This is a genomic window from Catenibacterium sp. GCM10023432 (assembly GCF_042651925.1).
GTDB classification, from domain to species: domain Bacteria; phylum Bacillota_I; class Bacilli_A; order Erysipelotrichales; family Coprobacillaceae; genus Catenibacterium; species Catenibacterium mitsuoka.
On sequence record NZ_JBHSEB010000053.1, the window covers coordinates 1 to 54,573 of the forward strand.

Genomic DNA, 54,573 nt, shown 5'->3' on the forward strand with positions numbered 1-54,573 from the left:
GAAGGATATGGTTGACCATTATCCCTATAAGATTGGTTCTGTGTTAACAGGCGATGAAACATACATCAAATTAAGAGGAAAGAATCAGTATGTATTCTTCTGGTCAGACCCTAGTTCAAAGATCATCACATCTCATACCATCTATCCCACACGTGATACAGAATGCGCCTGTAGGTCAATCTATGACTGTCTGAAACACTATAACGGAAAGATTCCAGAGAACCTTACACTCATCACTGATGGCAATCCTATTTATAATGCAGCTCAGGTATTCTTTGATATCAACGGCATCAAGTTCGACCTTCATCAGGTAATCGGCGTTAAGAACAAGGATGAGATATCTAAGAAGTACAGACCCTTCAAGCAGATTGAAGAGAGACTGAATCGAACATACAAACAGAACTACTATGGCACTAACGGCTACGACAAGTTAGAAGGTGCCAATAGCTATATGATTCTTTTTGCATGCTTCTATAATTTTCTGAGACAACATTCATCACTGAAGTACAAGACACCTGTATCTGGCTTGTTTGATAATAATATGCTTATGCCTGATCAGTGGCTCAAGCTCATAGAGATATCACATCAGTACCATCCAGCAGACAATTAATCATTTCTCCAGATAGTGCTCCAGGAGACGATACCCTCATTGCGCCTTTTTAGGTGTTTTTTTATTACCTTTATAATCATTTGGTTTAGAAAAATTCAAAATATTCAATTTTAATACTACATGAATGATATCGCATCGTTCATCGAGCCCTGAAATCTGTCATTCATCAAGTTTTTCATAAACTTTTGACTCTACCAAGTATTCTATAAATAATAAGTAGAAAAGTACAATGCCAGTTTTGTATTATGCTATAATGTGAGTGCATAGTGAGGAGGAATATTAAATGATTGAAATTGGACAAGTTGAACAATTATTAGCTGTTTCTAAATATGGAACATTATCTAAAGCGGCTGAAGCATTACATATCTCTCAGCCAGCTCTTTCTCGTGCCATGCAGAAGCTTGAAGAAGAACTGCAGGTTCCTATTTTTGACCGTGAAAAGAATCGTATTACTTTAAATGCGACTGGTAAAGTAGCAGTTGATTATGCACAGAAGGTATTATTTTCTGCAAATGATATGATTGCTCGTGTACGTGAATATGATCGTATGACTCATACAATTAGTATTGGATCATGCGCACCTGCGCCTTTATGGGATTTAGTACCTTATGCTGGTAAGATATATGAAGATATGGCTATTTCTTCAGAAATAAAAATGCCAGATATCTTATTATCTGGTTTAGAGAATGATTTATATACAGCTGTTGTATTAAATAAGATTCCTGATAGTAAAGAATTATATTATGCGTTATATGATACAGAAACATTGTATTTCTCATTAGCACCTGATCATCCTCTTGCAGACAGTAAAGCATTATTCTTTAAGAATCTAGATGGTCAGACAATGCTGTTGTATTCTAGAATTGGTGTATGGTATCCAATGCATTTAGAAACACAGCCTCATACTCATTTTATTCTTCAGGATAATAGAGAAGTATTTATGGATCTGACTCAGAATTCTACTCTTCCTACATTTATTTCTGATTTATCTATAGAAAGAGATGGCAAGCCAGATAATAGAAAGATTATTCCAATCATAGATAAAGAAGCGACTAATAGTTTCTATCTTGTATGTAAGAAAAAGAATAAGAAACTATTAGAACCACTTTATCGTGCTGTAGAAAAAAGATTAGAAAAGAAAAAGAAGTAGTTATTAAAAACTACTTCTTTTTAGAATCCTAGATAACCTAGAATAGCACTGACATAGAATAAGATACCTGCAACGATTAATAAATAGTTAGACCAAGTGCTTTTCTTCTTTAAATAGAATGTATTCGCCTGTTCCCCTAAATAAATAGGATATTCCTGTCCTTTTACATAATCTTTTTCAATCTTTTCTACTTTAAATTCCTGGATAGATGCCTGGTTATACTTCTTTGTACCATAAGAATACTGGAAGATAGGACGACAATATAAGTTATTGACTTTCTTATAACCATGGTAAATTCCTTTAATTTCTCTTTTATCTTTCTTAAAGAAGATTTCATAGATTCCATAAGCCATGAGTAGTGTTCCTAAAATAATAGATAGGATAATCATGAATGGAGATCCTGATTTAAAAGAGAAGAATGAAGTGTTCATATTCATATATTCTACCTCCATAGAGTATTCTACCAATATTTCGTGAGTAAACAATATTTTTTTTGATTTTTCGTGTATAATATAGAATGTAATAAAGGGGGTTCTCATGGATATTATTAAAAACTTAAAGTCACGTTTTGATTCTGTGCAATGTGATTTTCTTATTGCGGTTGCCGCAATATTCCTTCCTTTCTATATTACTGTAGTGATTCATGCAATTATATTCTTTAAATGGATTAAACAGGGTGAAGTAAAGAAAGGTTATGAAGAAGCAAAACGCAGTAAATATATTATTTTCTTTTCAGCACTTATTTTCTTAACAAGTGTCTTTTATCAGAACTGGCCAGGAGCTGGTGTATCATTAGGTTATTTGATGTTATATAGTATGACACTTGTATATAGACGTCATGCAAGTGAAGAACTATTTGATACAATGTTGAATATAGTGATTGGTTTAAGTGTATTTGCAAGTGTATGGGCTATTATTGAATATATCTTCATCTTAAGACAGTTTGATCTTGAAGGATGGTATTTGGTTGTATTTAATGCACCACAGTATCGTACGAATGCGATGTTCTTTAATGCGAACTACTATGCAATGATGATTGAGTTCTTTGTGGCTATTTGCTTCTATAAGTTCTTGAAGTATACTCATAATCATGGATTCATGAATCATATTAAAGAAATAGTGATTATTGGTTTAATTACATTACTTAACTTATTCTGTCTATATTTAACAGGATGTCGTACTGCTTGGCCTGCACTTGCTGGTGGTCTTGCGATTATGTTGTTGTTTAATCGTAATTATAAGAGTTTTGGTGGTATTTGTGCTGTAGGTGCAGCCGGTGTTGGTTTCTTTATCGCAAAACCTCAATATATTCCACGTATGAGCAATATTGTGAAATACTTAGGGGTAAGAAGACATATCTGGGAAGTTGCTATTCAGAACATTAAGACACATTTCTTATTTGGTGAAGGACCTATGACATACTGGCACATTTATGCACAATATAATGGGCATCCTACACAGCATTCACATAATATCTTTATTGATCCTGTTTTATGTTTTGGGATTATAGGATTATTAGTGATTGCACCGTTCTTCATTGAAAATATTAAACGTTTATATCGCTTATTAAGAACTAAGTGTAACCCTACTCTTGTTGCTTTAATTGTAGGCTATATTGTGATGATCTATATTCATGGATTACTCGATTATACAATCTTCTTTGTATCAACTGGATTCTTATTTGCGATGATAGTAAGCAGCTTTGACATTTATAGAAAAGATATTGATCAATAAGGCAATGATTCATTGCCTTTTTAATAAGGAGAAAAAGAATGGATAAAGAACTTTATGAGACTTATGTAAGAATCTTAAATAAGGAACTCGTAACTGCCATGGGATGTACAGAACCTATCGCAATTGCGTATGCAGGAAGTCTCGCAAGAAAGGCATTAGGTGGTATGCCAAATAAGATCTTGATTGAAGTCAGTGGTAATATCATCAAGAATGTCAAGAGTGTTATTGTGCCTCATACTCATGGAAACAAAGGTATTGAAACAGCTGCCTGTATTGGGATTACAGGTGGAGATGCAGAAGCAGAATTAGAGGTTATTAGTCATGTGAAGGAAGAAGATATTATTGCGATGACTGAACTTATGAAGAGTGCCTCTATTAAGGTACAGCCTTTAGAATCCCCTTATTCTTTAGATATTCGTTTAACTGTATCTAATGATGAACATGAAGCAATGGTACATATTGCGGGAACACATACACATATTGTAGAAATGACAAAAGATAATGAAACTATTGTATGTGGAGAAGCATTGAAACAGACTATTGATGAAGATTATCTCACTCTTACTATGCATGATATTTATACTTTTGCGAAAGAAGTCCAAATTGATGATGTAAAAGAGTTATTAGATCAGATGATTGCATGTAATACTGCCATTGCACAAGAAGGAATGCATGGTGATTATGGGGCTAATATTGGTAAGGTGATAGCGATTAGAAAAGATTTACCAAGTCTATTAAAGGCCTATGCAGCAGCTGGTAGTGATGCAAGAATGAATGGTTGTGAACTACCTGTAGTGATTAATTCTGGTAGTGGTAACCAGGGATTAACTGTATCTGTACCTCTTATTATTTATGCAGAAAGAGAACATTTAGATAAAGAGAAGTTATATCGTGCTCTTGTGATTTCTAACTTAACAGCCATTCATTTAAAGACTGAGATTGGTCGTTTATCTGCTTTCTGTGGTGCAGTAAGTGCGGGTGCTGCATGTGGTGCAGGACTTGCTTATTTAAAGGATGCAAGTGAAGAAGTGATGAATCATACAATCGTGAATGCCTTAGCTATTACTTCTGGTATTATCTGTGATGGTGCTAAAGCAAGCTGTGCTGCAAAGATTGCGGTAAGTGTAGAAGCTGGTATTCTAGGTTATGATATGTATATGAATGGTCAGCAGTTCTATGGTGGAGATGGTATTATTTCTAAGGGTATAGAAAATACAATCCACAATATCGGTGTATTAGGAAGTCAAGGTATGGCTTCTACTGACCAGGAAATCATTAAAATTATGTGTGAATAGTAAAAGCTGCCAATTGGCAGCTTTTAGTGTCCTATTTCATCATAAGTATATAAGTGTATATCATGTTCTTTAAGATAGTCTTTGAGTTCTTTTGAGCATAACATCTCTGCTTCTTTTGTACGATCAAGAGTGAGAGAAGAAGTACGTAGTATTTGTGCATCTAGATAACCTGGATGACAAACTAATAAATCACAACCATCATCATGTGCATTCTCTACCATTTCTTTAAAAGATTTAAAAGGATCATAGCCTTCCTTCATACTCTCCATATGCATATAGAGTTTTTCTCCTGCCAGATCAACAGGTGTTCCATCAAAAGAAATATCATTGAACTTTAAATTGTGTCTTTTCGCAACAATTTCAATACCTTTTAATAGATTATCACTGGCTACTGCATGAGCTTCAAAATAAGAAGGTTCAAGATGAGTTATCTCTTTAAATCTTTTATATTGTGCTTCTATTTCTATAATTGCTTCTTCTAGTACTACAAAGTCTTCTTTACTTTGTCTATATGTTCTACTTGACTTAAATTGTCCATTCTCATCTACAAGACTTGGAATAAGTTTTGGATCACTGATAGGAGTACCAATACATACATTGGTATGCTGTCCTAAACAGATATCTAAATCCTTTACAAGTTCATAGCCTTCTACAGAATCAGGCATATTCACCATAAAACCAATATTCTTAATCACACCATTTTTTACTGTATCATATATACCATAATTCACACCTCGGCTGTAACCTAAATCATCAGCACGTACCATAATCTTCATAAAAAATCCTCCTAAATAAAAATGATCCTGGTTATCATACTTATTATATATATACAATACATAATAAGATCATACCGCCAGGATCACTTCTTTATATATATAGTTTACCCTATAGTGTAAGCGTTGTCAATTGAGACAAATAAAAAAACCAAGTGCACTGCCACCTGGTCTAAACGCAATATATTTCCGCGACTAGACGAATATTATTGCGTTTTTATTATATGTGATATTCTTCTTTTATGCAAGAGAAAGGGCTATAACGAATAGATAGTATTTTATCATCTAACCTTTTAATCGGCTTTCAATATCTGATGCACTATATAATACATCTGTTACAATCACATTATCTCCCTGGATTACAAAAAAGACAGAGTAATTGTCTACCAACAATCTTCTCATCTCTTTGCTTCGTTCCGGCTCTGATTCCATAATACAGATTCTCTCAGCCATAGTATCCAATGTCAAAATAGTGTCCGCAATTCGGTTATATTGATCCATCGCATTTTCCGGTGCCTGAAGAACATAAGCGATATGATTATACAACTGCTCCATATCAGCCAATGCTTCATTTGTAATCTCAACCGTATAGTGTTTCATATCAATGATTCTCCCTGAATTTTGCGAATGCTTCCGTTGCATTTTGCACTCTTCCTGCAGCTATATCATTGTAACCTTTTTCCAATTTCTGATGAATTTCTTCTGTTGTCATGCCATCTGCATGAATCGATACTGGTGCTTTTGGTAAAGAAACAGAAAATGGAATTCCACCTGTAAGAGAAATTTGATTCAAATACATATCAATCGCTGTTGACATAGGAACACCTAACTGAGACAATACTTTTTCTGCCCTCTCTTTGACGGCTGGGTTTACTCTTAAGTTTAATGTTGCTGATTTTCCCATAATCACACCTCCTTGCTTCTTATATTGTAACGCTTTTGTCGTTACAATTCAACTGCTATTTCTCACATGTATCTACTTTACAATTGAGGAATCTATAATCTTGTATTTTAGTCATTTTCATTCCTTTACAAAATGTATTTTTTTGTTTTACTCCGTCTGATTCTTTACTCTTTTTATTATTGATATCTACAGCTGGAGTTACATCAGATGAGGATATTTTTCTATAAGAAACAATTGTTCCACCTGATAATTATGCAATAGTTAGCTTTCAAACAAAAAAAACATATACCCAATCGGATATATGGTCCTATGTCTTATGTTCCGTTTGGGCTTTAGTTCTAAAGGGCAATGTAACTACATTAGTCTATGCCTTAACGACATAGACTGTTCAAACCAGCGAATGATGTCTCCATCATTTTGCGGCAGCAGTCCGTATCCCCGAAGTAACCGCACTTAACGATTTCATATATATGTAAAATACCTACTACTCATCTACAATAGACAAAATATACAGCTATGACAAAATGAATGGTGCCGACTGCAGGAATCGAACCTGTGACCTACGCGTTACGAGGGCGTTGCTCTGCCTACTGAGCTAAGTCGGCATCTAAGAATATTATAGTCTCCTGTTATTTTAAAACAAGTAAAAACCACTGGAGGAGAGCCAGTGGTTCTAAAAAACAATTTAATACAATTAGAAGGGAGTTTTATTTATGAATCGTAAACAGGACGCTTTTATTATTAGGGAGTGGCCCTCTTTACAGTTATTACTATAATCTTAGTATATGAACTAAGTATGAACATAAATAAAAAAAAGATCTGACTCCCTATTTCAGACCTTTCCAAGAGCTATTCTAATCGTAATACGACTCCCACAGTCATATTAGCATACTTTTTCTATAACAACAATATTTTTGTTACGCTTTGTTTTCCATATCCTTTATTTTTTCAATAAAAGCAGGATCATATTTCTTTCTTAGGCTCTTTCCAGCAATAAAGCTTGGTGAAGTAATAAGAGGACCATACGTCAACTGGATACAGGCATCTAGATATAAGCCAAATACAGATGAAATATAACTATATGACTTGTTTAATGCATAAATATGGTAGAGGTTTAAATCATTGAAAATGGATTTATCTGCCATAATGCAGGCTACTAGTTTAGAACCTTCATAGATAGGATATGCGTAACCTGTTTCTAATCCAACTCTATACATCTTATATTTAACACCGTCATATTTTAATACAAAGTAACCTGATTGAGATGTAAAGCCTGTTTTCTGATAAAGAATACCTGTTTTTTCTTCCTTAAACAACATTGCATACTTCTTATGTCCTACATTACTCCATCCAGGATCTTTTCTTTCTGGATCATAGATTAAAGAGAATTTACGTGAGAGAAAATTACCTTGAATTTCTCCTCCTTGATTAAACTGTTTAGGTAAAGAGGCTCCACCTAGTTTATTATTTCCTTTTACAATTTCATAATCTATATTAAAAATAGATAAAATCTGGTTTAAGTCTATTATCATAACAAAACACACTCCTTTCCCATATTTTAACATTATTATTCGCTTTTAAAAAGAGTTCATTATGTATATAATTAATTCGAAAGAGGTGAAGTGTATGGCTATTAAAGTAAAAGCAAAGAATGCAGATACTCTAGAGGAAGAACTAGAAGAATGGTCATTAGGTGTCAATCTTGTAAATACAGCACCTACTCAAACAAAAGAAACCGTCACTTTTAGTACAGACCAAATAAAAAAAGATAAGTCTAAGAGAACGACTTATCTTAATGATGATCTAGAAGATCCTACATTATAAGCACTTAGGTGCTTATTTTTTTTCTTTTAAAAGATCTCTGATTTCTTCTAGTAATGCAATATCTTCTGGTTTTGGTGCAGGGACTGCTTCTTCTTCCTTCTTACGGAAGCTCATTACCTTATTAATCGCTTTAATGCAGATAAAAATACAGAAAGCCATTAATAAGAAGTTAATGAGGTTAGAAAGGAATGCTCCATACTTGATATGAATATTATTTACTTTAAGTGTAAGTTCTGTAATATCAGATGGAATCTTAATGATTGCAGATAATACAGGCATGATAATATCCTGTACAAGAGATGTAACAACAGCAGTGATAGCAGTACCTAAAATAACACCGACAGCCATATCAATGACATTGCCTTTAAATGCGAATTCTTTGAATTCATTCCATAGTTTTTTCATCTTGTTTTCTCTCCTTATGTTAAGTTATGCAGCAGGTGTTTCGTCTTCTTCCTGATGACCGCTTATAGCCTTGATGAATTCCTTGCTGATAATAAATGCCTGATCAAATGGGTTGACTAATAAAGCGTCATATTCTCCAGCACCTAAGAATGTAGCAATATGCTGATCAAATGGACGACATTCGCTGATTAATACCTGACCTTCTTTTAATTCAACATTATCTTTGATACCCCATTTATCAATCTGTTCATTAGATGTAAAGAGTGGTAAATAGCTTAATTCATTACCTTCATCATCTTCTGCAGATAATGAAGGAATAATCATAGGTACATCCTTTTTTAATTCATATGTACCATCTGGTAAAGTAACTAAATCTGATTTATTCACAATCGTCATTAATGCAAGACATGAACGTGATACTAAATCATCCATAACTAAAGAGAACTTTTCTTTTGCTTCTTCACCTTGTGCTTCCATATATTCATCATATAACCAAGAAAACTCCATATTACCTGGTACTCTATGACCAATTGTTTCGTGATGGTCTACACCGTCATTTTCTTCAATACCCATATGGCTTAATGTGTTTCTATCTAGAGTAAATGCATCTGTTTCTGGATCAATGACCATACCATAGATTTCATCATCACCTGTATTGAATAATTCATTTAATAAGAATTCATAGTCTACTTCTACTAATACATTATGACGATCTGGGAAATCAGAATCTTCTAGAATAGAAGAGTTCTGTGCATTTTCTACAGTAGTATAAATCGCATACCATTCATCTCCGTCATCATCACATACTGTCTGTAAAAAGTATGAATCTTCATCATCATCGTCTACAGAAATATATGTAAGGAATGTAGAAGCCTTTAATGCATGCATTAAATCATCTTCTAATTTAGTGGCAGTAAAAAAAGTTTCATTGTATTTACCACAGCTTTCTTTCCAATCTTTATCTGTTGTTTCTACTGGTGTTGTGCTTAATAATGGTTTACTCATTCTTTTACTCCTCCCCTTCTATTAATCCCATTGTAGTTAGGATTTCTTTTGTAAGTACAATATTATCTGTGAATGGATTAATAACGAGTGCATCAAAGGCTTCACCATTATTAAGTCCTCCTAGATGAGTATCGAGATCAGCAGTCATTAATATAGATTTTCTTTCTTCATCTTCAGCGTTCCAGCCATCTAATGTTTCAATATCTTCCTGTGATGTAAAGAGTGGAACAATATTAGCTTGATCACCATTATCTTCACTTGATAACATTCTAATCGCAAGATCTACATCTGATCTAGCAATATATGTATTACCATCTTCTACTACTAAATCTTCTTTTCTTACCATTATAGGTAATGCGAATAAAGCATCATCAAATGCTTTCATCATATGACTAAAGATTTCTGCTTTCTTATCATCATCTTCAGTATTCTGGAAAATATTCCAAATTTCTTTAATAAGGATATTTGCAGGAGTGAAGTTACCTAAATCTTCTGTATGATTTAAACCATTACATAAACGTTTAGAAATCTGTACTAATTCTTCTCTTGTAAGAATATAGTCATCACTAAATGGGTTAATCACAATACCATCAATTTGTTGACTATCAGCAAGTGTAAGTTCTCTTGTTAGGAAAGCATAGTTGACCTCTACTGCTTCTACTTTTCTTCCTGGTATTGATGTTTCAGGTTTCGCAAGACTGCTTTCTAATTCTTTAATTGTAGTATAGACAGAAATAAAAATACTGCTGCCATCTTGTGGTGAAATAGTAAAGAATGAATGATCATAATCAATGTTTTCACCATTTTCTGGTAGGTTCATATAACCATAATAGTGTGATTCTGTAAGATTCTTAATGAATGCTCTATAAGCGACTTCTTTGTCAGCCTGAGCCTTTTTCCAGGTATCAAGGGATTCAGTCCATCTTGATGCATTAAATACCTGTGAATTGTTAAAAGGTTTGTAATTCAACTTGTTTTCCTCCTCTAGTTGATTGTTTCTTTATTATAAAACATTTCATCTAGCATGTCTTTAGAAAAGCCTAGATGATCTGTAAAAGGATTAATGAGAATACCACAAAATGCATTACTAGAAAAGAGTATATCTCTGTATGAATCAAATGACTGACATGTAATAATCATTTCCATGTCTAGTTCATCATGATCAAGATTCACTCTTTTAATATCATTTAATCCTGTAAATAAACTAATATAGAGTTTATTAGGATCAGCATGAGAACACATGAGTGGTTTGATATAAATTTCAGCACCTGTATGTATTGCAAGTTCTCCTGTCTTATTTGTATATAAATCTTTCTTATTTACAAGTACTGGACAAGCAAAGACCCCATCCTCCATAAGGGCTTCTACACTTTCTTTTAGGAATTCTTTAACACGTGGATTTCTACCATTAGAGTAATAAATCTTCATGTTCTTTTTAAACTTAAGATTGGCTGGTACAAGACTTGGTAAATCTTCTTGATGATTAATACCTGTTGTTGTATTGTGTCCTATACTATTTAATAGTTTTTCATCCGCAACAAGCTTTTGTGAGAAAGGATTAATGACTAGACCACTTAAACCTTCTGTACGCATATATATCTCTTCTAAGAGACGTTTATAGGATGATACCATTATTTCTACCTGGTAGCCTTCTTGGGGTTCTGGAAGGTCTATATAGTCTGTTATTTCCTTTATATTTGTGAAAGCAGGTAAATAGGATTGTTGATCTTCACCAGATACAGAAATGATTTCATAATCTGATTCATCATTGTTTAAGGGGCGTTGGACCATAACTAGATAATCTGAATGAGATATTAGATAATGAAAATGTTCTGTGATATCTGTATTCAGATCATAGCACTGAAACCAAAGGTTAAAGAGATTATTCCATTCTTCATCATCAGGATAATATTGTGGTGCTACAATACTTAAACCATTGTAATCCATTAAAAAACCTCCTTTCTACTCTATTGTAACATGATAGAGGTGATGAGAGCTTTGTATTCTTAAATTATTTTATTAAATCTAGTACTTTCAGAAGATTTTCTTTGATGCACAACAAGTGTGATTGTGTCATATCACTAATATCTACTAAATCAGGTACACCAATGACATCAATACCTGCAGCATCTGCTGCAATAATACCATTTCTAGAATCTTCTAGAATGAATGTTTCTTCCTTGTTTAGACCATAGATTTCAATAGCTTTATTAAATATTTCAGGATTTGGTTTAGCACGAGTGACATGATCACCACATACAAACTTATCAAAGTACTTGTCTAAACCAGCAGACTTGAGAGAAAATAGTACATCTGGTTCAAATGTAGAACTAGTAAGAACCAATGTATAACCTTTATCTTTTAGATAAGTTAATAGTTCATGAGCACCTTTTTTTACTGGCATAGGGTTTGTTTCTAAGTATTTTCTTGTTTCTTTGATTTTATCTTCTCTAAAGCGAGTAAAGTAGTATCTATTCCCAGTGATTTTCTCTAACATCTCTTGTGATGCAAGTCCATTAGAACCTATTGTTTTATAGGCAGCTTCTGAGTTAAATGGTTCATTATGATTTGCGAATACTTTTTCCCACATCTTGATTCCTAAGGCTTCACTGTCTATAAGTAATCCATCCATATCAAATAATACGTTCTTTTTATTTTCTAACATTGTGTAAATCCTCCATATCATTACTTTATCATTATATGGGGAGATTGGGTATATGTAAAATAATTATTGATAGCGATTACAGTTTGTGCTATAATAGGAGACGAAAAGAAAAGCAGAAAAAAGACTTGAATATTCCCCCATTCAAGTCTTTTTTTTATGTTTAATTTACTTTTTTTGATGCCTGCATGTATTCTTCTTGGCAATGCTCCACAAATTGGGCAGCCATAGTAGTTGTATAGTGTTCTGTTTCAGCAATATACTCATCAACATATACATCTGTATGATGGCCAAAGGAATGAAGAAAACTACTTAGTAGTTTAGTCAACTCATTATAGTAGTTAATCCCTTCTTGTTTAGATATCATACCTGTCATTAAAGAATAGTAAAGGCAGAAGTTAACAGAACCAGGACGATTAGATGTCATAGCATCTATACCATACCAAATAGGATTTTCATCTATTGTATATGGTCCGTTTTCCATCATAGTATATACTTCTGACGGATCAAAGGGTATGTGTGCTTCTTCATAGAAATCGTCTAATAACTTAATTTGATGTTCTCTAGAGAGGGTACTGTGAGAAACGATTTGATAACTTATTCCTAAACAGTAGGTTTCGAAGCAGTCTAACGCCTTGATGTTGTTGAAGAGTTGTTTGTACATACTACTGTCTTTTACATTAATATAAAGTTCATTGAGTTTACGTTTAAATGAATGAAAGTCTGATATTTTCATAGTTGTTTACCCCTTTCCAATAATTATTATACTGATTGATTTATGTATTTCAAGAAATCAAAAAGTGTATAGATAACAGGCAATAATACAGATCAAGCTTAAAAGACCAATCTTGTAGAATTGGTCTTTTAAATGGTTAATTAGACTATCTTCTGTTCAGTTAAATATTGAATAACATCATTTGCAGTAATACATATGTTACATCTAGCAAGTAAATATATGGTAGCAAATTGGATGTGTTATTTTGAACTGATTGTAAATAGTCTTAATCTAGCAAAAATAATAGATGATAGCAAAACGTACAAAAGGATGGGAATCAGAACTTATAAGTCATCTTCTAGTAAAATAATAGATGGTAGCAAAACTCTATCACCATCAGCCTCGATTGCACGATAGTCATCTTCTAGCAAAATAATAGATGGTAGCAAAACTTTGCATAATTCTCATACCACTCATCCAAAGTCATCTTCTAGCAAAATAATAGATGGTAGCAAAACTAGGATAATTAGTAACTTTTTCTAATTTTGGTCATCTTCTAGCAAAATAATAGATGGTAGCAAAACATGGATGCTCCTCTACTGTCACTAGATTATGTCATCTTCTAGCAAAATAATAGATGGTAGCAAAACTGGTGCAGTGAAGGGTGCATCAGACTTCCAGTCATCTTCTAGCAAAATAATAGATGGTAGCAAAACGAGAGTGAAATGTGTGATTTTCTGAAATCTGTCATCTTCTAGCAAAATAATAGATGGTAGCAAAACAGATGCTATCATTCATCTTTGTGATGGGTAGTCATCTTCTAGCAAAATAATAGATGGTAGCAAAACAAGGCTTGTGCATATATTCATAATGACGGAGTCATCTTCTAGCAAAATAATAGATGGTAGCAAAACATGTAATACATAGTATAATTAACTCGTAAAGTCATCTTCTAGCAAAATAATAGATGGTAGCAAAACAGAGGAAGAAAAACAGAATATTGAAGAAGAGTCATCTTCTAGCAAAATAATAGATGGTAGCAAAACAAACAGGAAGTTGAGGGTAACTGCTATCAAGTCATCTTCTAGCAAAATAATAGATGGTAGCAAAACCTTAGTGATATATCTTTTTATAGGCTTTGTGTCATCTTCTAGCAAAATAATAGATGGTAGCAAAACTAGCCATCTTCCCCAAATTGAGCCAGTTAAGTCATCTTCTAGCAAAATAATAGATGGTAGCAAAACCAAGTGGATTAAAAAGCCAGACAGTATATAGTCATCTTCTAGCAAAATAATAGATGGTAGCAAAACAGAATAGGGAGGATTGCCGATAACTGCATCGTCATCTTCTAGCAAAATAATAGATGGTAGCAAAACACCTGTGCCGTTTTCCCACACCGTATACATGTCATCTTCTAGCAAAATAATAGATGGTAGCAAAACTAATAGGATATGTAAACAAACAAACAAGTAGTCATCTTCTAGCAAAATAATAGATGGTAGCAAAACGCAAATATCAGTTGAAATGGGATACAGTTGGTCATCTTCTAGCAAAATAATAGATGGTAGCAAAACGGAGGGCGAAAATAAGGACGTCGATAAGGCGTCATCTTCTAGCAAAATAATAGATGGTAGCAAAACAGATAGAGAAGTAATTAAGGTCGTAGTAAAGTCATCTTCTAGCAAAATAATAGATGGTAGCAAAACTTTTAGAACAGGAGAAGTAAAAAGCATTACGTCATCTTCTAGCAAAATAATAGATGGTAGCAAAACATGTGTGCCACTTTTCAACCTCTGACATGTGTCATCTTCTAGCAAAATAATAGATGGTAGCAAAACTATCAAAATTAGGAACTAGCCTAAATCCTAGTCATCTTCTAGCAAAATAATAGATGGTAGCAAAACTAATGAGTGCTTAGACGCTCCTGTGAATTTAGTCATCTTCTAGCAAAATAATAGATGGTAGCAAAACAAATATAAAGCGTACTGTCTTTGTCACGTAGTCATCTTCTAGCAAAATAATAGATGGTAGCAAAACTTAGAATGTGCAGCGGATGAGTTTTTAGGTGTCATCTTCTAGCAAAATAATAGATGGTAGCAAAACTGGCAGACACTGAAGTATTAAGTTTTACCCGTCATCTTCTAGCAAAATAATAGATGGTAGCAAAACCAACGAATTAACAATCTTTTGTACCTCTTCGTCATCTTCTAGCAAAATAATAGATGGTAGCAAAACAGTCTGATTCAATTCCTTTTGAAGGTCTTTGTCATCTTCTAGCAAAATAATAGATGGTAGCAAAACACCTTCAAGTGAAGAAGTCTTAGAAGCAAGGTCATCTTCTAGCAAAATAATAGATGGTAGCAAAACCCATTGGCACAACAGAATAAGTTTTATTCTGTCATCTTCTAGCAAAATAATAGATGGTAGCAAAACGCAATGGGTTTTCACCAAAAAGCCATTCGAGTCATCTTCTAGCAAAATAATAGATGGTAGCAAAACATCTAGGAATAACAATACGCTTTAGAACCTGTCATCTTCTAGCAAAATAATAGATGGTAGCAAAACGGATTATGCATTAGATTTAGCTGGCGATAGGTCATCTTCTAGCAAAATAATAGATGGTAGCAAAACGCAGTTGACCACTGTTACCATAAGTATTATGTCATCTTCTAGCAAAATAATAGATGGTAGCAAAACAGTAGTTCCTTTTTCGTCAACGTATCTTTTGTCATCTTCTAGCAAAATAATAGATGGTAGCAAAACGAAAAACATATGATATAATCATGTTGCTATGTCATCTTCTAGCAAAATAATAGATGGTAGCAAAACTGTAGAATTGACGGTCGTTTAAATTAAACTGTCATCTTCTAGCAAAATAATAGATGGTAGCAAAACGCGTGCTTTTTAACTAATACAGTTGTAGGAGTCATCTTCTAGCAAAATAATAGATGGTAGCAAAACCACGTACTATATATTTATATCTTTTGTTCCGTCATCTTCTAGCAAAATAATAGATGGTAGCAAAACGGCATCTGCTGGCACAGTCATGGGAGAATTGTCATCTTCTAGCAAAATAATAGATGGTAGCAAAACCTGTAAATATCTAATGTGCTTAATGTTTTAGTCATCTTCTAGCAAAATAATAGATGGTAGCAAAACCAAGCGCAATAAAAAAGAGAGATGAATTATGTCATCTTCTAGCAAAATAATAGATGGTAGCAAAACAAATGCAACAACAAGTAACAGCGCATCAAAGTCATCTTCTAGCAAAATAATAGATGGTAGCAAAACGGAAGTAACAGGACATACAGTAGTAACAAGGTCATCTTCTAGCAAAATAATAGATGGTAGCAAAACATATTCTTCTGCTTTTGTTCTTTTGTCTCTGTCATCTTCTAGCAAAATAATAGATGGTAGCAAAACCTTAAACTGATTTTATCACATAATTGAGATTTTAACTACTATTTATAATATGACATTAAGTTATTGATCAAGCTTACATGTTCCTTACTACTCAAATCCTTTAAATATTCGTTAATCATGTTTTTTATATCCTCCAATGTATATAAGTTGGTCGATTTCTCATTCACAATATAATAAACCATTTCTTCATTCGCAAAATCTAAGAAATAATCTTCTTCAACACATATATTTTCTATTTCTATATCCCTTACTGTTTTAGAAAAAACTAAACAATATACTCTATCTTTGGACATTTCATCTATCTTATTTTTTATCTCATCAGTAATAAGAGGAATATCAATAAATAGAATAAAATAAGAATACTTCTTAGAATGAACCGCAATATAATCAATCATATTTAACTGTAATATGATCAAGTCCTCATATGATAAATCATATTCGTCCTTATAAGATTCATCTTCATAATAGTGTGCTGTTACTAGCTTAGTGAGTAGTTTAGGAGAATATGTCGAGAATTCACTTTGCACAAATGCATTTTCACTTACTTCATCTGACAGTGATTCAACAAGTATATTCAACGTGTTAAGTGTATCCATATAAATAACATCTGAATATAGAGTTTCCAAATACTTAAGCATAAGAGACTTTGTGCTAAGTTTTGCATCATCATTAATAGAATAGTTTTCAGTCACTTCATAAAAGAATGTGTTTTTCTTATCTACCGGACTATCATCTATTTTAAAATAACATTCACTACCAATCTCTTCTCTGTATCCACTTACTGTTTTATTAAAATACTGTCTTACAGCTTGTTTAAGATAATATTTATTCATCGCATTAGACCCTAGTACATACTTTGTATGATCAATAATAATAGTTCTATTAATATTCCCACTACTAATCAACAATTGTTTCATAGTTCTATAAAGCTTTCTGCATTTACAGTTACTTCCTGTAATGATTTACCACCTACAATGATTTCTATCTTTGCATACTGTTTTTCTGTTACTACGAGTATTCTTATTTGTCCTTCTTTAGGAACATTCTTTCTAAGGATATTCACATGTTTTATTGCAGCTTCTCTATTCGCAAATATCTTACAATATACCGAAAACTGCATCATCATATATCCATTCTTAATAAGATATTTTCTGAAAACGTTATATGTATGTCTTTGTTTAGGTGTCATTACTGGAAGATCAAAAAATAGTATTAAACGCATAAACTCATATTTCATTATCGTATGCAATTGGGAATGGGAATAGTATTTCATTAGATTGATCATCAATAAATCTAAAGATTGAATCAAGGTATAGATTAATCGCATTTCCTATTGTCTGCTTTCTATTATCTATATTAATTTTCTTATTTGTTAGGTCTATCAATTCTTTTTTATGTGCTGTTTTAAACAATATTTCATCTAATAGGTTGTTATAAACATAATCATCTACTATCGGTCTAAACACTTCTATTATGTCATCACTTAGATTAAAACTGTTTTGTTTACCTCTATGGAAAAATGCAAGATTAGGTAAATAACCTTTACCTACAATAATAGATGTAATAAGTGATCTGAATATACTATAACCATAATTCAATCCAGCATTCACAACATCTTCATCCATTCTCACGAAATCTTCTCCATACATTTCTCGAAAATACATCTTAGATGCAAGACCTTCTCTGTTTGTAACATCTCCATTTAATACAGTTTCACTGTATTCTTTTAATTTACGTACTACTTCTTCACTCTTATGATTTTTTCTTAATATGATGTATTGGTTTATTATTTTGTGTTTTACGATTTCTTTATGTAAAATCTTTTTTATTTCATCTGTCCATTCTATTTGTTTCGCTATATTACCACTTGTGGCATAATTCCCATTCATTGGTAATATATACGTCTTTGGAAGATGATCAACACCACAAAGAATAGTACAAACATTCTTTTCAGTTAATTTATTCATTAGGGGAACTGTTAAATAAGCTTTATAATTATCAATAACTAGAATCTGAATATCTGCAACAGGAATAAGAATATCTGTATTTTCCTTTTCTACCTTTAAATTATCAAGATAAAGATGCAGATGTTCAGCCTGGGATATATATATGACCTTGTAACCCATAAACAATATAAAAAGAAAAGGCTCCTTATAGGAGCCGAATCCGGGATAAACCCTTGTTTTGCTAGATCATATATCATTTTGCTAGAATATAACCTGTTAATAGTATACCCTATTTAAACTCCAATTTCAAGTTATTATCTTTAACTTCATATAGATTTCCTAGAACATCAGTTGCATATTTACGAACATTTAGTAATGGATTAACTGCAACCATAAGTTGTTTCTTTGATTTTGTATATAGTGGTTTTACTTCAATATTATTTCTGGCATCATTATTTGTCGCAGTAAACTTAACTATTTCAGGTGTCATACCATCATGATACTTAGTATTACCATCTAATTCTGTAGAATCATCATAGATATACTTCTGGCCTTCTTTCTTCACTATTCCAACTAATTCATCATGATGCAAGGAACATAAGAATATAGCTTCATCACTTATTTGTTTCTTGGCCTTTTCTGCTTGATACCAATCTCTATCAATACAATATAATCTTATTGATTCTTTGAAAGAAACATCTTTGTATCTAATAGTTACCATCTTTATCTTTCCATCTGTATCACGATAGAAATCTGTTCTATAAGGGCTAATCTGTTTTAAGATGACTTTTTTACCATGTTTGGTATCATAATTCTTACTGATATCAATATGATTACCTAACTTTTCAGCATAATACTTAATACAAGTAATTTCAGGGCCATTCCCTTTCTTAGAGAATTTACGAATCTTACCAAACTCTTCTTTATAAGCAGTTAATGGGTTTTCTCCCTTCAACTTAACACCTTTCTTATCCTTTACATATTGTTTAGGATCATCTTTGAATGTTTCATAGTGATCCAATACAATTCTTGTAATCTCCTCAAATGTTGCCGGATCCTTTTTAGCCATAATATATTTATCTTCTGCCTTACCATTCACAATATCTTCTACTAGATTCTTGAACTTTGGATCATAGATATCTTTATACTTCTGAACTAAGATTTCTTCACCATTTACCACTCTTGTAGAATAGATTGTTTCATCTGCAACCTGTCTATTTGGTTTAGTATCTACTTTATGAGATATCTTGATTGGTGCATATGCCAATTGATTTCTAGTCATAATACCTCGATAGTATTTATTACTTTCATCATAGATATTCTTTAGTGTTGAGATAAACTCAATATACTTAGGATCAAAGAATTCTTCTTTACCAGGAACTTTCTTGATTTCTCCTGTATCTTGGTCATATAAATCTTTTAATTCATACTTTGCGAGACAACCATTAAGAAGTCCCATAGTCTTTACTGATGCAATGATGAGTCCATCTACTGCATGGTGCAAATAATCTTCTTCACGTTCTTTTGGTAAGTTAATCTGTGTTCTGAACTTATGAGTAATATTACCATTTAGTGTAAATACCTTTGTAGGTATTTCATTCGCTTTAAAGTAGTCTGTTAAGGTATTTAATACCACTCTATTTGCGTAACTTGTATCAATCAAGTTACGTGCAATAAACTTCTGCACAACATCCATCTTAGTAATATCATCTTTATACAATAAGTAGTTTTTCTTTCTTCTAGAGAATCTCTTAGAAGTCTGCACAACAGAAATATATTTCTGTAAATCACCACTTAATCCTAGGGTAGGATTATCAAATAAATGCTTATTATAAGCATCGATTGGTGTTCTATTACCTTTTGCTTTATTTTCATTGGCAGTCGCAAGAATTTTGTTGTTATAAGAGTCATCTAACGAAATAGAAATTGGAATAATATGATCTATTTCTGTATAACGTGGATTAGTTATAACTTCCCCTAAACTTAGAGGTTCTAGTGTATACGCACTCTTTCCATCCTGTTCCAAATATAGTCTGACTTTCATCTTAGTCTTACCATTAATCTTATCAGGATTATAACCATTTTCCTTTAGTAGCTTATCTACTTCTTTATTCTTCTCTTCATAGAACTTCTGTCTATTATTAATGATCTTTTTTTGATCAGCTGAATTTTTTTCTCTTGTCATTTCCACTACAATTGTATCGAACTCACCATATTTTCTTCTTAATGCATTAATTACCTTAAATGTTTCTCTTTGTGCTCTTTTAGTTACTGGTGAAAGAATAGCAGTATCATCTGCTTCAATAGACTTTTTCCCTTTTAATGCAGATACATCTTTACCTTTATGAATCTGCTGAATCAACTGCATCTGGTTGTAATTAGAAACATACATTTCTTCATTTAGTTCTCTCATAGCCTTTAGAGATAAACTATGATAGTTCGCAATACCGTCTAAATTTGCAAGTTTTTCCACAGTTTCATCAGTAATCAATGAAGAATTAACAAGATTCAATAATTGTTTTCTTTCTTCAATACCTTTTCTATTTGTAAGAATTTCTATGATTTGATCTAATACTTCATAGTCTTCAAGAGAAATAGTTTCTCCACAATCTTTAAAACATTTCTTTAACTTTGCATATCCTTTAAATTCACTCTTTAAAGGATTTTTCTTTTTATCAATTCTAAATCCAGAAATATTAGATAAATCAGTTCCAAGGATTTTTGCAATATCTTTTGGCTCAACTTTTGCTTTCTTAGTTACAATCTTAAATACCTCATCCTTCTGATCCATTGTAATCTTCTTATCACCATTATAAGTAAGATTATTTAAATCATTCAATAGGTTAAAGATATCACTAGTCACAGCTAATTTAGGTGCACGAGGTTCATCAGGATAAACACTACATTTACCTCTCATTTTTTCAATCAAATCAATTGGTTCTTTCTGATTTGCTTCAATATAACGGCCATAAGGTGTTGGTGACTTCTGGCTACCTGGACCTTCATAGTAAGCACGCTTTCTAGATACAATCTGTACAATTGCTTCACATGCTTCTTCTGATAATTCCTGATGACTTAGTATTTCCTTTAATTCTTTAATGTAATCTTTTGTTTTAAAGTTATTATGATGTCCTCTAATAGATTTTCCGCTATCAAGCAATTCTAACTGTAGTTCACAAATATATTTACCATCTGCTAATTTCTTAGAGTTAGCCTGTAGTATTTCTTTTAATTCACCAGTTTCCTTACTTGCTTCTTCTGTATCATCTACAGTCTCAATTGTGCTTCCTCTTCTTTTAGTAATATGCAATATTGCAGTCGCAAGTTCATCATTACTTAACTTCTCTTTTAACCCTTTAACACGTATTTCATACACATTATCCAATGAATGAAAATCACCATTAATAATTCCCAAAGATTTCAATAAATGTTTCATATCATTAAGTCTAGTTGCTTTACGTGATATAAGTCTTCTATGCCCTCTTGTAGTACGACGTGTTTCGTTTTCTGCAGCAGTACCTTCTTTAAATAGTCTTACCCCATAATCTACGAATTCATACTTATCAATATCGATTACACCATATCCGACACTAGTTATCCCTATGTCTAATCCCAAAACTAATCGTCCCATATTTTTACCTTCTTTCTGTAATCATTAATATAATTCTATCAAATCACAACAACAACCACAATCAGCACATATTATATTTTACAATAATAGCACTTCTACTTCTTACTATTATTATACTCCTATTTAAAATACTTTTTCTTAGTTACCCCTCCGACAGCGCCTTTTTAAAGGCACTTACTAAATTTTTCTCTTTTTTTTAATGAATTTCTCGTTATTTCTGTTAAAAAACAAAAAAATTCCTATCACTGAGTGATAGGAACAATTCATATTATTTATTCTTTTGTCTCTCTTCAATTTCCTTCAACATATCAATTCTTACTTGATGTCTACCACCTTCATACTCACCACTTAACCATGCATCTACAATCATTTTAGCAAGTTCAATACCTACTACTCTTGCCCCAAAAGCTAACATATTAGTATTATTATGCTGTCTAGATAATAATGCACTGTAAGGTTCACTACAAGTCACGCATCTAATACCATTCACCTTATTAGCCGCTAATGAAATGCCTACACCTGTACCACAGATTACAATTCCTTTATCAACTTCTCCACTTACAACTGCATTTGCGACTGCTTCTCCTGATACTGGATAGTTAAATCTTTCTGTACTATCTGTACCGTAGTTGATTACTTCGTATCCATACTTATCTTCAATATATTTTTTAATTTCTTTTTTATATTCTACTGCAACATGATCATTACCAATTCCAATCTTCATTTTAAAGACCTCTCAATTCATCAATAATTTCTTTATAACTCTTATCTTTCCCAAATAACGCACTTGTACCTAAAATAAATCCTTTAACACCAATTTCAGATAAATCATGTATCTTTTCTGGTGAACAAGCACCATCGATCATAACATCATAACCACCATAGTTATTTGACTCATCGACAAACTTCTTAAATTTAGGTGTTACAAAATCTAAATATTTCTGACCAGCAAATCCCGGATTAACACTCATCAACATAACATAATCACATAGATGTAATAGTTCTTTGACTGTTTCAAAAGATGTTCCTGGATTGACTGCAATTCCTGATTTTACACCTGCATCTCTAATCATTTGTAATGTTCTACAGGCATGAGGATCAGTTTCTGGATGTATATAAATAATATTCACTCCTAGCTTTGCAAATTTATCTATATATTTTGAAGGATTTTCGATCATCAAATGGACATCACAAGGTTTAGTTGCTGTTTTACAAATATACTCAATATCCTGTAATCCCATCCCAAAATTTGGAACAAAGCTTCCATCCATCACGTCTAAATGGAATATATCAATTCCACATTTTTCAAGATTCTCTATTTCATCTTTTAGTGATGAAAAATCAGCACACATCATACTTGGACATAATAACTTTTCCATATAGAAACTCCTATTTTTGAATTTCAATAATAGTGTCGTCTACTGTCTTATTTCCTTCACAAGACTTCACAAAAGAATATTCCTGAGTATTAGTGATTACAAATAAAACAGTCGTATCATATCCTTCATTTTTTATACTATCAAAATCAACTTCTAAAAGCTTATCTCCTTTTTTTACTTTATCACCTTGTTCTTTTAATGCATTAAAATACTTCCCATTTAATTCAACTGTATCAATACCTACATGAATAAGAATATCAACACCATCGTCTGAAGTAATACCAATAGCATGTTTAGTAGGGAAAAAAGTTTTTATTTCACCATTTACTGGAGATACAAGAGTATTTTCTTCAGCAATTATACCTACTCCTTTTCCTAATCCTTCTGACTTAAATAATGGATCATTTGTTTTAGTTACATCAATGACATCACCTTTTACTGGTGAACAAATTTCAAAATTTTCTTTTTTCTTAGCTCTAAATTTATCAAATATCATCTTATTTCTCCTAATTTTAAAAGCGAGCCCACCATTAGTGACTCGCTTTATTTCTACATTACAACTTCAATCTATAATTCAGTAATTATTGAAACTTTTTCATTCAATTTTGCATCATTTTTATCCGAAATTACAATCACATCATCTAGATCAAATGCCTTTACATTAGATAGTTTATGGAACTTAGAACTGTCGCATACAAGATAAACTTGATCAGAATGTGCTTTAACCATTTTCTTTTTAGTCGCTTCTTCTATAGTAGGTGTTGTTACACCTAGTTTTTCATCGATCCCATTTGCGCCCAAGAACGATTTATTGAAATATAAGTTTTTCAATAAATCTTCCGTAAATGGTCCTGTCATTGAAGAAGTTACTGGATTATATCGACCACCAAGCACATATATATCAGCTACTATATTCTCTTTCACAGAAAATATATCTGCATTGGTTGTATATATTGTTATTTTCTTTTCTACAATGTATTGAAGAATCATTGTGCATGTTGATCCAGAATCAATATATATTGTATCTCCATCAACAATCAATTCACTTGCCATTCTAGCAATTTTATCTTTCTTTTCACTTTCTAGTGTGTTCTTTGTTGATATTGGTATTTCACCGATAGTTGAGATTTTTTTAAAAGCACCTCCTGAGAATGATTCTATTTTTCTATTTTTCTCAAGTTCTTTTAAATCTCTTCTTAAAGTTGATACAGAAACATCATCAAATATTTGTTGTAATTCGTCTATTTTTACAAGATCTCTTTCTTCAATAATACTTAAGATTTTCTTTTGTCTTTCATATGGAATCATATTAAATACACCTGCTTCTTTCTTTATTAGAATAGCATATTTTCTATGATTTATAAAACAATACTAAGCGAGTTTGTCGTCTTTATCTGTAAAAATATATCCTAGTACTGCACCTACTACAGTAGCAATTAATAAACCGATTGCACCATTAATAACATTTGTATTATTAGTAATAAATGCTGGGAATGTTGTAACACTACCGAATACGAAAGCATTTGTAACAACCTTCATTAATCCTAAATAAGCGCCACCTACTGCACCACCAATAATCTGTGCTAGGAATAACTTCTTATTTTTAACTAACATACCAAATAATGTTGGTTCGATAATTGCTGATAATGCAATTGTAATAACACCTGTTAATGAGAATCCTTTTAATTTTGGATCTTTTGCCTTTAAATAAACACCAATAGCTGTACCGATTACTGCAAAGTTACATGCAAATGTTAATGGACAAATATAGTCATAACCAAACTGAGAAATATTATTAATCATGATTGGATTAACTGCCCAATGCACACCAAAGCTTACAAGGACACTCCATCCACCACCAATTAAGATACCTGTTAAAACACCACTACGTTCGATCAACCAGTTAACTACATTCGCAATACCTTCACCAACATAAACACCGATTGGACCAATAACAATTAATGATAATGGAACCATAACTACTAATGAGATAAGTGGTAAAATAACCAATTTTAATGTTTCTGGAACTTTTCTATCTAAGAACTTATATAAGTATGAATATACCCAGATTGCAATAATGATTGGTAAAACAGTAGAATTATAATTCATTAAAACTGTTGGAATTCCGAAGAATGAAGTCACTGCTCCATTACCAACTTTACCCATTAATGCAATTAAATCTGGATGAATCAAAGCAGCCCCGATAAGTGCTGAGATATATGGACTTGCTCCAAATCTTTTACCTGATGTAAACGCCAACAATACTGGCAAGAAATAAAAGACTGCCATAGATGTTGAAAATAAAATTGTATAAGTACCACTACCTTCTTTAATAAGACCTAGTTGTACTGAAAGAATTAATAAACCTCTTAAAATTCCTGATCCAGCTAAAGCTGGTAATAATGGTGCAAAGATGGCAGAAATTGCTGAGAAAATTCTGCTGATGACACCTTCATCTTCATTACTTTCTGCCATTTCGACATTCCCACTACCTTTTACTAATTGTTCGAATTCTTCAAAGACATGAGGCACTTCAATACCAATAAGAACCTGGTACTGTCCTGCTTTATTAATAACATTCACAACACCATCTACAGATTTAACTTTTTCATCATCTGCTAATGTTTCATCTTTCAAGTTTAGTCTTAAACGTGTAGCACAATGAGACATATTTGAAATATTTTCAACTCCACCAACATGTTCAAGAATACCTTTTGCTGTTTCCTTATAATTCATTATTATTTTCCTCCTTTAAAAAATTCAAGCATTAACTTACTAGCAGCAATAGCATCATTTTTATCAATAATAGATTGAATATAATCTAATCCAACCTGATCAATCAAATCATTCATATACTTGATCATTTCAATGTTTCTTTCACATTCCGCTGCAGCTTCTTCAATAACTGGGAATGTATCAAAATAAATTGCATTTTCATAACCATGCTTTTTAAAGTAATAAAGCATTTCTAATGTTTTAAATGGTGTTGATGTCCCAATCATTAGACCATCATCATGTACACCATAACCATCGTTCAAATGAATACCATATAATTTCTTTTGACTTCCAAAAATATCTGCTGCAAATGCAGGATTTTCATGTTTCATTAACATATGACAATAATCTAAAGTTACACCAATGTTATCTCTATTAATATCATTTAACATCATTCCTGTAACACCCATTGAGTCAATAAACGCATAAGCTCTTTCTTCATATGGTTTATATTCGATACTGATTAGTAAATCTGGTGCATAATCACAAACTTCCTGGAATGCATGAACTAACTGGTCCCATACCTTTTTGTAATTAATCTGGAAACTGTAATCAAATCCATCAAATCCTAACCAAATTGTAATAACTTTTCCACCTACAGCTCTACAATAGTCTACAGCTTCTTTACATAACTGAAGAGCATCACCAGCAATCTGAGGATCAGAGTTTCCTAATTCACCATTGATGAATTTCCCTCTGAATCGTAATGCTACACCATTTAATTTTAAATCATATTTTTCTAACAATGATTTCATAGTGTCTGCATCATATCCATTTACATGTTCTGGATAATTTAGATCAACATATCCTAATCCTACCTTTTTGAAATCAGAAAAAGTTTTTTCTAAATCATAACCTTCAATTCTTAAATATGAATTAATCCTTGTCGCTAATTTCATCTATTTTCTTCCTCCCTTTGACAGCTTCAATATTATCACAGGAAGAATGCGTTTTCAATCATTTTTATTCATATTTTTCCATTTATTTTCACTTTTATTCATTTTACTGCCTATTTTTATGAATATTTTTGAATATTTAGGGGTGCTTGGACGCATATTTATGATAAATCATGAAAAAATATGATTCATTTTCATTCGAATGATATTAACATCTGTATATATCCTAAAATTTAGACATAAAAAAAGATCACCTACGGTGATCATGGTAAGGAAATCGGATTTTAGTATGAGCTATTCCCTTACCCATTCATTACTATACACTACTTTCTTATTTTATGCACCTTTTTGCAGTTTTAGAAAAAACTATTGAAAAAAGATTTAGTGGCATACCACTAAATCCCCTTCTTGTACAAGCTATAGCTATATCCAGAACATAGTAAAATAGATATAAGTATAATACCTAAACCAATAAACATATAACCTAACATACTAAAGATAATATACAACATTCCACTCAATACAAACACATAACCAGAAAATCTATGTGTACGTGACCAGTTCTCATCACTATTTAATGCCCATGAAGTACGAATACCTATAGTATAGTTTCTTTTTATTTTAGGTAAGTAATTACCTAAAATAATAAAGATGAAGCCTATTACTATATTCATAATAAATGTCATATCAAAACGATAGCCTAGATTATATGTAATAATAAGTAGAGTGACCATCAAACATATTAATGGACAGATCATCAATACAATTCTTAATCCTATATCTGGTATATTACTCTTCTTAGGATCCTTGAATGTCATAAAAGCACAGAATATATGAAGCAATAACATACATGCCCACATACCATATAAACCTAAGAACTTATTCATATACCCATCAGGTGTACCATGAAAATCAAAGTGTGTTGCGACTTGTGCAGGTAACTTATTATAAGTCACTAATATACATACAAGTGGCAACAGAAATAATACCAAACTAAACTTAAACCATTTATTCTTCAACATCATCATTTCCTCCTAAAAAAGACTTAAAATACAACAACATTTCTTCAAACACAGTCGCATTAATTTCATAATAAATATAATTCTTATCTTTTTCTTCTCTTATTAAGTCTGCAGATTTTAATATCGATAAATGATATGAGACAGTTGCCTGTGTCATATCAAATTGTGCAGCAATATCTCCCGCAGACATCCTTCCTTTCTTTAATAAGTTAAGAATATCTCTTCTTACTGGTGCACTAAGTGCTTTAAATGTCTTCTCAAACATATGTTCACCGCCTATTTAGATAACTTTCTAAATAGATTATACAATAAACACCAAGAAATACAATACCTATTTAGAAATATTTCTAAATAAGTATTAAAAGAAAAAGAGGTCTAAGCCTCTTTAATAAATGGATCTCTCCAGAATACGATTAATAGATAAATTGTCATAACGACCCAGATGACTGGTTCACAGAAAATGACAGCCATATATTTAAAGACTGGAATAAGTGCGAATACGAAGATAATCTTACCGACTAATTCAATAATACTCGATACAAGTGGTAACATCTTCTGTCCAATACCTTGCAAAGCAAATCTTGTCTGCATTAATACACCTAATACGGCATAGTTAGGGGCTACGATACGTAAATAAAGTGAACCATTGTATAAGACTGTCTTGTCCGTTGTACCAGAAATCCATGTTACAAGTGTAGGGGCACTTAATAATAGAATAACGGTTGCGATTGCGGCTACAACAATATCATAGATATACATCTGTTTCATACCTTTGCGTATGCGTGATACATTTTCTGCGCCTTTGTTTTGAGATACAAATGTACTGGCTGCTTGAGCCATGGCAGTAAATGGCATATTGAAGAACATATAAAGTTTTCTTGCAGCAGTATGACCAGCAATAATCTGTTTGCTTCCTAGACCATTGATACCTGACTGCAAGATAACTGAACCGGCATTAACGATAGCGCTCATAACAGCCATAGAGTATCCCTGACCTAATAGTTCTTTATAAAGAGCTGCATCAAATTTAAAATGTCTCTTTTCTGGTACGAGTAATGGGACATTCTTAAAGATATAAATCAAACAGAATACAACTGATATCCCCTGGGCAATGACTGTCGCAACTGCTGCTCCTCTTACACCCATATGAAGCTGTGTGATAAAGAATAAGTCTAAACCGATATTTAATACTGATGATATGATTAAGAATACTAAAGGCATTAAACTATTCCCTATAGCACGTAATAAACCTGCGCATAGATTATAGGCAAACATAACGACTAAGAATTGGACAATCACAATAATATAGCTATAGGCTTCATTTAGTAAGTCCGGTGATACATTTATCGCAATAAGTAATGGTTTAATTCCAATAGAGGCAATAATAGTAATCACAATAGAAGATATAATACCAATCACAAAACTCGCTGCCACTGATTTCTTTAAGAGTTCTTCATCTCCTGAACCATAGCTTCTTGCAGTGACAATAGATAAACCATTCCCAATACCTAACGCAAAACCTACTAATAAGTCATAGACCGCTGCACATGAACCAATGGCAGAAAGTGATGTCATTCCTAAAGTATTTCCTACAATGGCTGTGTCCATTGTGTTATAGAATTGCTGGAAGATGTTTGATATAAGAATTGGAATCATAAAGATGACTAAACTCTTAAATATTGAACCTTCAAGCATATTGACTGATGTTTTCTTTTTATCCACAATAATTTCTCCCTTCTTTTTCTGTGTTATTCTAACACAAATTAATGTTTATTATTCATAACTCACAGATTATGAAAACACTTTAACACTCGGTAGTACCTCTCGGTCAAGTGTTTATGTTAGAATAATGAAGGTGATATATATGAAAACAATAAAATTATATGATGAAATGCCTTATAGTACAGATTTCAAGGCAACAGTAGTAGAAGTCAATAAGAATGAAATCATTCTTGACCAGACACTTTTCTTTCCTGAGGAAGGTGGTCAGGAATGTGATCTAGGGACTATTAATGATATTCCTGTCAAGGATGTTCAGATTAAGAATGATGTGATTATCCATTATGTTAAGAAACATCACTTCAATGTAGGAGATACAATAGAAGGTCATATTGACTGGAAGAGACGTTATTCTTTTATGCAGAATCATACAGGAGAACATCTTCTTTCTGGTATTGTTCATAGTTTATATGGTTATGATAATGTGAGTTTCCATCTAAACAGTGAAGAAGGACAAGTAGAATATGATGGTGATATTCAGGATATTGATTTAATAGAAGAGAAAGTGAATCAGGCTATCTATGAGAATAAAGAAATTCATTGTTTCTATCCTGATGATTTAGAGAGTATCTCTTATCGTTCTAAGAAAGAGATTGAAGGCAAAGTACGTATTGTAGAGATCAAACATTATGATATATGTGCATGTTGTGCACCCCATGTAAAAAGAACAGGTGAATTAGGAGTATTCAAGATCATCAAAGTGATTCATACAACTCGAGGGACACGTTTTATATTCTTATTTGGGGAACGTGCTTATCATCGTTTCAAGGATGATTTTGATCATCTTGAATCACTTTATCATCTTTTCTCTTCCAACAATCAAACACTTGTAAAACGAGTCAATAAGATGTATGAAGAAAAAACTGCTTTAGAAGTCAAATATGCACAACTAGAGAAAGAACATATGCTTTCTTTATGTGATCATGCTTATTTATTTGTAGAAGACTGTTTACCTATAAATCAAAGAGAAGTAACAAATCACTTAGTTAATCTTTATGGTACAGGTGGTGTATTTGTAGGAAATGATGAAAAAGGCTATCGTTATGTCATAGGTTCTGCGAATAATGCATTGGATATATTAACACAATTAAAAAGCCTTAAAAGCAAAGGTGGAGGATCAAAGGATATGATCCAGGGATTTACCCCCGCTTCTAAGACTGAGTTGCTTAAAGCCCTCTCTTAGGGCTTTTTATAATACTTGATTAAGGCTTGTGTACCTAAGTCACCATAGCCTTCTTTTTCTAATTCCTGATAGTTTTTTAATACTGTTTCTAATACATTAAGTGTAATGTCTGATTCTTTGGCTTCTTCATCAGCTAACTTCATATCTTTAATAAAGTGTTTCATAAAGAATCCTGGCTGATAATCAGCCTTTAAGATCTTAGGCCCAAAAGCATCTAACTGATGACTTCCTGCCGCACCAGTAGACACAGACTTTAATAAAACATCTAAATCCAAACCTTTACTCGATGCATATGTGAGTGCTTCACATACACCAGATAATGCCCCTGCAATCATGATCTGATTAGCCATCTTTGCATGCTGTCCTGAACCACTAGGCCCCTGATAATTAATATTAGTACCCATGGCTTCAAATAAAGGAAGACATGCTTCATAATCTTCTTTGTCTCCTCCTACAAGAATAGAAAGAGTCGCATTCTTTGCGCCTGTATCTCCACCAGTAACTGGTGCATCTAATACATGTAGATTTCTCTTTTTACCTTCTTCATATATTCTTTGATCAAGTGTAGGTGATGTAGTCGTCATATCAATAAGATAAGTCCCTTCCTTTACTGAATCAAGAATATTGTTGTCATTAAAATAAACTTCTTCCACATCCTGTGGAAAACCTACAATAGTCATGACTGCGTCTACATCTTTCACGCAATCATGAATAGTAGAATGAAGTGTCGCACCCTTCTCTACTAAAGATGTCACCTTTTTGGGATGTCTTGCATAAATATGCATTTCATAACCTGCATCCATTAAATGACCTGCCATAGGTAGCCCCATGATACCTAAACCAATAAATCCGATTTTCTTCATCTTATATGTTCCTTTCCTATCATATACTGTATATCTAATTCTAAGATATTCACATTATCTACCATTTGATCAGTAATATCTACCTTCTGCGTAGGACAAAGTGTATGAACGAGTGTTTCTAATACATCTTTCTTTTTTTCTTTATTCCCTACTTCTTCTAATATACCTAACATATATACTGAACGATGATTGTGTGTTGTCTTTTCTTCATTGATACCACAATCTTCTACGACAATATAACTTGCCTGTTTCCCTACACCATTGATCTTATAGCCTGTCTTAGATGTATGGAAATAGAGCTTTCCATTCATATAAATATGATCTAGAGGAATACTATAAGGTATTTCATCAAAGAACGAGAGAACACCATATGATATCCTATTAATTATATTTACTGATTCAATATAGTTTAATAGCTGTTTTGTTTTTCTCATCTTTCCTGGAACTTGAAAAGGAAGTAATGATTCCCAGTCATCACTATAATGCATACAATGATCACCTAATGGCATATCATCCTTCACAATAGTCATTCCATCTTTAAATTTGTATAAGTAATCCATCTTCTTTCTCCATCATCTTCTGTATTGTCTTCATAACCCCATCATGATCATTATCTTCTTGAGTCACAAAACGTGCTTTACTTTGTATAAAGTGGTCTGCATTCTTCATTGCATAACTATAATAAGCATGTGTGAACATCGGTAGATCATTATCAGAATCTCCAAAGACCATTGTTTCTTCTTCTGATATACTTAATGTCTTTTGCAAGAAAACGACACTACCTGCTTTAGATTGTCCCTTCTTATTAATATCAATCCAACAGTCTCCTGATGGTTTCACTTCAAAGCCTTTTATACAAGACAAAGGTCCTTCCAAACAGTTCTTCACTGGATCAATAGGATCACAAACTGTAATCTTGAATATATCATCATCGATATCTTCTATTGTATCTACATAAGTAATACTAAAGTGATTTGTATGCTTACTTATAAGTTCCTTATCTTTATTGAATGCATACATGGCCTTCTTACCACTTAACATTGGAGCCGTGCCTTTAAGCGTAAACACAAAGTTTGTAAGCTTATACACATCTTCCTTATTCATATAATCTGCAAGGAGTGTATCTCCGTTATGTTGTATATAGCCACCATTTTCAGCCATAAGATATATAGTCTTATTACCTTCAAAATACTTCTTCACTTCTCCCATCTGTCTTCCAGACGAAATCGCAAAAATGATATTTCTATCATACAATTCCTTGTATATTTGATTAAAATGTGGAGGTAGCTTCTTCTGATTATCCAACAAAGTACCGTCCATATCACAAATAATCATCTTAATTTGTGTAAAATTCATACTTATTCACCTCAAAATGCATTATATCACTATTTTCATACTAGACCAAAAAGTTAGGTTATGTTAATATGTGGGCGGTGATGAAAAATGTCTAAATATCAAGAAGTAGTGGAAGATATTATCCGCAAAATAGAAAATAATGAATATACTGATAAGCTACCAACAGAAGATCAGTTAATTGAACAGTATCAAGTAAGTAGAAATACAATTAGAAATGCGATTCGTACTTTAAAGAAACAAGGTACTCTATTCTCAATTCAGGGAAGTGGTGTATTTGTACGTCATACAAGAGATGATGATTCTTTATGGATGAATGGTTCATGTGGTATTACTGAGAATGCCCCACGTCATAAGATTACTACTGATGTCAAGGGATTCCATATTATGATGGCTGGAGAAGAACTATCAAAACGCATGCAATGTGAACTCACTACACCTATCTATTATATTGAAAGAATTAGAAAGATGGATGGTGTACCAATGGCTATTGAGTACACATACTACAATAAGGATCTTATTCCTTCACTTGATCGTCGTATTGCGAGTCAGTCAATCTATACTTATATTAAGAATGATTTAAAGTTAAGTATTGGTTTTGCAGATAAGTATTTCCATGTTAAAAAGTTAAGTGCACAGGAAGCCGCTATTCTAGGATTAGAAGAAGGTAGTCCTGCATTAGAAGTAGAAGACTATGTGCATCTTTCTAATGGACAGTTATTTAATGTGTCTCGTATTGTATATAACTATAAGACAACTCATTTCTATGCATCTAATGTAGATTAAGAAAAAAAGAACCTCGCAGGGTTCTTTTTCTTATCTAGAGGCAATATGCAGTGAGGAACAATCCGGATTATATATTCGCAGTATTTAGGAATGACAATAAGTTGATAGGCATTAATTGAGAAATGGTTTTATAATATTTTGTCCTTCTGCACTTTTCAAGCAGTCATTTTTATTTGCGTTCTAGATTCTATGGGTATTATAGTACGTATGCGCTTGCATTTCAATATTAATACCAATGATTTTTATATATTTTTTAATTTTAGTAATGAAATAAGGAGTTTTTTTTATGAAATGGTTGATATTTATCATTATTATGATACAGACAGGATATAGATTTGTATTAGATGGTATAAAGAATAAACAAAGAAAGAAACCATTACCTATTGAAGTAAGTGATATATATGATAAAAAGCGTTATGAATCTTTCTTAAGCTATGAGAAGGATTATGATCATATGAAGTTATGTAATAGGTTATTCACAGTGTTAGTGTATATATTCTATTTATTCTCCCCTTTCTTATCTTATATAGATACACTTCCTTTAAATGTGTATACACGTTTCTTTGTGACAGTGCTTAGTATCTCTTTGATCAATAGAATCGTAAGTGTGTTCTTTGACTATTATGCAACGTTTAAGATAGAAGAAAAGTATGGCAAGAATAAGAAGACAAAAGAAGTGTTTATAAAAGATGAAGTTGTAGAAACAGTTTTAGACTTAGTTCTTTCTTTCATCCTTTATATACCTTGTCTTTATATTCTTGAACATATTGAAAGATGGACAAATCACTTCTCTATTACTTATGCACAATCTTTGGTGTTATGTTTAGGACTTCTAGGTGTTAGTTTTATTCTTTATTTAATTGTCTTAAGTATCAGTTATGTGTATTTAAGAATCCAATATACATTTACTGAATTAGAAGACAATGAACTAAGACACAAGATAGAAGAACTAATGAAGGATTGTCCTAAGAAAGTGAAACATATTAAGGTATACAATGAATCCAAGAAATCCACTGGTAAGAATGCCTTCTTATTAAAGATGTTATGGTATAAGGAATTTGGAATTGCAGATAACTTTCTTGATGAGAACTCTGAAGGAGAACTTCTTGCAGTCCTCTCCCATGAAATAGGACATCTCAAACATAAAAAGAATATCTTTAACTATATGAAATATATTGTATTATGTATTCTATTTATCCTTATAGTCTATATGATTCCTCATGGTGAGTTATGTATAGTCTTGTCAGAAAGAGTATTAGAGAGCTTTGGTCTTATTCATATGAACTATGATGTGATCTTTACATGTTTAGGTGTGATGATTACACCTATTATGTATATATGTTCTTTTTATCTGAATTATGTATCAAGAAAAGAAGAGTATGAAGCAGATGATCAGGCAGTACATAATGGTTATGGAGAAGAATTAATAACTACTTTTAAGCGTATTTCCAGTGATGAACTGATAGATGTCTATCCAGCAGACTTTATTGAATATACCTCTTATGATCATCCAGGTATGTATCATCGTATTAAGCATATACAAGAAGAAATGAGAAATCGAAAGCCGTAAAGGCTTTCTTTTTTATCCTATATTTCGTTTAATATAAGTTATAATGTACATATTTTCGTTTAATCATAAATATATGAAAGTTTTATCACTTTTATAACAATTTTTCTTTACAATGATAAAAATATTTTGTACTATAGGTTCACTTATATAGGAGGTGTGAGCATGAACAAAGGTTTATATGATTCATCTTTTGAACATGATAACTGTGGTATTGGTGCAGTTGTTAATATCAAAGGTGTAAAAACGCATATGACAGTATCAAATGCGTTAAAGATTGTAGAACAGTTAGAGCATAGAGCAGGTAAAGATGCAAAGGGTGAAACAGGGGACGGTGTTGGTATTTTAACTCAGGTCCCTTATACATTCTTTAAGAAGAGTATTAAGGATTTCCAGTTACCTAAGGAAGGTCATTATGGTGTTGGTCAGTTCTTCTTCCCTATGAATGAACTAGAAAGACATCAGGCAATGACTATGTTTGAAAAGATTATTACTAAGGAAGGTATGACTTTCCTTGGATGGAGAAAGGTAGAAACACATAAAGAGGTATTAGGTACTAAAGCGATTGAAGCGATGCCTTATATTATGCAGGGATTCGTAAAGAAACCTGATGATTGTGAAACAGGTCTTCCTTTTGACCGTCTTCTTTATCAAGCAAGAAGAATTTTTGAACAGAGTAATGAAAATACATATGTATGTTCATTATCTAGCCGTACTATTGTATATAAAGGTATGTTCCTTGTAGGACAGCTTAGAAGCTTCTTCCAGGACTTACAGGATGATGATTATAAGAGTGCAATCGCATTAGTGCATTCTCGTTTCTCTACAAATACTAATCCATCATGGCAAAGAGCGCATCCAAACCGCTTTATTGTCCACAATGGTGAAATTAATACAATTAGAGGTAATGCGAACAACATGCTTTCTCGTGAAGAAAACATGAAATGTGATGTATTAGATACAGAAAAGGTATTCCCTGTTGTCGATGTAAATGGTTCAGATTCTGCGATGTTAGATAACACATTAGAATTCTTGGTTATGAGTGGTATGGAACTTCCTCGTGCTGTTATGATGTGTATTCCAGAACCATGGGAAAACAATCCTTCTATGTCTAAAAAGAAGAAGGATTTCTATGCCTATAATGCAACAGTTATGGAACCTTGGGATGGTCCAGCTTCTATTTTATTCTCTGATGGTGAATTAATGGGTGCTGTACTTGATAGAAATGGTTTAAGACCTTCTCGTTATTATATTACTAAAGACTCTTATTTAATCTTGTCTTCTGAAGTAGGTTCTTTAGATGTTCCTACAGAAGATATTGTAGTTAAGGATCGTTTACGTCCTGGTAAGATGCTTCTTGTAGATACTAAGAAGGGTGTTCTTATTAATGATGAAGAGTTAAAGAACTATTATGCACAAAAGGAACCTTATGGTGAATGGCTTGATTCACACCTCACATACTTAAAAGATTTAAAGATTCCTAATGAAAGAGTAGAGATCATCAGTGATGAAAAGCTAGAAACTTTACAGACTGCTTTTGGTTATAAGTATGAAGATATTAAGGATTATATTATTCCAATGGCAATGAATGGTAGTGAACCAATTATTGCAATGGGTAATGATGCACCTCTTGCGGCAATGAGTACTATGCATCAGCCACTCTTTAATTACTTTAAACAGTTATTTGCCCAGGTAACTAACCCTCCTATCGATTCTATTCGTGAAGAGATTGTCACATCTACTTCATTAGATATTGGTACTGAAGGAAATATCTTAAATGATTCACCTGATAACTGTCGTTTATTACATATTCATAACCCTATTCTTACAAATACAGATATTCTTAAGTTAAAACATCTTCATACAGATGATTTTGAAAGTGAAACTATTTCTACACTTTATTATAAGAATACATCACTTAAAAAGGCTTTAGATCACCTCTTTATTGAAGTAGATAAAGCATATCATCGTGGTGCAAATATTATTATTCTTTCAGACCGTGGTGTAGATGATAACCATTGTGCTATTCCTGCATTACTTGCAGTTGCAAGTGTGAACTCTTATTTAGTACGTACTAAGAAGAGAATGAAGATGGCTTTAATTATTGAATCTGGTGAAACAAGAGAAGTGCATCATTTCGCAACACTACTTGGTTATGGTGCAAGTGCTATTAATGCTTATCTTGTTCAGGATACAATTCATCAGGCTGTAGAAGAAGGTTTATTAGAAAAGGATTACTATGCTGCAGTAGAAGATTATAATCATGCAGTACTTTCTGGTATTGTCAAGATTGCGTCTAAGATGGGTATTTCTACTTTACAGTCTTATCGTGGTTCTCAGAACTTTGAAGCCATCGGTATTTCTAAAGAAGTGATTGATACATACTTCCCTCATACAGTAAGTAGAGTAGAAGGTATTACTTTAAAAGATATTGAAGCTGATACAAATGCATTACATAATCAAGCTTTTGATCCTCTTGGATATGATGTGAATCCTACACTTGATTCTGGAGGATTCCATAAAGAAAGAAGTCATAAAGAAAAACATCTTTATAACCCTAAGACTATCCACTTATTACAGCAGGCTAGCCGTTTAGGTGATTATAAGTTATTTAAAGAATTCTCTGAAACTATTACTCAGGAAGAAGAAGGTATTAACTTACGTGGTTTATTAGATTTCGACTTCAGCAAGAGAAAATCTATTCCTTTAGAAGAGGTAGAACCTGTAGAAAACATTGTGAAACGTTTTAAGACAGGTGCTATGAGTTATGGTTCTATTTCTAAAGAAGCCCATGAAACAATGGCTATCGCAATGAATAGATTACATGGTAAGAGTAACTCAGGTGAAGGTGGAGAAGATGCAGAACGTTTTGTGACTCGTCCTAATGGTGATTCTGCATGTTCAGCTATTAAACAGGTAGCCAGTGGTCGTTTTGGTGTAACAAGTGAATACTTATGTTCTGCCAACGAAATTCAGATCAAGATGGCTCAGGGTGCAAAGCCTGGTGAAGGTGGACACTTACCTGCTGGTAAGGTTTATCCTTGGATTGCGAAGACTCGTCATAGTACTCCAGGTGTATCACTTATTTCACCACCTCCTCATCATGATATTTATTCTATTGAAGACTTAGCTCAGTTGATCTATGACTTAAAGAATGCGAATGAAGAAGCACGTATTAGTGTTAAGCTTGTATCTGAAGCAGGTGTTGGTACTGTTGCATCAGGTGTTGCGAAAGCTGGTGCTCAGGTTATTCTTATTTCTGGTTATGATGGTGGTACTGGTGCTGCACCTAGAAACTCAGTTTATAGTGCAGGTCTTCCTTGGGAATTAGGTCTTGCAGAAGCACATCAGACATTAATCATGAATGATTTAAGAGATCGTGTTGTGATTGAAACAGATGGTAAATTATTAACTGGTAGAGATCTTGCGATTGCATGCTTACTTGGTGCAGAAGAATATGGTTTTGCGACAGCACCACTTATTACTATGGGATGCGTTATGATGCGTGTATGTAACTTAGATACATGTCCTGTAGGTGTTGCGACTCAGAACCCTATCTTACGTAAGAGATTTACAGGTAAACCTGAATATGTAGTAAACTTCATGAAGTTTGTTGCTGAAGAAATGCGTGAATATATGGCTCAGCTAGGATTTAGAACAATCGATGAAATGGTTGGTCATACAGACTTATTAAAGAAGAAGGATATTGCGGATCAGTATCATATGGACTTATCTAAGATCTTAGATAGCACATATGCGAATGATGCACATAACTGCTTTAATCCAGCTCATGCATATGACTTCAAATTAAATGAAGTACTTGACACAAAGGTATTATTAAAGGCATTAGAACAGGCATCTCAGTCTCATAAGAAGACAGAAGTTTCTGTAGAAGTGTCTAATACAGACCGTTCATTTGGTACTATTCTTGGCTCTCATATTACTAAGACTTTAGGTAATTTTGTAGAAGATGACTTTATTACAGTGCGTGCGTTTGGTGCTGGTGGTCAGAGTTTTGGTGCCTTTATTCCTAAGGGATTAACTCTTGAGTTAACAGGTGATTCTAATGACTACTTAGGTAAAGGTTTATCAGGTGGTAAGATTATTGTGAAGACACCTCATGAAGCTACATTCAAGGCAGAAGACAATATTATTATTGGTAACGTTGCTTTATATGGTGCAACAAGTGGTGAAGCTTATATCAATGGTGTTGCTGGTGAACGTTTCTGTGTAAGAAACTCTGGTGCTAAGGCTGTTGTAGAAGGTGTCGGTGACCATGCATTAGAATATATGACAGGTGGTTTAGTTGTTATTTTGGGTGAAACAGGTAGAAATGTTGCTGCTGGTATGAGTGGTGGTATTGCGTATATCTATGATCCAAATAATGATTTATATGAAAAATTAAATGGTGCACTTGTAGAATATTCTGAAGTCAATAAGCCATATGATATTAAGACAGTAAGAGAATTAATTGAAAATCATTATAAGTATACTGGTTCAGAGAAAGCCAAGATGTTCTTAGATGATTTCAAGACATATATTGGTAAGTTTAAGAAGATCATTCCACATGATTATAAGAAGATGATGGATCTGATTGCTTATTATCAGTCACAGGGTCTAGATGAAGATCAGGCTAAGGTAGAAGCATTTAATGCCGCTATGAAAGGAGGAAAATAGTCATGGGTAAGAAAACTGGATTTTTAGATTATGCACGTGAGACATCTTATGAGGTTCCTCCTACAGAACGTATTAAGAACTTCGATGAATTCCATATCCCTTTGTCTACTAAAGAACAGCAGAAACAGGGTGCAAGATGTATGGACTGTGGTATTCCGTTTTGTCAGTACGGCCAGAAGATTAAAGGTATGTTTTCTGGCTGTCCTTTAAATAATTTAATTCCTGAATGGAATGATTTGGTATTTAAAGGTAAGTATGAACAGGCTCATAAACGTTTAAAGAAGACAAATAACTTCCCAGAATTCACTTCTAGAGTATGTCCTGCATTATGTGAAAAAGCATGTACATGTTCTTTAGATGGTGAAGCTGTATCAGTCAAAGAGAATGAACATGCGATTATTGAATATGCTTATGAACATCTATTAGAAGAACCAAAACCACCATTAAAGCGTGTAGGTAAAAAGATTGCAGTTATTGGTTCTGGTCCTGCTGGTTTAGCTGCTGCAGATACACTTAATCAACGTGGTTACAATTGTGATGTATATGAAAGAGAAGATCGTTTAGGTGGACTATTAATGTATGGTATTCCTAATATGAAGATTGAGAAGAATATCATTGATCGTCGTATTTATAAGATGACTGCAGAAGGTGTAAAGTTCTTTACAAATAAAGATATTACTACTAAGAAACAGGCAAAAGAATTATTAAGTAAATATGATGCAGTTATTCTTGCAGTAGGTGCTAAGGAACCTAGAGATATTAATGTGCCTGGTAGAGAAGGTAATAATATTCTATTCGCTGTAGACTATTTAACTCAGGTGACTAAATCATTATTAAATAGTGAATTCAAGGATGGACAGTATCCTAATGCGAAAGGTAAGAATGTATTAGTCATCGGTGGTGGTGATACAGGAAATGACTGTGTTGGTACAGCTATTAGACATGGCGCAAAGTCTGTATTACAGCTAGAAATGATGTCTGAACCACCACTTGTTAGAGCGGATTCTAATCCATGGCCAGAATGGCCTTTAGTCAAGAAAACTGATTATGGACAGGAAGAAAACATTGCGGTATTTGGTGAAGATCCTCGTGTTTATAATAGTACAGTAAAAGAATTTATTCTTGATAGTAAAGGAAATGTAAAACAGGCTGTGATTGTAAAACTACAGACTGTAGTAAAAGATGGTCGTCGTTCATTTGAACAGGTACCTGGTAGTGAAAAGACAGTACCTTGTGATCTAGTGCTTATTGCAGCAGGATTTATTGGGGCACAGAAACCAGTCATTAATGCATTTGGTGTAGAATTAGATGGAAGAAATACTGTAAAATGTGATGAAAATGATCATCATACGAATATTAGTAAGTTATATAGTGCAGGTGATGTCCGTAGAGGTCAGTCTTTAGTCGTATGGGCTATTAGAGAAGGCCGTGACGTTGCTAAGCAGGTAGACTTTGATTTAATGGGATATACAGGGTTATAAAACATAAAGGCTGCAACAGTAATTGTTGCAACCTTTTTTTGTATGTTAGAATAAATACAGGAGGTACATTTTATGGATCAACTCAATTTCATATTTACTAAAAATAGTTTTCATGTTGATGAAGTAAAAGATTCAGCATGGGCTGAATTGTTTAAAGAGAATAAGTATGCAGCTCTTTATGAGTTGGGCTTTAAAAATAATTTGAAAGGACTGACTCCTAGTGCTTTTTATTTATACCAATTATCACAGAAGTTTATTGAAGTATTGAGTCGTAGTCCTGAATTAGAAGTTGCAAGAGAAGAGACAATCATAGAATTATCTGATGATGATTTAGATTATCTCATGTCTATGATTCCATTTGCGATTGGTACAGAATATATCAATGAGAGATGGATTAAAAATATTATTAAACATTTAAATGAACAATTTAAAAAGGATATGACATCCTATAAAGGTACAGCACAAATGTATCTTCAAGAAAAGTCTCAGGATTTAAAGGCTGCAAAAAGAATTTATTTTCATTTAGTAGAGAATGAAGAAGATTCTGAGTTTCCTTTCGCATTTCTTGCCACATATGCAACAAAAGATATAGAAAACAGAATAGTACATATGCCTTTAAAACATGCACTTATTGAATACAAGAATGATCAGAAACAATTATTAGATCTATTATCATGTCTCAATGATGTCGCACAGAAAATAGGTTTAATTGCGAAATTCATGGAAACAGGTGATTTGTTTCATCCTATCCGATTAACAAGTCAAGAAGCTTATACTTTACTTAAAAGTGTTCCGGATATTGAAGCATCTGGTATTAAGTGTAGAGTACCAAACTGGTGGAAGAAGAAGTATTCTTCAGTTAAGATTAATGTGAATATTGGAGAAAAGAAGCCTTCTCTATTAGGTTTTGAATCTATTTTATCAGCACAGCCTTCACTCATAGTAAATGGACATGCATTGACTAAAAAAGAAATCAGCGAATTATTAAAGATGGAAGAAGGTCTTGGCTGGTTAAAGGGTCAATGGGTAGAAATCAATCATAATAAGCTCCAACAGCTTCTTGAACAGATGGAAAAATATGATGGAACGATTTCTTTAAAAGATGCTCTCACAAAGACATATATATCTGATGAAGATAATGTGGATGTTGATTTAGGTGTACAGATATCTAATGGTAAGTGGTTAAGAGAAACTCTAGGGCAGTTAAAGGACCCATCAAAGATTAGAAACAAGGCAAAACCTAAGTATTTAAAGGCAACACTTCGTCCTTATCAGAAGAATGGTTATAATTGGCTGAATCAAATGAATGATTTAGGTTTTGGTGCCTGTCTTGCAGATGATATGGGATTAGGTAAGACAATACAGGTTATTTCTTTCTTAGAGAAGATGTATGAGAATAATAAAGAGAGTCATGTGTTATTGATTGTTCCTGCATCTTTGCTTGGTAACTGGTCAAAGGAAATAGATAAATTTGCGCCTCGTATGACATATCATATACTTCATGGTAAAACAAATATTTTAGATGAAGATTGTTTTGCGACTATTACAACATATGGAATGGCTTTGCGTATGGAGTGTCTACAGGAACGTGTATGGGATTGTTTGATTTTAGATGAAGCACAGGCTATAAAGAATCCCGCTACAAAACAGACAAGGGCTATTAAGAAGATTCCAAGTCAAATGCGTATTGCGATGACAGGGACTCCGATTGAAAATGATTTATCTAATTTATGGTCTTTATTTGATTTCTTAAATAAAGGATTATTAGGAAGTGCTACAGATTTTAAGAACTATACAAAAAAAGTACAAGCCTATCCTGAATATATAACTAAACTAAAGATGATGGTTTCCCCTTTTATTTTAAGACGTTTAAAAACAGATAAATCTATTATTTCTGATTTACCTGATAAAATGGAAATTACAGAACATGTAGATCTCTCTAAGAGGCAGATTGTCTTATATCGCAAGGAAGTAGAAAAGGCAGAAGATTTAATACTCGAATCAGAAGGAATGGAACGTAGAGGTATTGTATTAGGTTTACTTACAAGACTTAAACAGATTTGTAATCATCCTGATCAGTTTATTCATGATACCAACTTCAATCCAAAAGATAGTGGTAAGTATGCGATGTTGAAGAAATTATGTGAAACAATCTATGAGAAGAGAGAAAGAGTATTGGTATTTACGCAATATAAGGAAATGTGTGAACCATTATCAGATTATCTAGAATCTATATTCCATAAAAAGGGATATATTATTCATGGTGGTATTCCTGCCAAGAAACGTACAGAGATTGTAGAAAAATTCAATAATGAAGATGAGTATGTCCCTTATATTGTGTTATCACTTAAAGCGGCTGGTACAGGACTTAATCTTACTGCCGCAAATCATGTGATTCATTTTGACCGCTGGTGGAATCCAGCTGTAGAAAATCAAGCAAGTGATAGAGCATATCGTATTGGACAGACAAAAGAAGTCTTTGTGCATAAGCTTGTTTCAAATGGCACAATTGAGGAAAAGATTGACCAGATCATTGAATCAAAACAGGAACTTGCTGAATCTATACTTGCGACTGGACAGGAAAAATGGATTACTGAAATGGATACAAAAGAATTATTGGATTTATTCAGATTGGATGTGTAGCATATGGGAAGATATTGGAAAACAAGTATGCGATATTCACAGATCAGTGTGGGAGAACTACAGAGAAAAGCCCAACAAAGTGTGAATAATGCGAAAAGTAAAGGAAAAGAATTACACCCAATAGTGATTGAAGGTAGACAAATCGCAAAGAGCTGGTGGGGTATTGCCTGGTGTCAGAATATTGAACAATATGCCGATTATTCTAGCCGCCTTACACGTGGAAAAAGATATGTGAAAACAGGTGCTGTTATTGATTTACAGATTGTGAAAGGTAAAGTAAAAGCACGTGTACAAGGTACACGAAGAACACCTTATAAGGTAGAAATTAATATCAGCCCCCTTAAAGAAGATGTATGTGAAGAGATTATAGATCAATGCAGTTCACAGATTCAGAATCTCCAGCAGCTTCTCAATGGAGAATTCCCCGAAGACTTAAAAGATCTATTCTTATCAAAGCATGGTTTGTTTCCTTCTCAAAGAGAAATAAGTTTTAATTGCAGCTGTCCTGACTGGGCTATTATGTGTAAGCATGTCGCTGCAGTACTTTATGGTATAGGTGCTAAATTAGATGAGAATCCATTCTTGTTTTTTGAACTCAGAGGTATTGATGTCAATAAGCTTGTAGATGTGACAATTAAAGACCATGTAGACTCTTTACTAAAACATGCAGATATGCCTGTGACAGATAGAGTTATGGATGATTCGTGTATTGAAACATTATTTGGTTTAAAATAAGTGCTTTAAAAGGTTATTCGGATGACGAATAACCTTTTAATAGTTCCTGAAGAATTGACATTCCTCATCATTACATTGTGTTGCTTCCTTGAGTTTTATATTACAATGAAAGACATGATTGAGAGGTTTATCTCCTACATAGTATCTATACATATGAGGGACATTATGATGAGTCAATACTTGACTCATTGTAAGTGCATCTTCTACTAAGAAGTCCCCTTCTTTGAACTGTTTTCTAATTGTGTCAGTAAGTATAGACAAACCTTAACCACTTCTTTCCCCATTCTAACATTTTTCTTACAAGTTAGTCTTCAAAAAATGGTAGAATTATAGAAAGAGGTGATTGTATGCATGAGGGTTTAATTTCTATTGGGAAGATGGCTAAAATTAATCATGTAAGTATTAATACACTCCGTTTATATGATAAGTGGGGGTTATTGACACCTATCTATATTGATGAAGATACAGGCTATCGTTATTATGATATGAAGCAGAATGCAAGACTTGATCTAATAGGTTATATGAAGGAGTTAGGAATGAACTTGAAGGAAATCAAGGAATTGTTGGACAAAGAAGATCCTACTCTTATAGAAGCGATACTGATTAAGAAACAGCGTTCTACAGAAAAAGAGATGGATGATATTATACGCAAAAGAAATGCAATCAAACGTACAATCTATTCTCTTGAAAGATACCGCAAATCCCCTACACCTGGCACTTTGACAACTGAGTATATTGATGAACGTCATATCTATGCCAAACGAGTGAATAAGAACTTCTATGATTATGATCAGGATGGGTATGAAGTAATACTCAAAGAATTCAAAGATCAATTATTAGAAGAACATCTTCCCCAAATCTATTATTGTAATGTGGGAACTTTTCTTAAAAGAAAGAGATTCCTGAAACAGGAATTTATCACGCATGATATATTTATTTTTGTAGATGAACACTTTCCAAAAAAGGAATCTGTACAGACATTAGAAAGTGGCATGTATGCTTGTATTTATATGGATGATTTTAATAATGAGAAAGAGTATGCAGGAAGATTATTAAAGTATTGTATGGATAATAATTATGAAGTGATTGGTGATTATATATGTGAAGTATTAATAGAACTTACATTCTTCAAAGATAATGAACGTTCTATGTATCTAAGATTACAAGTCCCAATTGCCTACAAAAAGATTGACCCTCATCATTGATGAGGGTTTATCCTTTAGTTAGGAGGTAATTCTTATGGAAAAGATTAAAGTTGTACAGTATGGTTGTGGTAAGATGAGTAAATACATCTTACGCTATTTGTATGAGAAAGGTGCGCAGATTGTAGGAGCCATTGATAATAATCCTGCAATTGTGGGTATGGATGTAGGTGATTATGCAGAACTAGGTATTAAGACTGGAATAAAGATCAGCAGTGATGCCGATGAAGTTTTAGATCATTGTGATGCTGATGTTGCAGTCGTGACATTATTCTCACTTGTGAGTGATTGTTTTGATCATTTTGAAAAGTGCTTAAGTAGAGGTATTAATGTCATCACTACATGTGAAGAAGCAACAGATGCATGGACAACTGATCCAGTGAGAATGAATAAGTTAGATGTTCTTGCGAAAGAAACAGGATGTACATTTGTAGGTAGTGGTATGGAAGATACATTCTGGGTGAACATGGTTGGTTTAGTGGCTGGTTCTTGTCATACTATTACTAAGATTGAAGGGGCAGTTAGTTATAATGTAGAAGAATATGGTTTAGCCCTTGCGAAAGCTCATGGTGTAGGTTTAACACCTGAAGAGTTTGAAGCAACAATTGCCCATCCTGAAGAAATTGAACCATCTTATGTATGGAACTCAAATGAAGCTCTCGCATCTCGTATGGGATGGACTATTAAGTCTCAGACACAAAAATGTGTACCTTATTTCCACGATACTGATTTATATTCTGAAACAATGGGTGCAACAATTCCAAAAGGAAATTGTATTGGTATGGCTGCAGTCGTTACTACAGAAACTTTCCAGGGTCCTATTATTGAAACACAGTGCATTGGTAAGGTCTATGGTCCTGATGATGGTGATATGTGCGATTGGAAGATTACTGGTGAACCAGATACTGAATTCCATGTAGTTAAACCAGCTACAGTAGAACATACATGTGCTACTATAGTAAACAGAATTCCTAGCTTACTTAGAGCACCAGCTGGCGTTGTCACTGTTGATCAGTTAGATACACTAGAATACTTAACATATCCTATGGATTATCACTTATAATCATCACCAAACCCTCCCTTAAGTGGAGGGTTTTTACATGCGTAATTCCAAACAAATCGTTTAAAATGTCAGATGAAATTTTCTTCTATTTATCATACGATTAGAGTAGAGAAATTGGAGGGTAACATATGGATTTTAATAATTTTTATAATGGTCAGGAGTTTGAGACTTATAAGTATCTTGGCGCTTTTGTTCATATGAATGGCGTGACTTTTAGAACATATGCGCCAGCAGCATCTCATGTGGCAGTTATTGGGGAATTTAATGGTTGGCAGGAAACACCTATGAATCGTTGTGGAAATGGTCAGTTCTTTGAAGCAACTATATCAAATGCTAAAGTGGGACAGATGTATAAGTATCGTATTTATAATAATGGGTCTTTTGTAGATCATTGTGATCCTTATATGTATACAAGTGAAGTACGTCCTAATAATGCATCTATTATTTATGATATGAATCAGTATACATTCCATGATGATGCTTGGATGAATCAAAGATTTAGTGAAGATATGCCTATTAATGTGTATGAAATGTATTTTGGTTCTTGGAAGAAACCAGGTGAAAAAGCAGATGACTGGTATACATATCGTGAAATGGCTGATTTAATTATTCCTTATTTAAAAGAGAATCATTATAACTTCTTAGAAATCATGCCTTTAAATGAATATCCTAATGATTTAAGCTGGGGTTATCAGCCTACTGGTTATTTTTCACCTACATCTCGTTATGGTACTCCTGATGATTTGAGATATTTTGTAGAGAAGTGTCATGAAAATAATATTGCTGTTATTCTTGATTTCGTACCTGTCCATTTTGCAATTGATGGATTTGGTTTGAATAACTATGATGGTACACCTCTTTATAATTATCCTAATGATGCAGTAGGTAAGAGTGAATGGGGTACATGTAATTTCCAACATTCTCGTGGAGATGTATGTTCATTCTTGAATTCTTCTGCATATTACTGGTTAAAGGAATATCATATTGATGGCTTAAGACTAGATGCAGTTGGTAATCTTATTTACTGGCAGGGTAATAGTGGTCGTGGAGAAAATAGAGAAGCGATTCGCTTTGTTCAGAACTTTAATAGAGGACTTAAACAGAGAGTTCCTCATACTCTTCTTTTTGCCGAAGATTCATCTTCTTATCAAGGTGTAACACGTCCTGTTGATCAAGGTGGTTTAGGTTTTGATTATAAATGGGATTTAGGTTGGATGAATGATACATTGGATTACTTTATGAAGACTCCAGAAGAAAGACCTTCTTTCTATCATAAGCTTACATTCTCTATGATGTATTTCTATAATGAACATTTTATACTTCCATTCTCACATGATGAAGTGGTGCATGGTAAGAGGACTATTATTGATAAGATGTATGGTGAGTATGAAGAGAAGTTTGCACAGGTGAAGGCACTTTATATGTATATGTTTGCGCATCCTGGTAAGAAACTTAACTTCATGGGTAATGAGATTGCGATGTTTAGAGAATGGGATGAAACAAAGGAACCAGACTGGTTCTTATTGAAGTATCCTATGCATGATTCTTTCCTTCACTTCATGAGAGAATTAAATAACATCTATTTAACACATCCTTCTTTATCACAGTATGACTTTAGTGAAAGAGGATTTAAATGGGTGGATTGTCATCAGGAACAGGATTGTATTTATGTCTTTAAACGTATGAGTGATAAAGAAACAATAGTCGCTTTCTTTAACTTCCATAATGTAGATAAGACATATACTTATAAAGTAGATCAGCCTGAAACATTGACTCTTCTATTAAATTCAGATAATGAATTATATAGTGGAAAATCACATAATCTAGATAAAGAAATTCACATAAAGAATGAAATAGAAATGACATTACCTGCCTACAGTGCACAGTTCTATATTGTAAAGTAAAAAGCGTATCACCTATTGGTGATGCGCCTTTTCACTTAAATATCTTTCTATAATAACCTCTCTTTTTAAAGTATGTCACTGTATTCTCAAAATCCCTATTAATATAGAAAGTGAGTACATAGTCTGCATCATTAATGACTTCAATACTATAATTATAGTTATTAATTGCGTCTGAAATAGTATCCATTGAAAGAGTTTCATAATCCTTTCTTAAGGCATATTTCAAACCTCTAAAGTCATCTTCTTTTAAATGAACTGTATCATCCGTTGTATCATCTGTATAGTTCATAACAGATACTTCAACCCAGTGCATATTTCTAAAAATCTGGTTCATATAAGAGACATTTGTATAAAGAGACTTCATATCATCCTTCACATATTTATCGAAGCAGTCCTGTGAGATGTTGTAGGAACGTGTGAGTGTTTTACCATCTACGAGATGATAAGTAATGCTGAAATAATGAGAAGAATCATTAGAGTTATGTGGTGCTTTTAAGATATCTTTATGTATATCATGAATAATATCAATAGAATCAGAATCATTCAATCTAACATCTTGATTACCTGAATAATCAGAACTGAATGTCACATAAGATACAGTACCTGTTTTTGGAATCTTATTTTCTTCATCTGTGATATCAAAGACAAAGAAGACGCACATGAGTGAGAAAACCACAAGATAGATGATAAACTTCTTAAAGTTCTTCTTATTAAAGACATAAAGTGTCATATCTGCAATCATTCTTGAAATATAGTAACCTATAAATGAAACAATGATACCTATAATCACAAAAGTGATACGCATTGTATGAATAGATGTTTCATTGGATATAAATAAGAATGTCACAAATGAAGAGAGTACAAGAGTCCCTATAATGACAACTATATCTTTTAAACGGTCAAAAACAACAGAAGAACCTATGTATTCTAATTTAACACGTTTATAAATGAGGTAGGCAATAAAGACTAAACTGATGCCTATCGCAATATAAATAGTCAAATAAGCAAGAGTACGTAATGTAAGCCATTTTTCTAGATTTAATGCATAATTAAAGGCAGTAGAATAGTTCTCAAAAGTGACAGAAGGTTCTTCTACACCATAAGTAAAGGCTGATTTAAGAATAGTAAAAAACTGTGAACTAAGCCAAGGTAAACTATTAAAAAATACTCCTAATATACAATGTGTATAGAGATTACCCGTGATAATACCACAGAATTGTGTAATTCCATACGCAAAGAATATGATTGCACTTTGAATCAAAAACCAGCTTAGACAATGGTTGATTGAAAGTTCTCTATAATATAAAGGAATGGTTTTCCCATAGAATATGAGTATCCCTGTTGTAAGAATAAGAGGTACAAACATTAAAATCATCCCTGCAGTAAAAGATGTCCAATAGAGTTCTGATCTTTTAATAGGCATAGAATGAATAATTGTAGAGGCTGTACGGTTATGATAGAAATAGAGTAAAGCCACACTTGTAAGTACCGCAATAGTAGAGATAATAAGATTACCTGTAAAATAAGATCCCTTGAGATATGCTGCATAGTATTGATACCCCTCTGAATTTGCGCCCTGGTAGATAGGATAAAGATATAATAAAACATAGGATACCATCATCCCTAGACCAATGATCCAGAAACGTTTCATGAGGTTTTTAAAGAAGGTTTTATTAAAATATGAGTTTTTGGATATCATCATCTTCTCCTCCTACTTCATACATAAAGAGTTCTTCCAAACTTAAAGGAAGTATATCAAAGATAAGAGGAGATTGATCTCCTATAACCTTTCTAATATTAGAAAGAGAGTCTTCAATAATCAATATTTTTACTGAACCTCTTTCCTCCTGATACACAATATTTAAATCATCTAAATTAACTTCTTTATCTCCAAATGAAACCTGTATTTTATGAATATGCGTTTGAATATATTCTAAATCAAACTCTCTCATAATCTTACCCTTATACAATATACCTACATGATCCACTATTCCTTCTAATTCTTTTAAATTATGAGAAGAAATAAGAACTGTTAGATTCCTTTGGGCAACATCATCAATAATATATTTCCAAACTAATTTTCTTGCGACTGGATCTAATCCATCTATAGGTTCATCTAAAATAAGATATTGAGGCATTGTAGACATAATTAAACAAAAGGATGCTTGTTTTCTCATTCCTTTAGAGAATGTCTGTATCTTCTTTGTAGGATTTAATTTAAATCTTTTGTAGAGTTCTTCAAATCTTTCTTGATTCCATGATGGATAGAGGTCTTTATAGACTTTCGCATTTCTTTCTAAGTTTGTTTCTATGAAATACATCGCATCAGATATATAGCCTATCTTTCTTTTTAATTCTATATTTTCATACACAGGCTGTGATTCTATAAAGATCTTTCCTGCATCTTGTTTTAAGACACCCACTAGATGTCTAATGAGTATTGTTTTACCTACTCCATTAGGACCAATCAAACCATAGATAGACCCTTCTTCTACCTGCATATTGAGATGATCAAGGACAACCTCACCATCAATAACTTTATATAAATCTTTTACTTTAATCATGAGGTCTTCCTTTCATATATTCTAAAATCTTATTATGTATTTCATCTTGAGTCATACCCATATAGATTAATTCTTTATAACCTTCTACAATCACATGAATCGTATCATCGACTTTCTGTTCATCTATCTTTACATGTTTTCTTGATGATACAAAAGTACCTTTATTCGCAATTGTATAGATATAGCCTTCCTGGTCCAATGTCTGAAATGCTTTTTGAACTGTATGAGGATTAATAGTTAATAGTTGAGAGAGTTCTCTTACAGTGGGTAATTGGGTATTTTCTTTTAATGCACCTGTTATAATCTGTTCCTTAATATTATCTACAATCTGTTCATAGACAGATTTATGACTTTGATAGTTTAACTGAAACATCACTTGTCCTCCTTATAAAATGTAGAGATGATACCAAGAGTATAGGGATCTTCCAGACTCGGAACAGCCTTAAACCACTTCTTCTTAAGAAAGTCATTTATGACCTTCATCACATCTTCTAAATCACTTTCTTCTCCCTCACATCTCAAATTAAGACCACAGCTTGCACATCCACCAATAGAATGAACAGAATAATCATAGCCTTTCTTCTTCAATAAATGATTCAATTCTAGAATCATATTAAAATCTACTGTACCTATCATAGTATCACCTAATTCTCCACATGATAAACGTAACTTACATAAGGCTTTCTACCTTCCTGCATATCTCTATAGAGTTCTTTCTTTTGTTCAATATAGTCTAAAGATTCTTGTATTTCTGATAATCTTCTTTCTAGATCTTCTTTTGTCTCATTGAGCATATTTACACGTTCAGGAATAGAAACAGGACCCTGCATACAATAATCAAGATACATGCGCATATCCTTTAAACTCATTCCACATTTCTTTAAACATTGTAAGCCTTTGATCCATTCTATATTATTTTCATCAAAGACACGATAGTTATTCTTATCTCTCTTTACATTAGGAATAAGCCCTTCTTTACAATAATATTTTAATGTTTCATAACTCCATCCAACAATCTGACAAACTTCTTTCATTGTATACATAAAAAATACTCCTTTTTTCTTGCACGGTAGTAACTCCCATGTTTTATAATTTTATTGTACAAATATAAAGGAGGAATTACAATGCAAACACTTTATTTAATGCGTCATGGACAGACTTTATTTAATGCACAACATAAGATTCAGGGATGGTGTGATGCACCTCTTACAGAAATTGGAATTAAGCAGGCAGAAGTGGCTGGAAAATGGTTTGATGACAATCACATTCATATTGATGATGCTTATTGCAGCACAAGTGAAAGAGCAAGTGACACACTTGAAATAGTTACACATCATAATATGCCTTATACACGTTTAAAGGGATTAAAAGAAATGAACTTTGGTGTCTTTGAAGGAAAAGATGAATGTCTTAATCCCCCATTTCCTTATCTCGATTACTTTAAAACTTATGGTGGAGAATCACAGGATGAGGTACAGAAAAGAGTTGTAAAGACAATTACAGAAATCATGGAAAATACAAAAGGTGATAATGTCCTAGTTGTATCTCATGGAGCTGCTTGTGCCAACTTTATTAAAAACTTTGAGGAATATAATGTAGCTCACTATAAGAAAGGTATTAAGAACTGTGCTATCTTTGTATGCACATATGAAGATGGAATCTTCTCTTGTAAAGAAATCATCAATCATGATTTTAGTAGTTTCATGTAAAAGTTCCTTTTTGGAACTTTTTTTAGTATGATAAATAAGACAGGAGGATGAATTATGATAAAAGCAATTTTCTTTGATATTGATGGAACATTACTTTCACATACTACGTATAGTGTTCCAGAATCTACTAAAAAAGCATTAAGACTATTAAAAGAAAAAGGCATACTTACATTTATTGCGACAGGTAGACATTTAAGTGAGATGAGGGATCTTCCTATACAGGATTTAGAATTTGATGCCTGTATCACTTTAAATGGACAGTATTGTTTCAATAAAGATGGAATGATTTATGGACTTCCTATTGAACAAACAGACATCAACAATATCATCAATTATGTGGATACAAATCATATGCCCTGCATATTTGTAGAAGATGAACTCATGTATATCAACTTTAATAATGAAGTTGTAGAAAAAGTACAGAAAGCTATTTCTACACCACTACCAGAATTAGGAGATATTCATAGAGGTTATACACATCCTATTTATCAGGTAATTCCTTATGATACAAATGATGAGAGATTAAAAGAAATTAAGGAACTTATGCCTCATTGCAAGGAGACACAATGGAATCCTCAGGCAGTGGACATCATTCCTGCGACAGGTGGTAAACAGAATGGTATTCATGAAGTATTGAAGTATTATTCTATTGACCAAAGTGAAACGATGTCTTTTGGTGATGGCAAGAATGATATTGATATGTTTGACTATACAGAAATTTCTGTTGCCATGGGTAATGCAGGAGATGATGTTAAAAAAGCTGCAGACTATGTCACAGATGATATCGATGAAGATGGTTTATATAATGCGTTAAAACATTTTGAAATAATTTAAAAGCAGGCACCGCCCAATGTCATTAAGTTAAGAATTGACAGCTATCAAGGCATACAAACAAAATGTATGCCTTTTTTATTT

The 54,573-nt window shown here is 32.8% G+C and carries 50 protein-coding genes, 1 tRNA gene, 1 CRISPR repeat array and 1 riboswitch; of the genes, 17 read left to right on the plus strand and 34 right to left on the minus strand.

All coding sequences use genetic code 11. From position 1 onward, the window contains the following. Positions 1 to 610, plus strand: a 610-nt coding sequence (locus tag ACFOZZ_RS07625; RefSeq protein ID WP_376815010.1) for a DDE-type integrase/transposase/recombinase, incomplete at its 5' end; no start/stop codon positions are given. Positions 611 to 893: 283 nt separating this feature from the next. Then, positions 894 to 1,760 carry a LysR family transcriptional regulator gene (locus tag ACFOZZ_RS07630; RefSeq protein ID WP_278861260.1) on the plus strand — a complete coding sequence of 289 codons (867 nt, stop codon included), beginning with the start codon at positions 894 to 896 and terminating at the stop codon, positions 1,758 to 1,760. 20 nt (positions 1,761 to 1,780) lie between these two features. Here ACFOZZ_RS07630 and ACFOZZ_RS07635 read toward each other — a convergent pair whose 3' ends face one another. Further along, positions 1,781 to 2,197: a hypothetical protein gene (locus ACFOZZ_RS07635; RefSeq protein ID WP_040390262.1), complete on the minus strand. Its 417-nt coding sequence runs from the start codon at positions 2,195 to 2,197 to the stop codon at positions 1,781 to 1,783. Positions 2,198 to 2,297: 100 nt separating this feature from the next. Here ACFOZZ_RS07635 and ACFOZZ_RS07640 point away from each other — a divergent pair, with 100 nt between their 5' ends. Beyond that, positions 2,298 to 3,494 (plus strand): O-antigen ligase family protein, encoded by a 1,197-nt coding sequence (locus ACFOZZ_RS07640; RefSeq protein ID WP_278780098.1) that lies wholly within the window; start codon positions 2,298 to 2,300, stop codon positions 3,492 to 3,494. Positions 3,495 to 3,532: 38 nt separating this feature from the next. Then, positions 3,533 to 4,789, plus strand: coding sequence for a serine dehydratase subunit alpha family protein (locus ACFOZZ_RS07645; RefSeq protein WP_376815011.1), 1,257 nt, complete (start codon positions 3,533 to 3,535; stop codon positions 4,787 to 4,789). Positions 4,790 to 4,812: 23 nt separating this feature from the next. Here ACFOZZ_RS07645 and ACFOZZ_RS07650 read toward each other — a convergent pair whose 3' ends face one another. The 5 genes from ACFOZZ_RS07650 to ACFOZZ_RS07670 form a co-directional block, all read right to left on the minus strand. Further along, complete coding sequence (locus ACFOZZ_RS07650) at positions 4,813 to 5,565, minus strand: ChbG/HpnK family deacetylase (RefSeq protein WP_337524254.1); 753 nt, start codon at positions 5,563 to 5,565, stop codon at positions 4,813 to 4,815. A gap of 282 nt (positions 5,566 to 5,847) precedes the next feature. Continuing rightward, a complete protein-coding gene (locus ACFOZZ_RS07655) occupies positions 5,848 to 6,162 on the minus strand; it encodes a type II toxin-antitoxin system RelE/ParE family toxin (protein WP_376815012.1) in 315 nt (104 codons plus the stop codon). A 1-nt stretch (position 6,163) separates the two neighbouring features. Further along, positions 6,164 to 6,466, minus strand: a complete 303-nt coding sequence (locus tag ACFOZZ_RS07660) for a type II toxin-antitoxin system RelB/DinJ family antitoxin (protein WP_195920847.1) — start codon at positions 6,464 to 6,466, stop codon at positions 6,164 to 6,166. A 312-nt stretch (positions 6,467 to 6,778) separates the two neighbouring features. Next, a riboswitch (M-box (ykoK) riboswitch) is annotated at positions 6,779 to 6,934 on the minus strand. 61 nt (positions 6,935 to 6,995) lie between these two features. Continuing rightward, positions 6,996 to 7,071 (minus strand) — tRNA-Thr (locus ACFOZZ_RS07665). Between the two features lie 312 nt (positions 7,072 to 7,383). After that, positions 7,384 to 7,998 (minus strand): hypothetical protein, encoded by a 615-nt coding sequence (locus ACFOZZ_RS07670; protein WP_278861024.1) that lies wholly within the window; start codon positions 7,996 to 7,998, stop codon positions 7,384 to 7,386. A gap of 94 nt (positions 7,999 to 8,092) precedes the next feature. Between ACFOZZ_RS07670 and ACFOZZ_RS07675 the strand changes: the two genes are divergently transcribed. Continuing rightward, positions 8,093 to 8,290 carry a hypothetical protein gene (locus tag ACFOZZ_RS07675; protein WP_376815013.1) on the plus strand — a complete coding sequence of 66 codons (198 nt, stop codon included), beginning with the start codon at positions 8,093 to 8,095 and terminating at the stop codon, positions 8,288 to 8,290. Positions 8,291 to 8,302: 12 nt separating this feature from the next. On the opposite strand, the gene mscL is transcribed toward ACFOZZ_RS07675, so the two are convergent. From mscL to ACFOZZ_RS07770, 19 genes are all read right to left on the minus strand, one after another. Then, complete coding sequence (mscL, locus tag ACFOZZ_RS07680; protein ID WP_278780088.1) at positions 8,303 to 8,695, minus strand: large conductance mechanosensitive channel protein MscL; 393 nt, start codon at positions 8,693 to 8,695, stop codon at positions 8,303 to 8,305. Positions 8,696 to 8,719: 24 nt separating this feature from the next. After that, positions 8,720 to 9,700, minus strand: coding sequence for an SseB family protein (locus ACFOZZ_RS07685; protein ID WP_279147509.1), 981 nt, complete (start codon positions 9,698 to 9,700; stop codon positions 8,720 to 8,722). A gap of 4 nt (positions 9,701 to 9,704) precedes the next feature. After that, complete coding sequence (locus ACFOZZ_RS07690) at positions 9,705 to 10,670, minus strand: SseB family protein (protein ID WP_376815014.1); 966 nt, start codon at positions 10,668 to 10,670, stop codon at positions 9,705 to 9,707. 14 nt (positions 10,671 to 10,684) lie between these two features. Then, entirely contained in the window at positions 10,685 to 11,647 is a 963-nt protein-coding gene (locus tag ACFOZZ_RS07695; RefSeq protein ID WP_376815015.1) for an SseB family protein, read from the minus strand. Positions 11,648 to 11,711: 64 nt separating this feature from the next. Then, positions 11,712 to 12,365, minus strand: coding sequence for an HAD family hydrolase (locus ACFOZZ_RS07700; protein WP_376815016.1), 654 nt, complete (start codon positions 12,363 to 12,365; stop codon positions 11,712 to 11,714). A 160-nt stretch (positions 12,366 to 12,525) separates the two neighbouring features. Further along, positions 12,526 to 13,098 (minus strand): hypothetical protein, encoded by a 573-nt coding sequence (locus ACFOZZ_RS07705; protein WP_376815017.1) that lies wholly within the window; start codon positions 13,096 to 13,098, stop codon positions 12,526 to 12,528. Positions 13,099 to 13,427: 329 nt separating this feature from the next. Then, positions 13,428 to 16,500: a CRISPR direct-repeat array (repeat unit 36 nt; unit sequence GTCATCTTCTAGCAAAATAATAGATGGTAGCAAAAC). A gap of 38 nt (positions 16,501 to 16,538) precedes the next feature. After that, a complete protein-coding gene (locus ACFOZZ_RS07710) occupies positions 16,539 to 17,417 on the minus strand; it encodes a hypothetical protein (protein ID WP_376815018.1) in 879 nt (292 codons plus the stop codon). Beyond that, positions 17,414 to 17,722 (minus strand): CRISPR-associated endonuclease Cas2, encoded by a 309-nt coding sequence (gene cas2 / locus ACFOZZ_RS07715; RefSeq protein WP_376815019.1) that lies wholly within the window; start codon positions 17,720 to 17,722, stop codon positions 17,414 to 17,416. Before cas2 ends, ACFOZZ_RS07710 begins: the two co-directional genes overlap by 4 nt. A 4-nt stretch (positions 17,723 to 17,726) precedes the next feature. After that, entirely contained in the window at positions 17,727 to 18,626 is a 900-nt protein-coding gene (cas1, locus tag ACFOZZ_RS07720; protein WP_376815036.1) for a type II CRISPR-associated endonuclease Cas1, read from the minus strand. 109 nt (positions 18,627 to 18,735) lie between these two features. After that, complete coding sequence (gene cas9, locus ACFOZZ_RS07725) at positions 18,736 to 22,077, minus strand: type II CRISPR RNA-guided endonuclease Cas9 (RefSeq protein ID WP_376815020.1); 3,342 nt, start codon at positions 22,075 to 22,077, stop codon at positions 18,736 to 18,738. A 268-nt stretch (positions 22,078 to 22,345) separates the two neighbouring features. After that, complete coding sequence (gene rpiB / locus ACFOZZ_RS07730) at positions 22,346 to 22,801, minus strand: ribose 5-phosphate isomerase B (RefSeq protein ID WP_289100409.1); 456 nt, start codon at positions 22,799 to 22,801, stop codon at positions 22,346 to 22,348. Position 22,802: 1 nt separating this feature from the next. Further along, positions 22,803 to 23,456 carry a ribulose-phosphate 3-epimerase gene (gene rpe / locus ACFOZZ_RS07735; protein WP_376815021.1) on the minus strand — a complete coding sequence of 218 codons (654 nt, stop codon included), beginning with the start codon at positions 23,454 to 23,456 and terminating at the stop codon, positions 22,803 to 22,805. A 10-nt stretch (positions 23,457 to 23,466) separates the two neighbouring features. Continuing rightward, positions 23,467 to 23,952 (minus strand): PTS sugar transporter subunit IIA, encoded by a 486-nt coding sequence (locus ACFOZZ_RS07740; RefSeq protein WP_376815022.1) that lies wholly within the window; start codon positions 23,950 to 23,952, stop codon positions 23,467 to 23,469. Positions 23,953 to 24,023: 71 nt separating this feature from the next. Beyond that, complete coding sequence (locus tag ACFOZZ_RS07745; protein WP_288686781.1) at positions 24,024 to 24,764, minus strand: DeoR/GlpR family DNA-binding transcription regulator; 741 nt, start codon at positions 24,762 to 24,764, stop codon at positions 24,024 to 24,026. A 63-nt stretch (positions 24,765 to 24,827) separates the two neighbouring features. Next, the gene (locus ACFOZZ_RS07750) at positions 24,828 to 26,192 is read right to left on the minus strand and encodes a PTS transporter subunit EIIC (protein ID WP_376815023.1); all 1,365 of its coding nucleotides are present in this window, start codon (positions 26,190 to 26,192) and stop codon (positions 24,828 to 24,830) included. A gap of 2 nt (positions 26,193 to 26,194) precedes the next feature. Next, on the minus strand, positions 26,195 to 27,130 hold the full coding sequence (locus tag ACFOZZ_RS07755) for a sugar phosphate isomerase/epimerase family protein (protein ID WP_288686783.1): 936 nt from the start codon (positions 27,128 to 27,130) through the stop codon (positions 26,195 to 26,197). Positions 27,131 to 27,522: 392 nt separating this feature from the next. Beyond that, a complete protein-coding gene (locus ACFOZZ_RS07760; protein WP_376815024.1) occupies positions 27,523 to 28,149 on the minus strand; it encodes an SdpI family protein in 627 nt (208 codons plus the stop codon). Beyond that, positions 28,136 to 28,414 (minus strand): autorepressor SdpR family transcription factor, encoded by a 279-nt coding sequence (locus tag ACFOZZ_RS07765; protein WP_055232454.1) that lies wholly within the window; start codon positions 28,412 to 28,414, stop codon positions 28,136 to 28,138. Before ACFOZZ_RS07765 ends, ACFOZZ_RS07760 begins: the two co-directional genes overlap by 14 nt. 110 nt (positions 28,415 to 28,524) lie before the next feature. Continuing rightward, the gene (locus ACFOZZ_RS07770) at positions 28,525 to 29,871 is read right to left on the minus strand and encodes an MATE family efflux transporter (protein WP_278780671.1); all 1,347 of its coding nucleotides are present in this window, start codon (positions 29,869 to 29,871) and stop codon (positions 28,525 to 28,527) included. A 142-nt stretch (positions 29,872 to 30,013) separates the two neighbouring features. Between ACFOZZ_RS07770 and ACFOZZ_RS07775 the strand changes: the two genes are divergently transcribed. Further along, the gene (locus ACFOZZ_RS07775) at positions 30,014 to 31,111 is read left to right on the plus strand and encodes an alanyl-tRNA editing protein (RefSeq protein ID WP_376815025.1); all 1,098 of its coding nucleotides are present in this window, start codon (positions 30,014 to 30,016) and stop codon (positions 31,109 to 31,111) included. On the opposite strand, the gene ACFOZZ_RS07780 is transcribed toward ACFOZZ_RS07775, so the two are convergent. The 3 genes from ACFOZZ_RS07780 to ACFOZZ_RS07790 are packed head-to-tail and all read right to left on the minus strand — an operon-like array spanning position 31,108 to position 33,330. Next, the gene (locus tag ACFOZZ_RS07780; protein ID WP_376815026.1) at positions 31,108 to 31,974 is read right to left on the minus strand and encodes an NAD(P)-dependent oxidoreductase; all 867 of its coding nucleotides are present in this window, start codon (positions 31,972 to 31,974) and stop codon (positions 31,108 to 31,110) included. The two genes, ACFOZZ_RS07775 and ACFOZZ_RS07780, sit on opposite strands and share 4 nt — an antisense overlap. Continuing rightward, positions 31,971 to 32,534 carry a pyridoxamine 5'-phosphate oxidase family protein gene (locus ACFOZZ_RS07785; protein ID WP_376815027.1) on the minus strand — a complete coding sequence of 188 codons (564 nt, stop codon included), beginning with the start codon at positions 32,532 to 32,534 and terminating at the stop codon, positions 31,971 to 31,973. Before ACFOZZ_RS07785 ends, ACFOZZ_RS07780 begins: the two co-directional genes overlap by 4 nt. Continuing rightward, positions 32,512 to 33,330, minus strand: a complete 819-nt coding sequence (locus tag ACFOZZ_RS07790) for an HAD family hydrolase (protein WP_376815028.1) — start codon at positions 33,328 to 33,330, stop codon at positions 32,512 to 32,514. The genes ACFOZZ_RS07785 and ACFOZZ_RS07790 overlap by 23 nt, the downstream gene beginning before the upstream one ends. An 87-nt stretch (positions 33,331 to 33,417) precedes the next feature. Here ACFOZZ_RS07790 and ACFOZZ_RS07795 point away from each other — a divergent pair, with 87 nt between their 5' ends. The 6 genes from ACFOZZ_RS07795 (at position 33,418) to ACFOZZ_RS07820 (ending at position 45,216) form a co-directional block, all read left to right on the plus strand. Further along, positions 33,418 to 34,113 carry a GntR family transcriptional regulator gene (locus ACFOZZ_RS07795; RefSeq protein ID WP_055232463.1) on the plus strand — a complete coding sequence of 232 codons (696 nt, stop codon included), beginning with the start codon at positions 33,418 to 33,420 and terminating at the stop codon, positions 34,111 to 34,113. A gap of 286 nt (positions 34,114 to 34,399) precedes the next feature. After that, positions 34,400 to 35,683 carry a M48 family metalloprotease gene (locus ACFOZZ_RS07800; RefSeq protein WP_376815029.1) on the plus strand — a complete coding sequence of 428 codons (1,284 nt, stop codon included), beginning with the start codon at positions 34,400 to 34,402 and terminating at the stop codon, positions 35,681 to 35,683. Between the two features lie 162 nt (positions 35,684 to 35,845). Continuing rightward, entirely contained in the window at positions 35,846 to 40,357 is a 4,512-nt protein-coding gene (gltB, locus tag ACFOZZ_RS07805; protein WP_376815030.1) for a glutamate synthase large subunit, read from the plus strand. A 2-nt stretch (positions 40,358 to 40,359) separates the two neighbouring features. Beyond that, positions 40,360 to 41,838: a glutamate synthase subunit beta gene (locus ACFOZZ_RS07810; RefSeq protein WP_376815031.1), complete on the plus strand. Its 1,479-nt coding sequence runs from the start codon at positions 40,360 to 40,362 to the stop codon at positions 41,836 to 41,838. Positions 41,839 to 41,910: 72 nt separating this feature from the next. Next, the gene (locus ACFOZZ_RS07815) at positions 41,911 to 44,481 is read left to right on the plus strand and encodes a DEAD/DEAH box helicase (RefSeq protein WP_376815032.1); all 2,571 of its coding nucleotides are present in this window, start codon (positions 41,911 to 41,913) and stop codon (positions 44,479 to 44,481) included. 3 nt (positions 44,482 to 44,484) lie between these two features. Further along, on the plus strand, positions 44,485 to 45,216 hold the full coding sequence (locus tag ACFOZZ_RS07820; protein WP_278780661.1) for an SWIM zinc finger family protein: 732 nt from the start codon (positions 44,485 to 44,487) through the stop codon (positions 45,214 to 45,216). A 36-nt stretch (positions 45,217 to 45,252) separates the two neighbouring features. On the opposite strand, the gene ACFOZZ_RS07825 is transcribed toward ACFOZZ_RS07820, so the two are convergent. Next, the gene (locus ACFOZZ_RS07825; protein WP_187114793.1) at positions 45,253 to 45,477 is read right to left on the minus strand and encodes a hypothetical protein; all 225 of its coding nucleotides are present in this window, start codon (positions 45,475 to 45,477) and stop codon (positions 45,253 to 45,255) included. Between the two features lie 86 nt (positions 45,478 to 45,563). Here ACFOZZ_RS07825 and ACFOZZ_RS07830 point away from each other — a divergent pair, with 86 nt between their 5' ends. The 3 genes from ACFOZZ_RS07830 (at position 45,564) to glgB (ending at position 49,385) form a co-directional block, all read left to right on the plus strand. Continuing rightward, positions 45,564 to 46,421, plus strand: coding sequence for a MerR family transcriptional regulator (locus ACFOZZ_RS07830; protein WP_055232476.1), 858 nt, complete (start codon positions 45,564 to 45,566; stop codon positions 46,419 to 46,421). A 34-nt stretch (positions 46,422 to 46,455) separates the two neighbouring features. After that, entirely contained in the window at positions 46,456 to 47,481 is a 1,026-nt protein-coding gene (locus ACFOZZ_RS07835) for a dihydrodipicolinate reductase (RefSeq protein WP_055232478.1), read from the plus strand. A 128-nt stretch (positions 47,482 to 47,609) separates the two neighbouring features. Then, the gene (gene glgB, locus ACFOZZ_RS07840) at positions 47,610 to 49,385 is read left to right on the plus strand and encodes a 1,4-alpha-glucan branching protein GlgB (protein ID WP_376815033.1); all 1,776 of its coding nucleotides are present in this window, start codon (positions 47,610 to 47,612) and stop codon (positions 49,383 to 49,385) included. 31 nt (positions 49,386 to 49,416) lie between these two features. On the opposite strand, the gene ACFOZZ_RS07845 is transcribed toward glgB, so the two are convergent. From ACFOZZ_RS07845 to ACFOZZ_RS07865, 5 genes are read right to left on the minus strand one after another with little or no spacing between them, the layout of a single operon-like run. Continuing rightward, positions 49,417 to 51,087, minus strand: coding sequence for a hypothetical protein (locus ACFOZZ_RS07845; RefSeq protein WP_376815034.1), 1,671 nt, complete (start codon positions 51,085 to 51,087; stop codon positions 49,417 to 49,419). Beyond that, on the minus strand, positions 51,059 to 51,949 hold the full coding sequence (locus ACFOZZ_RS07850) for an ABC transporter ATP-binding protein (RefSeq protein ID WP_055232483.1): 891 nt from the start codon (positions 51,947 to 51,949) through the stop codon (positions 51,059 to 51,061). Before ACFOZZ_RS07850 ends, ACFOZZ_RS07845 begins: the two co-directional genes overlap by 29 nt. Then, positions 51,942 to 52,322: a GntR family transcriptional regulator gene (locus ACFOZZ_RS07855; RefSeq protein ID WP_055232485.1), complete on the minus strand. Its 381-nt coding sequence runs from the start codon at positions 52,320 to 52,322 to the stop codon at positions 51,942 to 51,944. Before ACFOZZ_RS07855 ends, ACFOZZ_RS07850 begins: the two co-directional genes overlap by 8 nt. Continuing rightward, positions 52,322 to 52,585, minus strand: coding sequence for an RDAC family protein (locus tag ACFOZZ_RS07860; RefSeq protein ID WP_376815035.1), 264 nt, complete (start codon positions 52,583 to 52,585; stop codon positions 52,322 to 52,324). The genes ACFOZZ_RS07855 and ACFOZZ_RS07860 overlap by 1 nt, the downstream gene beginning before the upstream one ends. An 8-nt stretch (positions 52,586 to 52,593) precedes the next feature. Further along, positions 52,594 to 52,992, minus strand: coding sequence for a MerR family transcriptional regulator (locus ACFOZZ_RS07865; RefSeq protein ID WP_055232489.1), 399 nt, complete (start codon positions 52,990 to 52,992; stop codon positions 52,594 to 52,596). Positions 52,993 to 53,073: 81 nt separating this feature from the next. On the opposite strand from ACFOZZ_RS07865, the gene ACFOZZ_RS07870 reads away from it, so the two are divergent. Together ACFOZZ_RS07870 and ACFOZZ_RS07875 are read left to right on the plus strand one after the other, a co-directional pair. Next, a complete protein-coding gene (locus ACFOZZ_RS07870; protein WP_278860284.1) occupies positions 53,074 to 53,658 on the plus strand; it encodes a histidine phosphatase family protein in 585 nt (194 codons plus the stop codon). Between the two features lie 54 nt (positions 53,659 to 53,712). Then, positions 53,713 to 54,492 (plus strand): Cof-type HAD-IIB family hydrolase, encoded by a 780-nt coding sequence (locus ACFOZZ_RS07875; protein WP_278860285.1) that lies wholly within the window; start codon positions 53,713 to 53,715, stop codon positions 54,490 to 54,492. The last annotated feature ends 81 nt before the right edge of the window (positions 54,493 to 54,573 follow it).

Bases quoted from the DNA above. Each gene is read 5' to 3' on its own strand.
- ACFOZZ_RS07630 (WP_278861260.1), top strand. From the start codon at position 894: ATGATTGAAATTGGACAAGTTGAACAATTATTAGCTGTTTCTAAATAT.
- ACFOZZ_RS07635 (WP_040390262.1), bottom strand. From the start codon at position 2,197: ATGAATATGAACACTTCATTCTTCTCTTTTAAATCAGGATCTCCATTC.
- ACFOZZ_RS07640 (WP_278780098.1), top strand. From the start codon at position 2,298: ATGGATATTATTAAAAACTTAAAGTCACGTTTTGATTCTGTGCAATGT.
- ACFOZZ_RS07645 (WP_376815011.1), top strand. From the start codon at position 3,533: ATGGATAAAGAACTTTATGAGACTTATGTAAGAATCTTAAATAAGGAA.
- ACFOZZ_RS07650 (WP_337524254.1), bottom strand. From the start codon at position 5,565: ATGAAGATTATGGTACGTGCTGATGATTTAGGTTACAGCCGAGGTGTG.
- ACFOZZ_RS07655 (WP_376815012.1), bottom strand. From the start codon at position 6,162: ATGAAACACTATACGGTTGAGATTACAAATGAAGCATTGGCTGATATG.
- ACFOZZ_RS07660 (WP_195920847.1), bottom strand. From the start codon at position 6,466: ATGGGAAAATCAGCAACATTAAACTTAAGAGTAAACCCAGCCGTCAAA.
- ACFOZZ_RS07670 (WP_278861024.1), bottom strand. From the start codon at position 7,998: ATGATAATAGACTTAAACCAGATTTTATCTATTTTTAATATAGATTAT.
- ACFOZZ_RS07675 (WP_376815013.1), top strand. From the start codon at position 8,093: ATGGCTATTAAAGTAAAAGCAAAGAATGCAGATACTCTAGAGGAAGAA.
- mscL (WP_278780088.1), bottom strand. From the start codon at position 8,695: ATGAAAAAACTATGGAATGAATTCAAAGAATTCGCATTTAAAGGCAAT.
- ACFOZZ_RS07685 (WP_279147509.1), bottom strand. From the start codon at position 9,700: ATGAGTAAACCATTATTAAGCACAACACCAGTAGAAACAACAGATAAA.
- ACFOZZ_RS07695 (WP_376815015.1), bottom strand. From the start codon at position 11,647: ATGGATTACAATGGTTTAAGTATTGTAGCACCACAATATTATCCTGAT.
- ACFOZZ_RS07700 (WP_376815016.1), bottom strand. From the start codon at position 12,365: ATGTTAGAAAATAAAAAGAACGTATTATTTGATATGGATGGATTACTT.
- ACFOZZ_RS07705 (WP_376815017.1), bottom strand. From the start codon at position 13,098: ATGAAAATATCAGACTTTCATTCATTTAAACGTAAACTCAATGAACTT.
- ACFOZZ_RS07710 (WP_376815018.1), bottom strand. From the start codon at position 17,417: ATGAAACAATTGTTGATTAGTAGTGGGAATATTAATAGAACTATTATT.
- cas2 (WP_376815019.1), bottom strand. From the start codon at position 17,722: ATGCGTTTAATACTATTTTTTGATCTTCCAGTAATGACACCTAAACAA.
- cas1 (WP_376815036.1), bottom strand. From the start codon at position 18,626: ATGGGTTACAAGGTCATATATATATCCCAGGCTGAACATCTGCATCTT.
- cas9 (WP_376815020.1), bottom strand. From the start codon at position 22,077: ATGGGACGATTAGTTTTGGGATTAGACATAGGGATAACTAGTGTCGGA.
- rpiB (WP_289100409.1), bottom strand. From the start codon at position 22,801: ATGAAGATTGGAATTGGTAATGATCATGTTGCAGTAGAATATAAAAAA.
- rpe (WP_376815021.1), bottom strand. From the start codon at position 23,456: ATGGAAAAGTTATTATGTCCAAGTATGATGTGTGCTGATTTTTCATCA.
- ACFOZZ_RS07740 (WP_376815022.1), bottom strand. From the start codon at position 23,952: ATGATATTTGATAAATTTAGAGCTAAGAAAAAAGAAAATTTTGAAATT.
- ACFOZZ_RS07745 (WP_288686781.1), bottom strand. From the start codon at position 24,764: ATGATTCCATATGAAAGACAAAAGAAAATCTTAAGTATTATTGAAGAA.
- ACFOZZ_RS07750 (WP_376815023.1), bottom strand. From the start codon at position 26,192: ATGAATTATAAGGAAACAGCAAAAGGTATTCTTGAACATGTTGGTGGA.
- ACFOZZ_RS07755 (WP_288686783.1), bottom strand. From the start codon at position 27,130: ATGAAATTAGCGACAAGGATTAATTCATATTTAAGAATTGAAGGTTAT.
- ACFOZZ_RS07760 (WP_376815024.1), bottom strand. From the start codon at position 28,149: ATGTTGAAGAATAAATGGTTTAAGTTTAGTTTGGTATTATTTCTGTTG.
- ACFOZZ_RS07765 (WP_055232454.1), bottom strand. From the start codon at position 28,414: ATGTTTGAGAAGACATTTAAAGCACTTAGTGCACCAGTAAGAAGAGAT.
- ACFOZZ_RS07775 (WP_376815025.1), top strand. From the start codon at position 30,014: ATGAAAACAATAAAATTATATGATGAAATGCCTTATAGTACAGATTTC.
- ACFOZZ_RS07780 (WP_376815026.1), bottom strand. From the start codon at position 31,974: ATGAAGAAAATCGGATTTATTGGTTTAGGTATCATGGGGCTACCTATG.
- ACFOZZ_RS07785 (WP_376815027.1), bottom strand. From the start codon at position 32,534: ATGGATTACTTATACAAATTTAAAGATGGAATGACTATTGTGAAGGAT.
- ACFOZZ_RS07790 (WP_376815028.1), bottom strand. From the start codon at position 33,330: ATGAATTTTACACAAATTAAGATGATTATTTGTGATATGGACGGTACT.
- ACFOZZ_RS07795 (WP_055232463.1), top strand. From the start codon at position 33,418: ATGTCTAAATATCAAGAAGTAGTGGAAGATATTATCCGCAAAATAGAA.
- ACFOZZ_RS07800 (WP_376815029.1), top strand. From the start codon at position 34,400: ATGAAATGGTTGATATTTATCATTATTATGATACAGACAGGATATAGA.
- gltB (WP_376815030.1), top strand. From the start codon at position 35,846: ATGAACAAAGGTTTATATGATTCATCTTTTGAACATGATAACTGTGGT.
- ACFOZZ_RS07810 (WP_376815031.1), top strand. From the start codon at position 40,360: ATGGGTAAGAAAACTGGATTTTTAGATTATGCACGTGAGACATCTTAT.
- ACFOZZ_RS07815 (WP_376815032.1), top strand. From the start codon at position 41,911: ATGGATCAACTCAATTTCATATTTACTAAAAATAGTTTTCATGTTGAT.
- ACFOZZ_RS07820 (WP_278780661.1), top strand. From the start codon at position 44,485: ATGGGAAGATATTGGAAAACAAGTATGCGATATTCACAGATCAGTGTG.
- ACFOZZ_RS07830 (WP_055232476.1), top strand. From the start codon at position 45,564: ATGCATGAGGGTTTAATTTCTATTGGGAAGATGGCTAAAATTAATCAT.
- ACFOZZ_RS07835 (WP_055232478.1), top strand. From the start codon at position 46,456: ATGGAAAAGATTAAAGTTGTACAGTATGGTTGTGGTAAGATGAGTAAA.
- glgB (WP_376815033.1), top strand. From the start codon at position 47,610: ATGGATTTTAATAATTTTTATAATGGTCAGGAGTTTGAGACTTATAAG.
- ACFOZZ_RS07845 (WP_376815034.1), bottom strand. From the start codon at position 51,087: ATGATGATATCCAAAAACTCATATTTTAATAAAACCTTCTTTAAAAAC.
- ACFOZZ_RS07850 (WP_055232483.1), bottom strand. From the start codon at position 51,949: ATGATTAAAGTAAAAGATTTATATAAAGTTATTGATGGTGAGGTTGTC.
- ACFOZZ_RS07855 (WP_055232485.1), bottom strand. From the start codon at position 52,322: ATGTTTCAGTTAAACTATCAAAGTCATAAATCTGTCTATGAACAGATT.
- ACFOZZ_RS07860 (WP_376815035.1), bottom strand. From the start codon at position 52,585: ATGATAGGTACAGTAGATTTTAATATGATTCTAGAATTGAATCATTTA.
- ACFOZZ_RS07865 (WP_055232489.1), bottom strand. From the start codon at position 52,992: ATGTATACAATGAAAGAAGTTTGTCAGATTGTTGGATGGAGTTATGAA.
- ACFOZZ_RS07870 (WP_278860284.1), top strand. From the start codon at position 53,074: ATGCAAACACTTTATTTAATGCGTCATGGACAGACTTTATTTAATGCA.
- ACFOZZ_RS07875 (WP_278860285.1), top strand. From the start codon at position 53,713: ATGATAAAAGCAATTTTCTTTGATATTGATGGAACATTACTTTCACAT.